Genomic DNA, 57,671 nt, shown 5'->3' on the forward strand with positions numbered 1-57,671 from the left:
CGCCCGGCCAAGCCGCGCCGCGAACGTCCGGAAGCCGGCACGGCATCGGCACCGGCCGAGCCGCGCCCGCCCAAGACACCGCGCCCGGAGCGGCCGGAGCGACCGGCCCGTCCGCGCCGCCAGGAGACGCGTCTCGCGACCGACGCCGATCTGGTGCTGGATGATCCGTTCGCCCCGCCCGCGCCCAAGGTGGACCCGCTGACGCGCGCCCTGGAGTCGCGGTCAGCCGCCGCGGAGTCCAGCACCGAAGCGGCCACGGAGGCGCCGCGGGCCGACGTGCCGGCGACCGAGAGTCGGGACATCGAGCCGCCGCGGGCCACCGCGCCATCGGCCCCGCGTCGGACGGATGGAGACGCGCCCGGAGCCGATGCCGAGGGCGACGACGACGAGTCGGAAGAGGGCAGCGAAGGCGGTGAGGAGACCACCGGCGAGGCCGGCGAACCCCGCCGTCGCCGTCGGCGCAACCGGCGCTCCCGTCGGGGCCGCCGCCGGCGCGAAGGCGCCGAAGGCGCCGAGGGGGCGGAGGGAGCGGAAGGCACCGACGACGCGGAGGGCGCGGCCAGCCACCTCGAAGGCGCGCCCGTGACGTTGCCGCCCGCCGGCGATGAGACGGGTGACGACGACCGTGATGACGGCACCGACGCCGGCGAGGAGGGCGGTGATGAGGCCAGTCAGGCCCGGGCCCGCCGTCGGGGCCGGCGCGGTCGACGTGGCGGCGCCCGCCGTTCGCGGGGCCGCCGTGACCGCGGGCGCGGCGATGGCGAAGGCGGGGGTGACGACGGCGGATCCGAAGGCGGATCGGACGGCGGGGACAGCTCGCCAGCCGGATCGGACGCCGAGTAACCCTCATTCTGCAGTCCCGTATGCCAAGACCCCACCGATCGCCATGGCGACCGGTGGGGTCTTGTCTGATCAGGCGGTGGCCACCCGCCGGCATGACGCCGACGGGCGAGCGACCGATTACTTCCAGAGCTGCTCCACCTTTTCGGCGGTGGCCGGACTGACCAGCCGGAGAACGAAGTAGACCACCGCGCCGATCAGCAGAACCTTGATCGCGGCGCCAAGCAGCCAGAACAGCAGCGAGACCAGCGGCCCGAGCAGGCCGAAGACCAGCTTCAGGGCCACAAGGCCAGCCAGGGCGATCAGGCCAACGGTGAACAGGGTGCGCAGCATGGGGTGCCTCAAAGGATTGGGATACGCGTGTCCCTACGGTAATGCCTGTCCCGAAGTTTCGTCACCCACCTGCGATTCCGGCTATTTTGCGTTTGGGGGTTAGCTTCTGTTTCGGTAACGAGTGCACCGGCATAGCTTCCCCAATCCACGTCCCGGCCACCCCGGGCTCTTGCTGATGCATCAGGTTCCTTATGGCCGACGCGCAGGCGCTACAGCTCGTTCAGATCATGGGTCGCCATCGCCGCGAGGCGCTTCCCGAGCGGAAGCCCTCCTGGCTCAAGGTCAAGGCACCCGGTGGTGAGAACTACATCCGGCTCAAGCACATGATGCGGGAGCTCAAGCTCCACAGCGTCTGTGAAGAGGCCCACTGCCCGAATATTGGCGAGTGTTGGCAGCACGGCACCGCCACGTTCATGATCCTCGGCAGCGTCTGCACGCGGAACTGCGCGTACTGCGCCGTATCCCATGGCCGGCCGCCGGAATACGACATCGAGGAGCCCAGCCGCGTCGCCCAGGCCATCGCCGAGATGAACCTGCGCCACGCCGTCATCACCTCGGTCGACCGCGACGATCTCCCCGACTTTGGCGCCTACATCTTTGCCGAGACCATCCGGCAGATCAAGCAGCGCCTGCCGGGGTGCAGTGTGGAAGTGCTCGTCCCCGACTTTCAGGGCAACGAAGACTCCATCCGCGCCGTGCTCGAGGCGCGACCGGACATCTACAACCACAACACCGAGACGGTCCCCCGCCTGTACAAGAAGGCGCGTCCCGGTGGCCGCTATGAGCGGCTGCTCGAAATCTTCCGTATCGCCAAGCGCCTTGCGCCGGACATCCCCACCAAGACCGGCATCATTCTGGGCCTCGGCGAGACCAACGAGGAAGTCGTGGAGGTCATGAAGGATCTCCGGTCCGTCGACGTCGACATCCTCACGCTCGGGCAGTACCTGCGGCCGAGCGACTCGCACATCGCCCTCGATCGGTACGTCACGCCCGAGGAGTTCCGGTCGCTGTACGAGATCGGGATGGCGATCGGCTTCCGCCACGTCGAAAGCGGACCGCTGGTTCGCTCCAGTTATCACGCCTGGGAGCAGGTGCAGGCCGCCTCGCTCGCGTGACCGGTCGGCGGCGGTGCCCCGCACCGCCACCGGCTGACCCAAGACACTCCCCAACGTTTTGTCCATGCCTCCCAAGAAGAAATCGGACACGCAGGTGTCCGTCAAAACGGAGAGCGCCAGTGCGCCGACTGGCGCCGCGCCACTCGGCGCCGCGCTGAACCGTGAACTGCTGCACTCGATGCTGCTCCAGCGGCGCTTCGAGGAACGGTGCGCCGAGATGTACGCCATCGGCCGCATCGGCGGCTTCTGCCATCTCTACATCGGGCAGGAAGCGGTCTCCACGGGCATCATCTCGCTGCTCCGGTCCGACGACTACATCATCACGACCTACCGGGACCACGGGCAGGCACTCGCGCGGGGGATGACGCCGCGCGCGGTGATGGCCGAACTCTTCGGGCGGCAGGATGGCTGCGCCAAGGGCAAGGGCGGCTCGATGCACATGTTCGACAAGCAGCTCGGCTTCCTGGGCGGCCACGGCATCGTGGGCGGCCACGTGCCGATTGCTGCGGGCGTGGGCTTCGCCATTCGCTACCGCGGCGGCGACCAGGTGATCGCCTGCTTCATGGGCGAATCGGTGGTGAACACCGGCGCCTTCCACGAGGCGCTCAACATGGCGGCGCTCTGGAAGCTGCCATGCGTCTTCATCATCGAGAACAATCGCTACGGCATGGGCACGGCGCTCGAACGCGCGTCGTCCATTCACGACATCTACAAGCGCGGCGCCTCCTACGACATGCCCCGTGAGGTGGTCGACGGACAGGACGTGCTCGAAGTGCGCAAGGCCGCCGAGGCGGCCATCGAGCGCGCGCGCAAGGAGAGCATGCCGACGCTCCTCGAGGTGCGCACCTATCGCTTCATGGGCCACTCGATGTCCGACGCGGTGAGCGGCACCTATCGCACCAAGGAAGAGCTCGAGCAGTACCTCAAGCGCGACCCCATCGTGCTGCACCGCCAGCGCATGGAAGCGGCGGGGGAGATCACCGCCGACGAAGTCACGGCTATGGACGAGGCCATCAAGCAGCTCGTGCAGGACAGCATCGACTTCGCCGAAGCGAGCCCGGAGCTGCCCCTCGAGGCGCTCATGGAAGACATTCTCGTCGAAACCACGAGCTGAGGCGATCATGGCACTCATTACCTACCGTGACGCCCTCAATCAGGCGCTCCGCGAAGAGATGCACCGCGACGATCGCGTCTTCCTGATGGGTGAGGAAGTCGCGGTCTATCAGGGCGCGTACAAGGTGTCGAAGGGGCTGTTGCAGGAGTTCGGCGAGATGCGCGTGGTCGATACACCCATCACCGAGCTCGGATTTGCCGGCGTGGGCGTGGGCGCCGCGATGTCCGGGCTGCGCCCGGTCATCGAGTTCATGACGTGGAACTTCGCGCTGCTCGCGATCGACCAGGTCGTGAACGTCGCGGCCAAGATGCTGTATATGTCCGGCGGCCAGTTCCCCATGCCGATGGTCTTCCGCGGTCCGAATGGCGCCGCCCTGCAGCTCGCGGCGCAGCACTCGCAGGCGTTCGAGTCGTGGCTCGCCCACATCCCCGGCCTCAAGGTCGTGGCACCGGGCACGCCCTACGACGCCAAGGGGCTGCTCAAGGCCGCCATTCGCGATGACAACCCGGTGTGCTTCCTCGAAGGCGAAATGCTGTACAACACGAAGGGCGAAGTGCCCGACGAGGAGTACATCATTCCCCTCGGCAAGGCCGACCTCAAGCGCGAAGGTGACCACGCCTCGATCATCACCCACGGCAAGATGGTGCTGGTGGCGATGCAGGCGGCCGATCAGCTCGCGAAGGAAGGCATTCGCTGCGACGTGGTGGACCTCCGCACCATCCGCCCGATGGATGTGGAGGCGATCACCGCCTCGGTACGCAAGACGAACCGTGCGGTCGTGGTGGAAGAAGGGTGGGAAGTGTGCGGCGTGGGCGCGCAGGTGGTGGACTACGTGCAGCGCCACTGCTTTGACGATCTCGACGCGCCGATCCTGCGCGTGCATCAGGCCGAAGCGCCGATGCCGTATACGAAGAGCCTCGAGAAGGCAGCCAAGCCCGATGTCGCCAAGACGATCGCGGCGATCAAACAGGTTCTCTACCTCGACTGAGTGAGCGACGCATGGCGACCAAGGTGATGATGGAGGCGCTCTCGCCCACGATGGAGGAAGGGCGCCTGGTGAAGTGGGTGAAGAACGTCGGCGACGCGGTGAAGAGCGGCGATACGCTGGCGGAAGTGGAGACGGACAAGGCGATCATGGAGCTCGTGGCGCGCGGCGATGGCATTCTGCGCGCGCGGCTTGTCGAGGAAGGCACGACGGCACCGATCGGGCAGGTCATCGGTGTGGTGGCGGCGGCCGACGAGGATATCTCGGCGTTCACCGGCGGTAGCGCGGCGGCGCAGCGCGAGAGCGCGGAGGTGAAGGTGAGCGCGGCGGACGCCGCGCCTGTCGCTCTCGCGGAGACGGCGGGCGCCGGCGCGCCGCCGGCCGCGGAGGCATCTGCGCCAAGCGGCTCGACCAAGTCGTCGCCGTTGGCCCGCCGCATGGCCGCCGAGAAGGGCGTGGACATCACGCGCATCCCCGGCAGCGGACCGAACGGGCGTGTTATCCGACGCGACGTGGAAGCCGCCTCCGCGTCCAGCGCCGCGCCGTCAGGCGCCAGCGCCTCCGCGAATGTCATGAGCGCGGCGTCAGCCGCGCCCTCCATCGCCTCCGCGCCCTCGTCAGTGGCGACAGCGATGACCTTTGACGGTGAGTGGAAGGATGTGCCACTGACCCAGATGCGGAAGACGATCGCCCGCCGTCTCTCCGAATCCATCGGCCCGATTCCCACGTTCTACCTCACGTCGGAAATCGACATGACGAACGTGGCCAAGCTGCGTGAGCAGATGGTGGCCGCGGGCGATCAGTTCAAGGTGTCGGTCAACGACATCATCATCAAAGCCGTCGCGATCGCGCTCACGCGTCATCCGGAAGTGAACGCGCACTGGCTCAACGATCACATCCGCTACTTCAGTGCGGCGCATGTCGGCATGGCCGTGGCGACCGATGATGGCCTCATCGTGCCGGTCATCCGCAATGCGCACACGAAGGGGCTTGGCGCGATCGGCAAGGAAGCGAAGGAGCTCGCCAAGCGGGCGCGCGAACGGAAGCTCCAGCCCGCCGAGTTCACCGGCGGCACGTTCTCCGTGTCCAACCTCGGCATGTTCGGGATCGATCAGTTCACCGCGATCATCAACCCGCCCGAGGCCGCGATCCTCGCCGTGGGCGCGACCGAGACCAAGCCGGTGTGGGAGAACGGGCAGTTCGTGCCGCGGCAGCGGATGCGCGTCACGCTGAGCTGCGACCATCGCGTCATCGATGGCGCCGTGGGCGCGAAGTTCCTGCAGACGCTGCGGCAGCTGCTCGAAGCCCCCATGATGATGCTCTTCTAGCCCTCGGAAAGAGCGGCCTCAACCAGAGAAAACGTCGAACGTTTTCAGACGGGTGATAGCCGTCACATCGTGGTGGCATAGATTATCAATTCGGTGTGTCCGACATCATGATCGGATCGTCTGCGGAGTGGACCCCAACCGGCCACTCCGCATGCGTTTTGTACCCCCCGCAATTTCCAGATTCGTGATGGCTCGGCGGCCCCGCTGGAGCGCGATGACGCGCACAGGCTGGTTGGTGCTCACCGGCATGGCGCTCGCCGCCTGCGGGGGCACGGCTGACGCGCCGACCTCATCGACGACCGAGCCGCCCATCAATCCGGCGCCGGTCACGCCGGGACTGCTGGGGCTCACGATCACGGGGCTGCCCGCGGGGACCTCCGCCGACGTGTCGGTGGTGGGCGCCAACGCGGCCGCCTTCTCGCGCACGGCCACCGGGAGCATTGGCTGGACCGATGTCCCGCCCGGGCGCTACACGATCACGGTGCGCCCGGTTCGCGCCGCGAATGGCCTCTTTGCCGCCACGCCGTCCACGCAGGCCGTGACGGTCACCGCCGCCGGCGCGGCCACGGTGACCATCGCCTACAAGCCGCAGCCGTCGGTGCTCGCGCTGACGGTGTCGGGCCTCCCCGGTGGCGCCGCGGCGGCCGTCTCGGTCACGCCGCCGCGCGGGACCGCCACGGCGGTCACGCAGTCCGCCGTCCTCTCAGCGCCGGCGCAGGATGGCGCCGACGCTACGCCCGATCGCTGGCAGCTGGCGGCGCAGGATGTGCTCAGCGGCGGCACGCGCTTCATCGCCACGCCCACCGCCCTGGATACCACGGTTTCCCTGGGCGACACCGCCCGCGTGGCGGTCCGCTACGGCATCGGCAGCGGCGCCATCGCCGTCGCGATCGGCGGGTTGCCGACGGGCGTGAACGCCGACGCCACCCTGATCGCCCCCGATAACACCACCCGCCCCGTCACCGGGACCACGACGATCACCGGGCTCGCCGCCGGGCGCTACAAGCTCGCCGCGCGCCCGTTCGCGCACGCGGGGCTCACCTTCGCGCCCTCGGCCGACACCCTGCTGCTCGACGTGGCGCTCTCGCTCGTCGCCACGCCGGCCAACCTCACCTATGTCGCGCAGGCCGGCCGTCTCGCGCTGACGGTGAATGGCGTCCCCAATGGGGCCACGGCGGCGCTCACGCTGACGGGCCCCAGCGGATCGCGCGCCATCAGCAGCACCACGACCCTCGACTCGCTCGCGGCCGGGAGCTACACCCTCACCGCCGCCGCCATCACGAGCGGCGCTGATCGCTTTGCGCCCACACCCGCCTCGCAGCCCCTCACGATCACGGTGGGCGGGACCGCCGCCGCCAGCGTGACCTATGCGCTCGCCAGCACGGTGGTGGACGTGGCCGTCTCGGGGCTCCCCGATGGCGTGGCCGCGGCGATCGCGCTCACGAACCCGGGCGGCAATACGATCCCGCTCACGGCCTCCACGAGCATCAATCAGGCGGCGATCGGTCGCTGGCGCTTGATCGCCTCTGACGTTGAGGCCGGCGGCGCGACCTATTCGCCGACGCCGACCAGCTACGACCAGACGGTCGCCGCCGGTGAACGCCTCGCGCTGCCCGTCCAGTACGCCGTCTCCACCGGCTCCATCGCCCTCGTGGTGAGCGGTCTCCCGACCGGCGCCAACGGCGCGGTCACGGTGACTGGCCCGCGCAACTACCGCAATGTGGTCACGAGCACGACCACGCTCACGAATCTTCCGCCGGGCACCTATACCGTGACCGCGGCGAGTGTGACCATCAACGGCAATGCCTGGAATCCGGCGCCGGTCTCCCAAACGGTGTCGGTGAGCAAGTCGCTCGTGGCCGCACCGGCCACGGTGTCGTACACGTTGGGCACGGGCGCACTCGCGCTCACCGTGAACGGCATCGCCGCCGGCAGTGCGAACGTCACGGTCACCGGTCCGAACGGGTTCACGCAGACCGTCACGGGCTCCACGACGCTCTCGGCGCTGCTCCCGGGCACCTATACCGTGAGCGCGGCCAGCGTCACCAGCGGTGGCAACACCTTCACCGCGGCCCCGGCCTCGCAGACGGTGTCGATCACGTCGTCGGGCACGCCGGTGGCGGCCAGCGTGACCTACACGCAAACGACGGGCATGCTCGCGCTCGCGATCACGGGGCTGCCCGGTGGCGCGAGCGGCAGCGTCACCGTCACCGGCCCCGGCGCCTTCACGCGCACGCTGACGAGCACCACCACGCTGACCGGACTCGCGCCGGGCACCTACACGGTGAGCGCCGCCAACGTCACGATCACCGGGAACGTGTGGTCGCCCACGCCGGCCTCGCAGACGGTGTCGGTCACGGCCACCGCGGTGGCCGCGCCGGCGACGGTCGCGTACGCGCAGAACCCCGGCGGGCTCGCGCTCACGGTCAGCGGTCTGCCGAGTGCGTCCGCGGCCATCACCGTTACCGGGCCGAACAGCTTCAGTCAGGCCGTGACGGCCAGTACGACCCTCACGAATCTCTCGGCGGGCACATACACGATCACCGCCGCCAGCGTCACGCTGTCGAGCAACGTGTACGCGCCGAACCTGACGACGCAAACGGTCACCGTCAGTGGCGGTGCCACCGCCACGGCGAGCGTGACCTACAGCATCACCACCGGGTCGCTCGCGATCACCGTGAACGGCGTGCCCGGTGGCAGCACCGGCAACATCACGGTGACGGGCCCCGCGGGCTTCTCGCGCAGCGTCACGGCCACGACCACGCTGACCACGCTGACGCCCGGCACCTACACCGTGAGCGCCGCGTCGATCACGAACGCCGGAAATACCTTCGCCGCCACGGTGCCGTCTCAGACGGTGACCGTCAGCGCGTCCGTCACGGCGGCGACGGCCACCGTGACCTATGCGCAGACCACCGGGTCGCTCGCGCTGGCCATCACGGGGCTCCCCGGCGGCGCGAGCGGGGCCGTCACGATCACCGGCCCCGGTGCGTACTCGCAGAGCTTCACCGCCACCACCACGCTCACCGGTCTCGCGCCGGGGACGTACACGGTGGCCGCGTCGAACGTGACCATCACCGGCAACGTGTGGTCGGCAGCGCCCGCCTCGCAGACGGTGACCGTCACGACGTCCGCCGTCGCGGCGCCCGCGACCGTCACCTATGCGCAGAACCCCGGGTCGCTCGCGCTCACGGTGAGCGGCTTGCCGAGTGCGTCGGCGGCGATCACGGTGACGGGCCCCAACAGCTACAGCCAGGCGGTCACGGCCACGACCACGTTGTCCAATCTGTCGGCGGGCACGTATACGATCACCGCGAGCAATGTGACGCTCTCCGGGAACGTCTACGCGCCGGGGGTCACGTCGCAGACGGTCACGATCAATGGTGGCGCGACGACCAATGCCTCGGTCGCGTATAGCATCACCACCGGCTCGCTCACGATCACGGTGAGTGGCGTACCCGGCGGCAGCACCGGCAACCTGACGGTGACCGGCCCCAATGCGTTCAGCCGCGCCGTGACCGCCACGACGACACTGACCACGCTCACGCCGGGCACGTACACGATCGCCGCGGCGTCGATTACGAACGCCGGCAACACCTTCGCGCCGACGCCGTCATCGCAGACGGTGACCGTCACGGCGTCCGCGACGGCGGCAACGGCCACCGTCACGTATGCGCAGACCACCGGCTCCATTGCGCTGGCGGTCACCGGGCTCCCGGGTGGCGCGAGCGGCGCCGTGACGATCACCGGACCGAGCGCGTACTCGCAGAACTTCACGGCGACGACCACCATCACCGGCCTCGTGCCGGGCACCTACACGGTGGCGGCGTCCAATGTGACGGTCACCGGGACCACCTATGCGCCGTCGCCCACGTCGCAGACGGTCACGGTGACGACGTCGGCGGTCGCGGCCGGGGCCACGGTAGCCTATGCGGCGCAGGGTGGTGGCGGCGTGAACTACACGATCAACAACGTCTATCTCACGCAGGCCATCCAGAAGCCCGACGGTACGGTGTCGCTGGTGGCCAATCGCGACGCGCTGCTCCGCGTCTTTGTGGTCGCGAACGGCGCGAACACCGCGCAGCCGCAGGTGCGCGTACGCATCTACGACGGCGCGACGCTGGTCACCACCACCACGCTCAACGCTCCCGAATCGAGCGTACGCCAGGCGGTGGACGAAGGCACGCTGACCTCCACGTGGAACTACCTCGTGCCGGCGGCCAACGTGAAGACCACGCTACGCGTCCTCGTGGATCTCGATCCGAGTCAGCTCGTTGCAGATGCCGATCGGAACGACAACATCTGGCCGAGCACCGGCACGCCCAAGACGATCACCGTCGTGACGGCCCCGACCTTCACCGTGCGCTTCGTGCCCGTCACGGTGGGGAGTCTCACGGGCAACGTGAGCGCCGGGAACAAGGACCAGTTCCTCACAACCAGCCGGCGCATCTGGCCGCTGCAGAATATCGTGTCGGACGTGCGCGCGCCGTTCACGTCGAGCGCGACCGATCTGCAGTCGAACGACGGCAACGGCCAGTGGCTCACGGTGCTCAGCGAAATGAACACACTGCGCAGCACCGACGGCGCGCCGTCCACGATGCACTACTACGGCGTCGTGAAGGTGAACTACACGAGCGGTGTGGCCGGCTACGGCTACGTGCCCGGTCGTGCCGCCATGGGGTGGGACTATCTCCCGAGTGGTGATGGCGTGGCCGCGCACGAGTGGGGGCACAACTTTTCGCGCCAGCACGCACCGTGTGGCACCACGGGTGACCCCAACTATCCGTACGCCGGGGCCATCATCAATTTCTGGGGCTGGAACCCGACCACGAACACGCTCGTGTCGCCCAATGCGACCGACGTCATGAGCTACTGCAGCAACAACTGGGTGAGCGACTACAACTGGACGGCGGTGCTCAACTACCGCGCGACCAGTGGGCTGCAGGCGGGCGCGCTGCAGGCCGGCACGGCCACAGGCCCGCAGGATGGTCTGCTGGTGTGGGGACGGGTCGTGAATGGCGCCATTCAGCTCGAGCCGGCCTTCCGCGTCACCGCGCCGATCACCCCGGCCGCCACGCGCCCCACGCATCGCCTGGACCTGCTCGATGCCGCGGGCTCAACCCTGCTGCAGCTGCCGATCGAGGCATCGCTGGTGGACCACGTGGAAGGGCGTGAGGAGCGGCAGTTCGCCGTCGTCGTCCCCTACTCGGCGGCCGTGGCCGATCGCCTCGAGCAGATTCGCGTAGCCGATCAGCGCTCACCGCTCCGGTCGGTGGCCCGCCGCGCCACCTTCCCCTCGCCGTCCGCGGCCCGTGAGGCGGGGGTGCAGCTCCGCGCCGCCGACGTCGAACCGGGCGAGTCGCTGGTGGCCGACGGCCCCGCCAAGGTGCGGGTGTCGTGGAGCAACCCGAACTATGGCATGGCCATGGTGCGGGACGCGGTCACCGGACAGATCATGGGCTATGTGCGCCGTCAGGGCGCGACCGTGAACACCGGCGGCCGCCGCGTGGACGTCGTCTTCTCCGACGGCGTACGCAGCGTGGTGAAGGGGCGCCAGTAAGCGCCCCGAAGGCACTCCCACGGATGGGGGTTGGTTGGTACAGCGGTTAGATTTCCGCTTCCACCAACCAATCCCGATCCATGGCTGCTTTCGACGTCATCGTCCTCGGCGGTGGTCCCGCCGGTTACGTGTGTGCCATTCGCTGTGCCCAGCTGGGGCTGCAGACCGCCGTCATCGAGCGCGAAGCGCTGGGCGGCACCTGTGTGCTCTGGGGGTGCATCCCCGCCAAGTCCCTGCTGGAAAGCGCGGGGCTCGCGCAGAAGCTCGCCAAGGCGAGCGAGCACGGCATCACCATCGATGGCATCACCCTCGATTTCGGCCCCGCCATGAAGCGGTCGCGCTCGGTGAGCGCCCAGAACTCGAAGGGCGTCGAGTTCCTGCTCAAGAAGCACAAGGTCACGCACATCAAGGGCGAAGGTACGATCGAGAAGGGCAAGAAGGTCACGGTCACCGGCGCCGACGGCAAGAAGGAAACGCACGAGGCCAAGAAGGCCGTGGTGATTGCCACCGGTTCGCGCGTGAAGGGGCTACCGCAGATCGGGCTCGAGCTCGACAAGAACGTCGTGCTCTCGAGCGATGATGTCCTCGTGGCCGAGAAGGCGCCCGCCAGCATGGCGGTGATCGGTGCCGGCGCGGTGGGCTGCGAGTTTGCCGATGTGTTCAGCTCATTCGGCACGATGGTCTCGCTCATCGAGGTGCTGCCCAACATCCTCCCGATCGAAGACGCCGACTGCAGCGCCGAACTGGCGAAGGCGTTCAAGAAGCGGAAGATCGACGTACTCACCGGCGCCAAGATCTCGAATGTGAAGGTCACCAAGACCGGCGCCTCGATGACCGTGGAAGCGGGCGGACAGACGCAACAGCTCGAGGTGGAGAAGGTGCTGGTCGCCGCCGGACGCGCACCGAACGTCGAGAAGATCGGCCTCGAGGCGGTGGGCATCGCCAAGACCGAGCGCGGCTTCGTGAAGATCAACGAGAAGTTCGAGACGAGCGTCCCGGGCTACTACGCCATCGGTGACGTGGCCGGCAACCAGATGCTCGCCCACAAGGGCTCACGCGAAGGCCATGTCCTCGCCGATCTCCTGGGCGGGCAGCACGCGCATCTGGTGAACTACAAGAACATCCCCAGCTGCACGTACTGCCATCCGGAAGTGGCCAGCATCGGCCTGACCGAGCAGGCGTGCAAGGAGCAGAAGCTCGACTACAAGGTCGGTAAGTTCCCCTTCAGCGCGAACGGCCGCGCCCGCACGAGCGGCGAGACCGACGGTTTCGTGAAGATCATTCGCGGTGCCAAGTACGGCGAAATCCTCGGCGCGCACATCGTTGGTGCGCACGCGACGGAAATGATTCACGAGCTGGTGGTGGCGCGCGAGAACGAGTTCACGGTGGAAGAGATCGACCTGGCGGTGCACGCGCACCCGACGCTCTCGGAGGCGATTGGGGAGGCGGTGCTGGACTCGCTGGGGAAGATGCTGCACGCGTAAGGCTGCTTGGTACGTTGGACCAGACGCCCTGGATCCTGAACTGATCAGTTTGGGGTTTGGGGTTTTTGGTTTGGGGTTTGGGGTTCACCACACCGAAGTCAGCAATCGGATGTCGGATGCCCGATACCCGATCCCGTGATCCTCACCCCATACTGATCTTTTCTGCCGATGTCCGACCGTCTCCTCGCTCTCCGTGATCTGGGGCTGATGCCCTACGATGACGCGTGGTCTCTGCAAAAGGAGACCGCGCGCCGCCGTATTGCGGGCGAGGAACCGCACGATGTGCTGCTGCTGGTGCAGCATCCGCCGGTCGTGACGCTGGGGCGCAGCACGAAGCCGGGGCATCTGCTGGCCACCGCCGAGGGGCTTGAGGCGGCTGGCGTCGAGCTGCGCGATGTGGAGCGCGGCGGCGATGTGACCGTGCACGAGCCGGGGCAGCTGGTGGCTTACCCGATCTTCGACCTCAAGCAGCACACCAAGGACCTGCACTGGTATCTGCGGCAGGTCGAGGAAGCGGTGATCGTGGCGCTGCGCGAGTTCGGGCTCGAGACCACGCGCGTGGCCGGGCTCACGGGCGTGTGGGTGGAGGACGCGCGTGGGCGCCGCAAGCTGGCGAGCATCGGCGTGCATGCTCGCGACTGGGTGACCTGGCATGGGGTCGCGCTCAACGTCGAGAACACGCTGGCGACGTTCGCGCACACGGTGCCGTGTGGGATCGATGGGGTGGAAATGACCACGGTGGCCCGGGAGCTCGCGCTCCTGGGCCACCGTTCGGTGCCTTCGCTGGCTGATGTGGCCGGCGCGGTGGCGCGCGGCTTTGCGCAGGTCTTTCGGCTGACCGTCAGCGACGAGACGCGGGCGATCGAGGCGTAGGCCTGCGTCGGGCTGCTTAGGCCTTCGGACCGGCCGGCTTCGCGGCGGAGTCCGTCTTGGTCGGGGCCGGGACCGGGGTCCCCTTCACCGGGGCCGTATCGCGCGGGGTGACGTTGGCCGGAAGGTTGTAGCTCTTCATGGCCTTCTTGTAGGCTTTCCAGCCCCACCCTTCGACTTTCTTGTCCACCACGACCACCGGCGTTTCGGTGTCCTGGTAGAGCGGCTCGGCGACGTTCCCCGGCTGCTCGCGATAGTAGACCACCTGGATGTTCTTGCCGTTGACCAGGTAGATCGAGCGCCGGAAGCCATGGTCGAGGCGTGCGCTATCGGCAGCGAAGGTGGCCGTAAGCGGGCCGGTGCCCATGATCGGGTAGATCGAATCCTGCGCCATGCCCTCCTTGATGGGCTTGAGCTTCTTGGCGCCGACTTCGTCGGGGCCGCAGGCCGTGAGGAGGAGCGCGGCCGCTGCGGTGGTGAACGCGAGAGTCCTGCGAACGAACGAGCGAGTGATCATAGCCATATGGTCAGGCGCCGTGAGGCGCGATGGGACAAAGCGAAACGTCGGCAGTTGGCGCAGATACCCGCGCTGGCGGCCGACGTTTCGAATTCTAGCGAACTCGGGAGCGAAAACGAATCGGGGGAGGCCCCGAAGGACCTCCCCCGATCGTTAGCTCAGATCAAGCGGATCCGGATTACGGAACCGTGACCGTGAAGCTCGTCGAGGCCGAAGCACCGGCGAAGCCGTTGCTCGGAGCGCTGACGGCGTAGACCGTGATGGTCGTCGTCGCGCCGCTGGCCAGGCCAGCCGCCATCGTCGTGGTAACCGCACCCGTGCTCGAGTTGATCGAGCAGGTGGCGATCGCCGTGTTGGCCGAGACGCAGCTGTACACCGCGTTGGCCGGGCTGCCGAAGGCATTGGCAGCCGTGTACGTCGGACCCGACGTGATGGCCGTCGGGCCGCTCACGCCAGCCGCAGCGACGTTGTAATTGGCCGCGAAGCCAAACGTCGGAGCAGCCGCCCACGAGGACGGGGCCGAAGCGAGGATGGCCGAGCCAGCGCCAGCCGTCGTCGCCAGGGCACGACCCTGGCCGTCAACCGTCGTCGCAACCGCGATGATGTTGTTACCAACCTGCGCACCGAGCGTGGCGCCCGTGCAGCCAACCGTCACCGAGTCGCAAGCGGCCGTGGTGAGGCGATAGGTCCAGGTGCGCGTGCCGCCGTTGTCGGCGATGTACACCGGGCCCGCTCCAGCCGCGGACGTGCTCGGCGCGCTCTGGCCGTTGACCGACCCGAGGTAGCGCCAGTTGCCCGAACCAGCCGCCGTGTAGGCGTAGAAGTCAACGCGACCGAACGGCGAGTTGATCTGGTTCGAGTTGGCCGTGACCACAGCCTTCACACCGTTCGCCGGCGCGTTCCACTGCGCGGCGTCGGTACCCATCGTGAACGCGATGATGTTCGCGCCAGCCGTCTTGGCGTTCCAGCGGGTCGCATCGTCAGCCACGTTGCCGCTAAGCAGCGCGACCGCGTACTGGCCCGTGGCGCCAGCCGTCGACACCAGACCACCGACGTTCGCCACGCGTGCGCCGATCGAGTCCGGACGGAGAACCGTCGGGGTGTTCGAGAGCGTACCGTTGGCGTTCGTGAATTCGATGTTGGTGTAGAACGTCGTACCGGACGTGAACGGCGTACCAACCGTAACGTTGCCGTTCGGGAAGATCACGTTGTTCCAGCGGCCGAACTGGCCGGTGATCACCGCGGCGCTGGCCGACTCCACCGGCGTCGCCGGGAAGATGATCGAGGCTTCCGCCGAAGCGGCCGGGTTCTGCAGGCCGGCGTACGACACGCGGAAGTTCGTGAACCACGCTTCAACCGTTTCGATGAAGTTCGGCGTGAACGCACCCTGCGTCGAAGCCGTGACCGTGCCCGGGAGACCCAGGCCCGTGATGGCGGGCGCCGTGTTGTTGACGAGCGCCTGACGGATCACGCCCGTGCCCGTCGGGAACACGCCCGTGTTGCCGGCGCGGTCCTTGATGGTGACCGAGTACGTGTAGTAACCCTGCGTGCCACCGAGGCCCGAGAGAACGACCGGCGCGATCGGACGGAAGCCGTCCGGAAGCACCGCGCCCGTGAAGGCGGCGGTCGCCATGGTGCAGTTCGGGTTCGTGATGAACGACGAGCCGATGCCGGCCGTCGGAATCGAGCCGACGACGCACGTGCCGGTCGAATTCGTCTGGTTAGCACGGGCGAGGTAGTGGCTGGCCGCACCGGCGTCGAAGCCCGAGCGGTCGTCCAGGGCCTCGGCCGAGAACATCGTGTCAGCCGCCGAGCCGGCGAGCGGGAGCACGCCGTTGTAGATCGTCAGCGAGTCCGACGACGCCGTGTAACGGAGCTGCGGCGGCGTGTTGTCGATGGCGAACGTGCCCGAGTTGGCCGAGGTCGTGCTGTTGCCGAGGCGGTCAGCGCCCGTGGCAGCAACCGTGTACACGCTCTGCGTGAAGTTCGTCGAGCACTCGGGGATCGCACCCGTGCCCGTCGTGCCATCGAACGCAGCCGCAGTCGTGCCGCAGCCCGTGAACGTGAACGTCAGCGTGCCCTGGTTCGTCGCAGTCGTGGCGCTGGCGAAACCGACGCCGACGCCGTCGTTCATCGACGTGTTCGAGCGGAAGCTGTAGTTGCTGGCGATCGAGGCCCACTGGTTGAGCGGAGCCGTGACCGTGAGGCTCGGACCCTGGTAGTCCGCACGGATGCGGCCCGGGATCGTCACCGGCGAACCGTTCAGGTTCGTCGTGGCCGTCCGGAAGGCCGTCACCGCGCCGACCGTCGGGCCCGGGTTCTGCTGGTTGTCAACCGAGGCCGTGACCAGCGGGAGCAGGTCGAGGTCGGTCACACCCGTGTTCGTCGCGCTCGAGCAGCCGAAGAACGTCGTGGCCGTCGTGCCCGAGCCGTACGTGATGCGCCACGGACGGTTGTCCGTGCCCGTCACGAACGTGTAGCTCTGCGCGCCGCAAGGGGCGCCCGCGAGCTGCACCGTCGCGCGGGAGATCGAGCGACCCGGCGTGTAGATGACCGGCGTCACGATGACCGAGCCACGGCCAGCCGTGCCCGGGCCACCGAAGAACGTCAGGTTATCAGCCAGGCGCACGGCCGAGTTCGACGGGGCGCGGTGCCACGCGGCGAAGCCGTCCGTGTTGTTGAAGTTCAGGACGACCTGGTTGTTCGAGGCGGTCGAGCCCGAGCCCGCCGCTTCGTACGAGGCCACGATGATGCTCTGACCGTTCTGGTAGAGCGCCGTCGCCGTGCCCGAGTCGGCCGTGACCGTGAAGTCGGCCGTGTTGATGAAGGCGTTGATCGTGCCCGTCGAGGCACCACCCGCACCGTAGGTCTGACGCGCAGCCGCGTTGGCCGCCGTGCAGGGCGTCGTCGAGGACGGCGCAAGCACGCAGACGTTCGTGGCCGTCACGACCTGGCCACCCACGTCAAGGTTCAGCGCGACCTGGATCTGGCCGTTCACGTTCGAGATGTCGACCGGGTTGTTGGTCTGACCCGTCGTGATGTTGCCGATCGCGATCTGCGCGCGCTGGACGACCGTCACCGGCACCGTGGCCGTGAGCGTCGAGGCCGAGAACGACGACGTCGCGAGCGACGTGGCCGTCACCGTGATCGACGTGGCGCCCGGCGCCACACCCGTCACCACACCCGTCGAGCTGACCGTCGCCACGCCCGGGTTCGCCGAGACGTAGGAGAAGCTCGCCGTCACGCCCGAGGCCGTCGTCGCGGCCGGAACGAGCGTCGCCGTGCCCGCGGGGAGCACCGACACCGAGGCCGGGTTCACCGAGAGCGCCGTGATGCCAGCCGGAAGCGCCGTGACCGTGATGGCCACCTGGCCCGTCACCGTCGCCGTGGTCAGGCCCGTGCCCGAACCCGTCAGCGTCACCGTGATCGTGGCCGTACCCGGGGCCACCGCCGTGACGACACCCGTCGTCGCGTTCACCGTCGCCACCGCCGCGTTGCTCGTCACGAACGAACGCGTGATGGTCGCACCCGTCGCCTGCGTCGTCGGGTTGGCCGTGATCGTCGCCGTGCCACCAACCGTCAGGTTGGCCGCGGCCGGCGTGACCGAGAGGCCGACGATCGCCGGAGCCGGCGCGTTGACCGTGACACCCGCCGACGCGCTCTTGCCCGAGCTCGTCGTGGCCGTCACCGTCGCGTTACCCGGCGCCACCGCCGTGACACGGCACGCGCCGCTGTTCACGGCCACCGTGATCACCGCGCTGCTCGCCGTGCAGCTCGCGAGCGTCGAGTTCGTGCCGCCCACGATCTGGGCAGCCAGCGAGCCCACTTCGCCGACGTTCAGCGAAAGGTTCGCCGGCGACAACGTCACCGTTTCCGGCGTCGTCGTCTGGGTCACCGTGACGTCATCACCGCAAGCACCGAGCACCGTCAGGGCGCTCAGGCTCAGGGCGACGAGCGCCTTGTTCCGAGAGAAGAGTTGCATTCATCCCCCTCTTGCGAGGTTGTGGAGGTCGTTTGCCGTCATGAGGTCGGGATCCTCGACAACAGCGTCAGCGTGGCAGACACTCGCCGAAGTGGCGCGCATCTCATCACCTCAGAAGCACAGCGGACGGGGAGCTCGTCTCGGGGAGCGGCCGATGCGGAGTCCAGCGTCGTATGTCCTGCGTGATGCCCGAACTGCACTGCAGCGCCCGCACACCCAACCGCGGGAGGCCGCAGAACTACTGTGGAACTGTCCTGCCCTCGAAGCGTCACGGTCCAAGCTCCGCTCGACCTCGAGTCCTGCACCACCAGACGAACAGGCCGCGACAACCCTGGCTGGGCTGCCGCGCGCACTCCTCGCCACAATAGCAAGCGCAAAAGGTACGGGTGACCCGCGACACGGTCAAGCGGTCGAGGTTCCCGAATCCTGGCGGCGGCCGTCACAATCTTATGACCGCCCCCTCATTTTACGCACTTTTCCACAGTCGCGCCCGCCTCAGGCCCCCGCCATCGGGTGTTCGATGACACCCGCGGACGGCTCCAGCGCACCCAGACGCACGGAGAAAAGACGGGTACGCCCCGTCACGCGTCACGGGGCGGGCATCCGCCCCACCCTCGCCCCCCCCACCCCGGGGTGACGCTCCGCTGACACGTTCGGGTTATCTTCCCCGCCATGGCCGACCTGCCCCGCGTCCATGTCCCCGTCCCCGCCCGGCGCGTCGTGCCCCCGCCCCCAGCTACGGCCGACGGGCCGGCCCTCAACGCCGCGCAGGCCGAAGCGGCGAGCCATGGGGATAGCCCCCTTCTTATAGTGGCCGGGGCAGGGTCCGGAAAAACCCGCACCCTCATCCACCGCGTCGCCGCCCTCATTCAGCGCGGGGTCCCCCCGGGGCGGATCCTGCTCCTGACCTTCACCCGGCGGGCCGCCCAGGAAATGATCAGCCGCTGCGAGCGGCTCGTCGGCTCGGCGTCCCAGCAGGTCCAGGGAGGCACCTTTCATGGCACGGCCCACCGGCTCCTGCGCCGTTTCGGTCCCGCCGCTGGCCTCCCGGGCGACTTCACGATCCTCGATCAGAGCGACGCCAGCGACCTGATGGGGCTCTCGCGCTCCGCCCTCGGGTACGGCGATCTCAAGAACGCGCCGCGCTCGGCCCCGCGCTTCCCGCGCGCCGAAACGCTCGTGTCGCTCTACTCGCGGCACGTCAACACCAACCGGCCCATCGAGGAACTGCTGCAGGAGCAGTGGCCCCACTTTCTCGCCTGGACCGGCGATATCGAGCGCTGCTTCGGCGACTACGTGCAGCGCAAGACGGCGCGCAATCTGCTCGACTACGACGATCTCCTGCTCTCCTGGGCGCTGCTCCTCGAGCAGGCGCCGAGCATTGCGCACGAGATCCGCGCCCTCTTCGATCATGTGCTGGTCGACGAGTATCAGGATACCAACCCGCTGCAATCGCGCATCCTGCGCGGCCTCTGCACGAGCGGGCGCATTACCGTGGTGGGCGACGATGCCCAGAGCATCTACGCCTTTCGCGGCGCCACGATTCGCAACATCCTCGACTTCCCGCACGAGTTCCCGGGCACGCACATCGTCACGCTGGCGCAGAACTACCGCTCCACCGCGCCCATTCTCGACACGACGAACACGCTCATTGCCCGCAGCACCCAGCGCTATTCCAAGCAGCTGTGGACGACGCGCGAAGGCGGCGAGGCCCCGTGGCTCGTTACGGTGCGCGATGAGACCGCGCAGACGGCCTTCGTGGTGGACCGGCTGCTCGAACTGCACGAGCAGGGGACGCCGCTGCGCGAGATGGCGGTGCTCTTTCGCGCCGGCTATCTCTCGGCCGACCTGGAGATCGAGCTCGCCAATCGCCGGATTCCGTACGAGAAGTGGGGCGGGCTCAAGTTCCTCGAGGCGGCGCACATCAAGGACATGCTCGCCTTCCTGCGCGTGCTCGAGAACCCACGCGACGAGGTGAGCTGGTATCGCCTGCTGCGGCTGCTGCCTGGGGTGGGCGATGCGACCGCGCGCGGCGCCATCGAGTTGCTGGCGCAGCACAACTGGGAGCCCATGGCCCTGGGCGCGCTGCGAGCGCCCGCCCGCGCCCGCCCGGCACTGCAGGGGATGGCGGCCTTGTTCGACGGCATGCGACGGGTGGAGCGGCAGCATGCGCATAGCCCGGCGGAAAGCATTCGCCTCGCCCGCCAGCTTTACGACCCGATTCTGCAGGCCACCTACGACGACGCGCCGCCGCGGCTCGCCGATCTCGACCAGCTTGAGATCATCGCCGCCGGCTACCCCGATCGCGGCACCTTCCTGGCCGCTCTCGCGCTCGAACCGCCCGCGGCCACGCAGGACCTCGCCGTGGGCAGCACCGACGAAGACGACGCCCTCATCCTGTCGACCGTCCACTCGGCGAAGGGCAAGGAGTGGGATGTCGTCTTCGTGATCCACGCCAGCGATGGCGTCTTCCCCATGGGGCGGGCGGCGGGCGATGAGGATCAGGTGGAGGAGGAGCGCCGCCTGATGTACGTCGCCATGACGCGGGCGCGGAACGAGTTGTACGTGACCTATCCCCTCCACAGCTACAGCACCCGTACCGGCGCGGACTTCGCCTACTCCCAGCTGTCCCGTTTTCTTGATGAGGGGGTACGACGCACGATGCAGCGCGTCACGGTGGGTGAGCATCAGCCGCCCGCCCTGCCCGGTCCGCGGGAGGGGGCGGTGATCGAACCCACGGTGGACTTGCGCGCGTTGCTGCGGGGGCGCTTCGGCGCCTCCTGAGTGCCCGCGGTGGCTGTTGCGTGGTCCCTTTCCTCCGTTCGACCGCTTGATCCTTCACCCAATGTCCCGCATGCCCACGTTCTTCCGCGCCGCGCTCGTCGCCAGCCTGCTCCCGGCGCTGCTCCCTGCCCAACGGGCCGCGACGCCCGCCGCGTCCCGCGCCGCCGCCGTGGATACGAACGGCCGAGCGGTCCTGCCGGTGGATCCGGCGGTCCGTATCGGCACGCTCCCCAATGGGCTCAAGTACTACATCCGCCGTAATGCGAAGCCGGAGAAGCGCGCCGAACTCCGCCTCGTCGTGAACGCCGGCTCGATTTTGGAAGAGGAGGATCAGCGCGGTCTCGCGCACTTCATCGAGCACATGGCGTTCAACGGCACGAAGAGCTTCGCCAAGAACGACATCGTGAAGTATCTCGAGTCGATCGGCGTGCGCTTCGGGGCCGACCTGAATGCGTACACGAACTTTGACGAAACCGTGTACATCCTGCCCGTCCCGACCGACGGCGCGGGCATTCTCGACAAGAGCCTGCGGTTCCTGCGCGACGTGGCGAGCGGCATCCTGTTCGACTCCACCGAGGTCGTGGCGGAACGGGGCGTCGTGCTGAGCGAATGGCGCGACGGACTCGGCGCCGGCTCGCGACTGCGCGACAAGCAGTTGCCGGTGATCTTCAAGGGCTCGCGCTACGCCGACCGTCTCACGATCGGTCTGCCGTCGATTCTCGAGAAGGCCAACCCCTCAGCGCTCAAGCGCTACTGGCGCGACTGGTACCGCCCCGATCTCATGGCGGTCGTCGCCGTCGGCGACGCCGATCCCGTAAAGCTGGAGGCGCTCATCCGCGCGAACTTCAGCGGCATTGCGCGCCGTACCGCACCGCGCCCGCGTACCTATGCCGCGGTCCCGCCGCATGACTCCACGCTGGTCTCCATTGCCACCGACAAAGAGCTGACCACGGCCAGTGTGCAGGTGTTGTGGAAGCGTCCGGTGACGGTGTCGCGCACGGTGAAGGCGTATCGTACGCAGCTGGCCGAGCAGCTCTACCAGTCCATTCTCAATCAGCGGTTCAGCGAAATCCGCCTGCGCCCCGACGCGCCCTTCACCGGCGCGGGGAGCGGCAGTGGCCGCTTCGTCCGCAACGCCGAAGTGAGCTCCCTCTCAGCGGGAGCGAAGGACGGCAAGATCCTCGAGACGCTGCAGTCGCTGCTCATCGAGTCGGAGCGCATGCAGCGCTTCGGCGCGCTGCCGGCCGAACTCGAGCGGGCGAAGACGAACCTGCTCCGCAGCTACGAGCAGGCGTACGCCGAACGCGACAAGTCGGAGTCGGCGCAGTACGTGGATGAGTACGTCACGAACTTCCTCGAGCAGGAGCCGATTCCGGGGATCGCATACGAGTTCGCGCTGGCCAAGGCCCTGGTGCCGTCCCTGTCGCTCGCCGATGTGAACGCCGTGGGGCAGTCGCAGAGCGGATCAGCGAACCGCGTGGTGACGATTGCCATGCCGGAACGGGCCGACGCAAAGGTGCCGACGGAGGCGGAGGTCCGGGCGATCTTTGGCAAGGTGCTCGCGACCAGCATCACCCCGTGGACGGAGACGGTGGCCGAAGGAGCACTCGTCCCGTCGGCCCCGGCGCCGGGCAAGATCGTGGCTGAGCGCACCATCGCGGGCCCCGGCATCACGGAGTGGACGCTGTCGAATGGCATTCGCGTGCTCGTGAAGCCGACCGATTTCAACAACGATCAGATCCTGATGACGGCGTGGAGCCCGGGCGGCGGCAGCCTGGTGAGCGATGCCGAGGCGCTGACGGCCGCGCTCGCCCCGTCGATCATTCAGCAGGGCGGCGTCGGCAGTTTCTCGGCGATCGATCTGCGGAAGAAGCTCACCGGCAAAGTGGCGAACGTGTCCGCGCAGATCGGCGATCTGACCGAAGGGCTGTCGGGGAGTGCGTCGCCGCGTGACCTCGAAACGATGCTGCAGCTGGCGTGGCTGCGCGTGACCGCGCCGCGCGCCGATACGGCGCTGTTCAAGGCGTTCTTGCAGCAGTACGAAACGGTCATCAAGAACAAGGACGCCAACCCGCAGCTCGTCTTCCAGGACACGATCCAGATGACGCTGGGGGCGGGACATCCTCGTGTACGTCCGCTCTCGATGGACATGCTCAAGGAGTTCGACCTTGGGCGCATGCTTGCGCTGTACAAGGATCGCTTTGCCGACGTGGGCGACATGACCGTGGTATTCGTGGGCAATGTGGATCTCGCCACGCTCAAGCCCCTCGTGGCGCAGTGGATTGCCACGCTGCCGGCCAGCGGTCGCAAGGAGACGTGGAAGGAAACCGGGCCCAAGCCACTCGCCGGTCAGGTCACGAAGCTGGTGAAGAAGGGGCTCGAGCCGACGAGCTCCACGATCGTGCTGCTGAGTGGCACCGCGCCCTATAGCCGCGAGCAGGCGTATCTGATCTCGTCGCTGGCCGACCTGGCGGAAATGCGGCTCCTCGATCGCCTGCGCGAAGCGCTCGGCGGTACCTACAGCGTGAGTGTGGGCGGCAACCTGTCGCGCCGTCCGCGCGAAGAGTGGCAGTTCAGCATCCAATACGGCTCCTCGCCCGACAAGGCCGAAAGCATGTTTGCGGCGCTGGAGCAGGAGCTCGACTCGCTGCGCCGCGTGCCGCCCTCGGCGGCGGAGCTCGAGCGCGTGAAGGAGCAGCAGCGCCGGGAGTTCGAGGTCCAGCTCAAGCAGAACGGCTACTGGCTGAGCAGCATCCGGACGCGCGCCGAGTACGGCGATCCGCTGGAGACGATGGGCGACTATCTCACGCTGGTGAACGGGCTCACCGCCGAGAAGCTCTTTGCCGCGGCGAAGCAGTACTTGAACGAGACGAACCGGGCGCGGTTCGTGCTGCTGCCGGAGAAGTAGGACGAAAACAGCTCGCACAGAGCGCACGGAGACAGAAGAGGCCACGGGACGCACACGATCGCCCTGTGGCCTCTTCTGTCTTCGTGAGCCCTGTGTGAGCTGTTCCTATCGCTTCGCTGCCTTCACCGAATCCTGATACATGGCAATGACCGCGCGAATGGCCTTCGGCAAGTCCCGTCCATTGGCGACGTACACGGAATCGAAGCGATCCAGTCGATCCGCATAGACGCGACGAGCCATGAGGACGGCGTTGTTGAGCGGGACGCGCTCCACCCAGCCTTTCGGGTAGGTCCGGAGCTGTGGGCCCACCGAGTCCACGAGCCGGCGTCGGGCGCGGCCGTAGATGGTGTCGCGCGCGGCGAGGCGGGCGGCGTGAGCGCTGTCGGGGAGGGCGGTGAAGGCGCTGTCGATCTCGTGGGCGGTGCGCTCCCAGAAGGCGCCGAGGAGCAGATCGTCCTGCCAATCCGCCTCGGCGCGGCGCAGCATGGCGGTATCGCCGCGCGAGCGGAAGAAGTGCTCCGTGGCCCGCCCACCCACGAAGCTGGCGAACGATTCGTTGTAGCTCACCGAGCCCTTCGCAAAGAAGGTGTTGTGCAGCAGCTCATGAAAGATCGTGTTGACGAGCGTCACCGAATCCATCTTGACGGTGGTGCTCACCAGCGGATCGTTGAACCAGCCCAGGGTACTGAAGGCGGATGAGGGGCCCACCGTGACGTCGAAGCCCTGCTCGCGGAGCTCCTGGGCGGTGCGCTGCGCCTCCTTGAAGTCGAAGAAGCCTTTGTACGGAAATCGGCCCACGACCGGAAACCACCACGTTTTGCGCTCCAGGCGGTCGCGGTAGGCGGCGTTGACGACCAATACGAGCGTATCGCGATCGAGCTGCGAGAAGGCCGTGAAGCTCTCGTTGGCTTTGAGGTGGAGCGAATCGGCCGCGTACTGCCGCGCCTGCAGCACCAACGCCAGTTTGGCACGGAGCACCGGATCGGTGTTGTCGCGCGCGACGAGCTGCTGAATCGGCTGCCGCCGTGCGAGGATGCGCGCTTCTTCATATGCGGCCCGGGACAGATAACAGCCCATGGGGGTGAGCCCCAGGAACAGCACCAGCGCCGTCGCCACCAGGGCGCCGGACCGGGCGAAGAACTGCCGAGCTGAGAGCCATCGGGGTATCATTCCCATCCCATGTCGTTCGTCCACCTGCACTGCCACTCCGAGTACTCGCTCCTTGACGGGGCGAACCGGATTGATGACCTGATCACGCGCGCGCAGCAGTTCGAGATGCCGGCGCTCGCGATTACCGATCACGGTAACATGCATGCCGCCTGGGAGTTCCAGGAGAAGGCACGCAAAGCCGGCGTCAAGCCGATCCTCGGGATGGAGGCGTACGTCGCCCCCGGGGATCGCCGGACGCGCGGCCGACCGGCACCAGGCGTCAAGCCGTACTACCACCTCGTGCTGCTGGCCCGCGATCTCGTGGGCTACAAGAATCTCGTCAAGCTCACGTCGCTGGGGTACACCGAGGGGTTCTACACCAAGCCGCGCATCGACCGGGAGCTGCTGGCGGCGCACTCGGAAGGGCTGATCGTCTCCTCAGCCTGTCTGGCCGGCGAGGTGGCCACGCACCTGATGGACGATCGCATCGCCGAGGCCCGCGAGGCGGCGGCGTGGTACGCCGAGCTGTTCAAGGACCGCTACTACCTCGAGGTGCAGGCGCACACGAGCGAGGGGCAGGCCACGCTCAACGCCAAGGTGCTGTCGCTCGCCGACGATCTGGGGCTGCCCGTCATCGCGACGAACGATGCCCACTTCCTGAGCCACGATGATCATGAGGCGCACGACGTGCTCCTCTGCATCGGCCTGGGCAAGGATCGGAACGACAAGGATCGGATGAAGTACGACGACGGCCTCTACTTCAAGAGTGCCGACGAGATCCGGCCGTTCTTCCCCGGCCGCGAGGACGTGCTCACGAACACGCTCGCGATCGCCGACGCGGTGGATGTGCAGTTCGCCAAGAAGTACTACGTGCCGTCATTCCCGCTCCCCGACGGCGTGGCGACGGAGAATGACCTGCTGGTCCAGCTGGCCACCGACGGCGCGAAGGCCCGTTACGGCGATCCGCTCCCGGCGAACGTGCAGGAGCGGCTCGACTACGAGCTGGGTGTCATCACGAAGACCGGCTACTCCGGCTACTTCCTGATCACCGCCGACTTCATCAAGGCCGCGCGCGATCGCGGCATTCCGGTGGGACCGGGGCGTGGTTCGGCCGCCGGCTCGCTCGTGGCGTACGCGACCAGGATCACCGACGTCTGCCCGCTGGAGTTCGACCTGCTTTTCGAGCGCTTCCTGAATCCGGAGCGCGTGTCGATGCCCGACGTGGACGTCGACTTCTGCTTCGAACGGCGCGGCGAAGTCATCGAATACGTGCGGCAGAAGTACGGCAAGGACAGCGTCGGGCAGATCGTCACGTTCGGAACCATGAAGTCGCGCGCGGCCATCAAGGACGTGGGGCGTACGCTCGGCTTCACGCCCGCCGAAACGGACGCGCTGGCCAAGCTCATCCCGAACGCGCCGAACTTCTCGCTCACGGTGAAGGAGGCGATCGAGCAGGTCCCGGAGGTCAAGCAGTTCTACGAAAGCGATGCGCGCTATCGGCAGCTGCTCGACTTCGCGGTGCGCCTCGAAGGGCTCTCGCGCCACACGGGGGTGCACGCGGCCGGCGTCGTCATCGCGCCCGGCCCGCTCGATCAGTTCGTGCCGATCTGCACCCAGGCCACGAAGGGCTCCGGCTCCGACGGCGACGAACGCGTGATCGTGACGCAGTACGACATGACGGCGCTCGAAAAGGCCGGCATGCTCAAGATGGACTTCCTCGGCCTCACCACGCTGACCGTCATCACCGATACGCTCAAGGCGATCAAGGAGCGGTCGGGGATCGAGGTGACGCTCGAGGAGCGCGGCTTCACCGATCCGAAGACGTACGAAGTCCTGCGGGCGGGGCGCACCGGCGGGGTGTTCCAGTTCGAATCCCCGCTCGCGACCGACGTACTCAAGCGCATGCGCTGCGACCGGTTCGACGACCTCGTGGCGTCGAACGCGCTTCTGCGCCCGGGCCCGCTCGACGCCGGGATGCACAACGTCTACATCCGGCGCAAGCGTGGCGAAGAGCCCACGGTGTATCCGCTGCCGGAGCTCGAGCCGATCCTCTCGAACACCTACGGCGTCATCACCTATCAGGAACAGGTGATGCGTATTGCCCAGGTGCTCGCGGGCATCTCGCTGGCCGAAGCCGACGTGCTCCGAAAGGCCGTCGGCAAGAAGGATGCGGAGCTCATCAAGAAGGAGCTCGGCAAGTTCACCGAGAAGTCGATTGCGCGCGGCTACGATCCCAAGATCATCGAAGAGCTCGCGGGCCAGATCGAAACGTTCGGCCGGTACGGCTTCAACAAGTCGCACTCGGTCGCCTACTCGGTGGTGGCGTATCACACGGCCTTCCTGAAGACGCACTACCCGGCCGAGTTCATGGCCGCGCTGCTGTCGTCGAACATCGGGAAGACTGAAGAAATCATCAAATACATCGCCGAAGCCCGCGAAATGGGCCTCGAGGTGCTGGCGCCGGATGTGAATGAGTCCGGGTGGCGCTTCACGGTGGTGGGCGACAAGCGCATCCGTTTTGGCCTCGGCGCCATTCGCAACGTCGGACGCGGCGCGATCGACACGCTGCTCGAGGCCCGGAAGGACGGGCCGTTCACGAGCCTGTACGATCTCTGCTCGCGGGTAGACCTGCGGGTCTTCAACAAGCGGGTGTTCGAAGCGCTGATCGCCGCCGGCGCCTGCGATGCGCTGGGTGGTCACCGCGCGCAGCTGATCGCGGCGCTCGATGCGGCGATGAGCGAAGCGTCGCTGCAGCAGGAAGAAGCCGCCAAGGGGCAGGTCTCGCTCTTCGGCGACCTGCTGGGCGACGCGGCCGACAGCGCAACACCCACCAAAAATGCGACGGCACCGTCGCTTCCCAACACGCCGTCGTGGACGGAAAGCGAGCGGCTGCAGCGCGAGAAGGAGCTGCTTGGCTTCTACATTTCCGGGCATCCGCTCGAGCCATACCGAACAGAGTGCGAACTCTTCGCGTCGCATACGGTCTCGCAGCTCGGTACGTGGACGCCCGACCCGGTCACCATCGGCGTGGTGGTCACCGCGATCCGGAAACAGATCTCCAAGCGTTCCGGGGCCGAGTTCGCCCGGTTGACAGTGGAGGATTTTTCCGGATCTTCCGAAGTACTGGTCTTTCCGGAGGCGTGGGGCGTGATTGCTGAACGCATCCGTCCGGACGTGCCGCTGCTGCTCAAGGGTGGCTACTCCCGGAAGGATCAGGACGTCGAAAACGCTACGTTCATCGTGGATTCGGTCACGCGCTTCGCTGAGGTGCGGGCCAGCGGTGATCTGGCCGTGGCAATCGAGCTCGACCGGAGCCTCGATCTGCCGCCGGCGGTGATGGACGATGTGCGGGCCAAGGTGGAGGCGCATGAAGGATCGGCCCCACTGGAGCTGCGGTGGAAGGATGCGAGTGGCCGGGTCATCCGGTTCCGCTCGAAGTCGCTCACCGTGACCGCCTCGCCCGCCATTCTCTCGGATCTTCGCGCGCTGCTTGGCGCCGACCGGGTGCGCCTCGTGCGCACCGGTGGCTGACGAGCGCCGCGTCCCTTTTCCAGGATCGTCATGGCTGCTGCCCCGACTCTCGAGTTCGAGCGTCCGCTCGCGGAACTCGAAAAGCAGATCGAGGAGCTGAAGCGACTCGCCTCCGAGCGCTCGCTCGATGTGGAGGCGGAACTCGCTCCGCTGAACAAGAAGCTGGGCGAACTGCGCGTCCAGATTTACCAGAACCTCACGCCGCTGCAGCGCGTGCAGGTGGCGCGCATTGCCCGTCGGCCGTTCACGTCGGACTATATCCGGCTGGCGTTCACCGATTTCATCGAGCTCCACGGCGATCGCCTCTTCCGCGAAGATGCGGCGATCATGGCCGGCTGGGCGCGCCTCGACGGCGAAACGGTGATGGTGATCGGCCATGAACGCGGCCGCGACACCAAGGAGAACCTGAAGCGCAACTTCGGCATGCCGCATCCGGAGGGGTACCGCAAGGCGCTCCGGCTCATGAAGCTCGCCGAGAAGTTCCAGGTGCCGGTCATCACGTTCATCGATACGCCGGGCGCCTGGCCGGGGCTCGGCGCCGAAGAGCGCGGCCAGAGCGAAGCCATCGCGCGCAACCTGCTCGAAATGAGCGCGCTGCAGGTGCCGATCATCGCCACGGTCATCGGCGAAGGCGGCTCGGGCGGTGCGCTGGCGCTGGGCGTGGCTGATCGCGTCCTGATGCTCGAGAACTCGGTGTACTCCACGATTTCGGTCGAAGGGTGCGCGGCCATTCTGTGGAAGGATGGCAAGAGCCCGGAGATGCGGGAAAAGGCCGCGCAGGCGCTGCGCGTCACCGCCGCCGATCTCGTGGAATTGCGCGTTGTGGACGAGGTGGTGCCGGAGCCGGTGGGCGGGGCGCATGCGGATCATGCGGCCACGGCCAATGCGCTCAAGGACGCCCTCACGCACAATCTCGAAGAACTGCGTCGCCTCAAGCCGGACAAGCTCGTGCGACGTCGTCGCGAGAAGTTTTTGCGCATGGGCCAGTTCGCCGAGTAGGACGGGCCGCCGTGGCGCACCTCATCGAAGTCGCGTTCCGCGGCAATCGCAAGGAGTTCTTCTCGTGGGACGGTGAGACGCCGCCGCCGTTGCGCGCGGGCATCATCGTCGAAGCCGACCGCGGGGAAGACTTCGGGCGGGTGCACAGCACCGGCGAACTCGCCGAAGTGCGGTGCAAGGGGTGCGCGCATGGGTGCGGCACCGCGCCGCCGCCACGCAAGGCGTTGCGTCTGGCGACGCGTGAGGACGAAGCCGCGGATCGCGAGCTGACCGCCGAGAATGAAAGCGCCCGCCGCCAGGCGATGGAGCGCGTCAAGGCGAATCATCTCGTCATGAAGCTCACCGATGCCGAGTGGCAGTGGGACAAGCGCAAGCTCACGATCTACTTCACGGCGGAAAAGCGCGTCGATTTCCGCGGGCTGGTGCGTGACCTCGCGGCGCTCTTCCGCACGCGCATCGAACTCAAGCAGATCGGCGTCCGCGACGAAGCAAAGCGCCTCTCCGGTGTGGGGCGCTGCGGGCGCGAGTACTGCTCATCGAGTTGGCTCCCCGACCTGCGCCCGGTCAACCTCGGCGTCGCGAAGGATCAGAAGCTGTCGCTCAACCCGCAGCAGATCTCGGGCGCCTGCGGGCGGCTGATGTGCTGCCTGCGCTATGAGCATGAGTTCTACGTGATGAGCCGCCGCCGTTTCCCGAAGGAAGGGAAGATCCTGCAGACGTCGCGCGGTGAAGAGAAGGTGATCAGCTGCGACATCTTCCATGACCGCGTCACCCTGCGCACCGCCGAGGGCGATACGCGCGTCGTGGCACTCGCGGAGCTGAAGCAGGAGACCGAGGGCTTTGACGCGGCGGCCATGGGCGCCACGGCCGAATACGCTGTGCCGCAGGCCGCGACCGCCGCGAGTATCGAACCGCAGGTGGCGTCGATGCTCGACACCATGGAGTTCGAGACGTTCTCGCTCAGTCAGGCCATTACGGTCTCCGACGAGCCGGTCCCGACGCGTGCGGGGCCGGCGGTGGACGAACCACTGGTGAGCGGCATGACCGAGGAGTTCGCGGTGGTGCGGGCGGAGTTGGCGGCGCCGTCGACGGGCTCCGTGTCGGCTCCCGTGGATGCGGCATCCGAGAGCGCGACGGATGCGACGGCGGGCGAGGCCCCGCGGCGCAAGCGCCGGCGCGGTCGGCGCGGTGGGCGGCGGCTCCGGGCGGCGGAGGAGCGGCGGAAGGCGGAGGGGGGGGCGGAAGGTGAGGGGGCGGAGGACGACGAGGGCGAGAGTGATGAGGAGTGAGGGGTTGCCTTGGAGAGGCGAGAGGCGAGTGGGAGTATGAGCGTGAGGGGTGAGTTCGGCGCTCATCGCTCCGCCTCGCCTCTCCAACTCGATCTCGGTTCTCCAATGTCATCCCACTACATTCCGAAAATGCGCTTCTACCTGACCACCGCCATCGACTACGCCAACGGCGATCCGCATCTTGGGCACGCGCTCGAGAAGATCGGCGCCGATGTGATTGCCCGGTACCGCCGCCAGTGTGGCGATGACGTGCATCTGCTCATTGGCATGGATGAGCACGGGCAGAAGGTGCAGCAGACGGCGGCCAAGGACGGCGTCGATCCGCAGGCGTTCACGGACACGATCGCGGCGCGCTTTCAGGCGATGTGGGCCCGGCTGGGCATTTCGTACGATCAGTTCATTCGCACGACGAACGCCCATCACAAGAGCGCGGTCCAGCATCTGATCCAGCGGATCTTCGAGCGCAATCCCGACGATTTCTACGAGCGCTCGTACACCGGCATGTACTGTGTCGGCTGCGAAGCGTTCAAGCAGGACGCCGATATCGTCGACGGCAAATGCGTGCTGCATCCCACGCGCACGCTCGAGGAGGTCGAGGAGCGGAACTGGTTCTTCCGGCTCTCGAAGTACCAGGGCTTCCTGCAGGAGCTGTTGGCGACGAACCCGTCGTACATCGAGCCGGAGAGCCGGCGCAACGAGATCCTTGGTCTCTTGGCGCAGGGGCTCGAGGACATCTCGGCGTCCCGAGCGCGCCTGGATTGGGCGGTGCCCTTTCCGGTGGCGCTGTCGAATGGCGAGACGCAGGGGACGTACGTGTGGTTCGACGCGCTCCCCAACTACCTCACGGCGACGGGCTTCCCGGAGCCGGGGTACGAGCAGCGCTGGCCGGCCGATCTGCACATCGTGGGCAAGGACATCACCCGCTTTCATGTGGTGATCTGGCCCGCGATGCTCAAGGCGGCGGAGCTGCCGCTCCCCAAGCAGGTGTGGGCACACGGTTTTGTGCAGCTCGGCGGCGAACGCTTCTCCAAGAGCGCGGGCGTGAAGCTCGATCTGGGCGAGGCCATCGATCGGTTTGGGGCCGATGCGTTCCGGTATGTGCTCCTGCGCGAAGTGCCGTTCGATGGCGACGGCAACTTTTCGTGGGAGCGCTTTGAAGAGCGCTATACGAGCGATCTGGCCAATGCGTACGGCAACCTCGCCAGCCGCGCGATGGCGATGGTTGAGAAGTACTTCGATGGCGTGGTCCCCGCCGCGACGCGCCCGGCCGAAGAGGCGGAGGACGACACCGACCTGGCCGCGTACCATGCCGCCATGCATGGCGAACAGGGCTACCTGCTCCACGACGGGTTGACCGCCGTCTACCGCATGACGCAGCGGGCGAACGAATTCACCGCCGCCACGGCCCCCTGGGCGGTGGCCAAGGACCCGGCGCGCCGCGACGAGCTGGCCACGATCCTCGCCTCGCTGATCCGGCGGATCGCGCGGCAGACGGTGCTCCTGGCGCCGTTCATGCCCACCAAGGTCGAGGCGGTCTGGCAGCAGCTGGGGGCGCCCGGGAGCGCCGGCGGCCATCGATTCGACGCGCTGCCGGCCCTCGACCCGACCGGCTGGAAGGTGACGAAGGGGGAGGGGCTCTTTCCCCGCCCGGTCGCCGAGGGCGGCGCCAAGGCCTGACGCGACCAGGGGCCCGTCACACCGGGCCCCTGTTTCGTTTCAATGTATGAAGGGGCGTTCATTCTAAATATATCTTCATGAAGCCTCGATCGTTTGAGTGATGAAGTCTTCACTCGACGAGGTCGACCGTGTCTGTCCCCCGGGATGAGCGGCCACGCCGGCGCCGCGCCGGCTTTGCGCTCGAAGTCGTGCTCCTGATGCTCGTGATGTTCTCCGTGGTGGTCCTCGCCGGCCTGTCGGCGGTGACCACGATGGCGCGTACGTCCGATGCCGACTACAAGGGCGCGCGTGCCGGTTACGCTTCCGAAGGCGGTGCCGACGACATCATGTCGCAACTCGATGCGGCGATGCAGGACGGCATCATCGACGGCAGCGATATCGCCTCGATCACCACGCCGAACGTCCCCGGCTACCGGATGTCGCAGACCACGCAGACCACCGGCGTGCCGGTGTCGCGGACGATTTCGTCGGGCCCGTTCGCCGGCCTCTATTCGCTCAATCAGCCGATCGATATCACCGTCACCGCGCGCGACTCGTCGGGGAACAAGGCGAAGTCCGTGCTGTCGGTGAATGCGCAGACCATCCCGCTCTTTCAGTTCGGTGTGTTCTACGAGGACGACCTCGAGATCCTGCCCGGTCAGCCGATGACGTTCACCGGATGGGTGCACACCAACGGCAGTCTCTACCTCTCGTCGAACAGCGCGACCTTCCAGAGCAACATCACGACGCCGGACAGTGTGATGTGGCAGCGCAAGGACCGCAACGAGCGTCTGGGCGGCGTGCGTATCAACAACGCGAGTGGTACCGCCGTACTGCTCGACTTCGACGACCGAAGCGATCCGGGCGCGTCGTTCAAGACCAAGAGCGAGCAGAAGTTCAACGGGCGACTCATGAACCACAGCTACGGCGTCAAGCCGCTCAAGCTGCCGCTCCCCACGAACATGCCGCCGGTCACGCTTGTCCTGCCGCGCAGCGCCGGCGACAACGCCATGGTGCAGGATGTGAAGATGGCGTGGAAGGCCGACTGGTATCTCACAGTGAACGCGCGCGTGTTCGACATGGCCGATACCAACGCCATGAAGACCGCCTTCTGTGATTCCATTGCGCAGGTGCGCGCCCCCGGCCTCGAGGTGCCGAGTACGGCCGCGTGCCGGCGCATCTTCAAGCCGCGCGTCAACGCGTTCTACGAAGGGCGCGAGGATCTGCGCCCCGATCTGATCGACATTCACATGGACTCGCTCCGCCTCTGGAGCGATTCGGCGCCGGCGACCCGCTCGCCGCGCATCATCTACGTGAACGTGATCAACACCAACGTGAGCGCCAACAGCGACTACGTCGCCGTGCGTCTGCGCCAGGGCGCCCGGTTGCCCGCGTCGCGCACCGCCGCCGATACCGGCGGACTGACGATCACGACCGAACGGCCGGTGTACGTGCTGGGTGACTACAACACGACGGTCTGGCGACCGGCGGCCATTCTGGGCGATGCGATCACTTTCCTCTCCACCCCGCCCAATCCCAACATGGACGCGCGCACGTCGTGGCCGTCCGCGACCCGGTGCACGAGCACCAGCGCGGGGTGGTGCGATGTGAACCAGCAGGTGATGGACCAGAACACGGCGCGCGCCACAACGGTCAACGCCGCGCTGTTGATCGGGCACTCCGCCACGTCCTGTGACTACGCCCGAGCCGGATGCAGTTCGCCTGCCTACGGCGGCGGGCTCGAGAACCTGCCGCGCTTCCTGGAGAACTGGAACGCCGTGGTCTTCCGCTACACCGGCTCGCTCGTGTCCCTCTACCGGAGCCGCTTCGCCACCGGCCTCTGGGGCAATACCGCCAACGTCGGGTACGCGGCGGCGGGCTACTACTCGCCGCCGACACGCCAATGGAGTTTCGACGTGAACTTCCGCTTCCCCGAACGTCTGCCGCCGGGCACACCCTCGGTGGGCACCGTCCTCCAAACGGCGTTCCGGCCGCTCTACTGATGCCAACCCGGCACCGTCTCCGTCGCGGCTTCACCACGATCGAACTGATCGTGGTGATGGCCATTGTGGGCATCGTCTTCGGCATCGTCGCGCCGCGCATGCGGCTCTCGCGCGCCATGGAAGTGCAGCTGGCGGGGATGCAGCTCGCCCAGGACATCGATGTCGCCCGCACGCGTGCGCTGACCACACGGCAGATGGTGCGCATCTGCTTCGACTTTCCGAGCAAGTACGGCGGATATCTCGACACCGATGGCGACGGCCAGTTCGCCGAGTCTGCCGCCGAGTGGCAGGCGCTCCGCGCCTTTGGCGAGCGCGATCTGCCGCCACGCGTGGCCTATGGCCGCGGTTCGGCGCCCGCGGTGCCCGACAACGCAGACGGCGGCGATCGCACTTTTCCCGGCCGTCAGCTGCACTTCGACGCGCGGGGCCTCGTCACCCCGGTGACTGGCCGCGGCGTCGTGTATCTGCGCAGCACGGTGGACCCCACCGCAGTGGTGGCGGTGTCGGTCTCGGCCTCCGGCAACGCGCGTTTGTGGACCTATCGCAACGGACAGTGGCAATGATCCGCTTCGCTCATCGTTCACGCGCCTCGCGGACCCGTCGGTCGCGCGCCGGCTTCACCCTCTTTGCCATGGTGGTGGCGATCGTGCTGCTGGCCGCGGGGCTCTCCTCGCTGGCCACGGCGAACGCCAACACGGTCAAGCTGCAGACGCTGGCGCAGAATCGCACCAATGCGATTGCCATCGCCCGCGCCTACATCGAGCAGGTGCGCACGCGCGATCCGTGGCTGCTGCAATCGGAATCGCCGGTGCGGCTCAATGCCGATGGTACCGCGTCGGCGTCGGGCGCCTATACCCGCTCGCTCACCGTCACCACCACGCGGCAGAACCTGGTGCGCGTGGAAGTCCGCGTGGACTACCCACGTGCCACGACCCCGCTGCTGCTGACCACGTCGGTCTTCCGGGGCAACGGCCTCAACGGAGCGTCCTGATGCGACCCGCTGCCACTCGCCGCCGTCGCGGCTTCTCGCTCACCGAAGTGCTGATCTCCCTCACGCTCGCCATGGTCGTCGTGAGCAGCGCCACGGCGTTCGCCGTGCAGAGCTGGCAGACGCGGCGCGGCTGGACCGTGCGGGAGACCGTTGATCGGGACGCCCGCTTCGTAGGGCTCTCGATCGCGCGCGACGTGCAGGAGGCGGGGATCGCGCTGACCAGCACGCCCGTCTTCGCCAGCATGGACACGAACGGCGATACGCTCTCCGTGCTGAGTGTGCCGTACCAGCCGGCGGAAGCGCCCGTCTACCCGATCTACAACGACGGGGATACCCTGCCCACCTACCCGGCGGGCGGCACCTGTGGCGCGACCTGCATCGACTTTCAGAAGGTGGGGGGCACGTACGCCCTCGCCGCCGGCGATCTGGTGCGACTGCAGGTCGCGAACACCCGCCGGCTCCTGCTCCTCACCAGCGTGCAGAACGGCGCCGGGAATCTGTTCCGCATTCAGTTCCTGCCGGTGAATCGGCTGGTGAATCGGCCGTCGGGGCTCGACAGCCTGCTGCTGATGCGATCCGGAACCACGATCCAGAAGCTCAACGTGATCATGTACTACCGCGACGCCGGGACCAATCAGCTGATGCGCGCCAGCAGTTTGAACAGCCTCGGGCAACCGGTCGGTGCGGTGGTGGCCTCCAACGTCGAGGCCTTCAACGCCCGCCTGCTCTTCACCAACGGCACGGAATCCGTCACCTACAACGGCGTGGATGCCGACACGCTCAATGACGGCAACGATCTGATCGGCGCCAAGGTGCGAGCCAAGATCCGCAGCTTCCGCAGCGACCCCGCGGTCAACAACGGGCAACCGGTCGCGCGCTGGTACGAATGGCGGGTGGCCCCGCGCAATCTGCTTTACGAAAAGAATCGCATGTAATGCCGGAAACGCGACGAGGCCCCGTGTGGGTGTTCCACACGGGGCCTCGGCCGTTGGCGCCGCTTACTTCTTGTCGAAGTTGACCGTCGGCGCCGCGCGCGAGGCGGCGTCGGTCACCTCGAAGTACGTACGCGGCTTGGCACCGGTCACCTTGGCGGTGAGCACCTGCGGGAACTTGCGGATGTACTCGTTGTACTGCCGCACCGCCGTGTTGTAATCGGTCCGCGAGACGGCAATGCGATTTTCCGTGCCCGTGAGCTCATCCTGCAGCTTGAGGAAGTTCTCGTTCGACTTGAGCTGCGGATACGCCTCGACCGCCACCGTCAGCCGCCCAAGCGCGCCGGTGAGCTGCTGATTGGCATTCGCCAGCTCGGCCGGATCGGAGCCCCCCGGACGCTGGAGCGCGCCTACGAGACCGGCGCGCGCCTGCGTGACCTCGGTGAGCACCTTCTCTTCCTGGGCGGCAAAGCCCTTCACGGTGTTCACCAGATTCGGGATCAGATCCGCACGGCGCTGGAGCTGGGCATCGATGTTCTGCTTGGCCTGCTGCGCCTGCTCGTCGTACGACTGGATTGAGTTGTAGCCGCAGGCGCCGAGTGTCAGCGGCAGGGCGAGCCACAGGACAGCGGTGCGTCGGCGCAACGTGGACAGACGGGTCGACATGGCAAGAATTTCCTCAGGATTGAACCGGGGGAGAAACGACAGCGGCCGCCGGAACGGTCGGCGCGAAGTGATCGAGATACGACACCAACGTGGTCATACCCCCGAGGATCCCGGCGAGTACCACATCGGTCTCGCGAGGCTCCAGGGTGGCACCACGGCGCAACGCCGCGCCCTTCTGGAAAGGCGACGGGTCCAACCCCGTACGGCGGGCGACCGCCTGCAGTACGGCATCCGCATCGCGCGGTGGCACCTCGCCGTGGAGGCGCAGCACCGCCCGAAAAATCACCAGCAGCGTGCTCGCACTGGCGCGCAGCAGCTCCAGCTGGCGGGCATGATCGCTCCCCACCAGCATCACGCTGCGCCGGAAGCGGAGCAGCTTGCCCATCGCTTCCTGTTCGAGCTGCAACCGCAGGTCCTGCGTGGACACCTGAATGCCCTCGAGCGGCAGCGTCCCGGCCAGCACGCGGTGCTGTTCGAGGATGTCGGCATACTCCATGGGGAAGATGTCGGCACTGGCACGCCACTCGGCGGCCGTGAACGTGAGCACCGGCGGATGCCCCGCCTCCTGCCACGCCCGCATGGTCTGCCCGAGTGCGCGCAGCGTGTCGATGTGCAGCGCCCGGGCGATGACCATGACGTTGAGGTCGGACTGCCCCTGCACCTCCTCGCCACGCGCCGCCGAGCCGTAGAGCACGATGGCCTCGAGTTGCTCACCGTACGCCGCACGCAGCTGGCGCACGAGTTCATCGAGCGTCATGGACTTGTCGCTACCAGTCTGAGCCACCGCCACCTCCGCTGAAGCCGCCACCGCCACCGAATCCGCCAAACCCGCCACTGGAGCCGCCGAAATCCCCTCCCGACCACCCGCTGCCACCCGACCAGCTGCCGGTGCGAATGACCGGACCGCCAATCGGAATCGGGATGCATCCCACACAGCCCCGGCGGCGGCGCCCCATGGAACTGATCACGATGAACAGCACGAAGAAGATGAGCGCCCACGGAATGCGCACTGGCGATTCACGACCTCGACCGCGCGCCACCGGCGGCGCTCCGTCCAGCGTGACCCCGAACGCTTCGGCATAGCGCGCCGCGACCGCTTCGCTGATCTGCACCAGCGCGGCCGAATACTGGCGCGCCTGGAAGAGCGGGGTGGCGGCACGACAGATCGACCCGGAGGTGGCATCGGTGATGAAGCCTTCCGCCCCCTGCCCCGTTTCGATGCGGCAATGCCCGCGGCCGTCGGTGGACGTCTCCTTGGGCACCAACAGGATGATGACCCCGGCATTGCGCGCCTGATCGCCGATCTTGGCGTCGGCGCCGACCTTCCACTCGCGCCCGAGCCGCAGGGTGACCTCTTCGACCGGGCGCCCGCCGAGATCGGGAAGCGTGACGACGACCATGTCGCCACGCGTGGCCGCCTGCACCTGCTGCGCAAGCGCGCCAATGCGCGCCGACGCCTCGGGCGACAGGACGCCGGCGAAGTCGTTCACATAGCCCACCGGCTGCGGCAGGGCCGACCCGCTTTGGGCCATGAGCGGCCACGCCGCAGGCGCTGCCACCAGCAGCAGCCCCAGCATCCACCGAACCACGGAACGCAGGGTGGTCCCCCCGCAGAGAGTATGGCGCACTGAGTCGAACACGACTGTAAGGTAGAGGCACTACGGGGGCGTGCGGCAGCGTGTTTCGGCATGCCACCCGTGGGACGGATGCGGGTCGGGCGGCGACCGTGTAGGCTTCTCCGTGGGGCCGGTCTGGCCTCCCTTCCCACTTCTACCCTGCTCGACATGTTTCGACGCGCCGTTCGCCTCGCCACCGCCATGGTCCTGGTTGTCCTGCCCGCCGTGGTCGCCGCCTGCAGCAAGGGCGGATCCGCGTCCTCCGGGACGGCCGACAGCGCCCGGTCGGCGAGTGCGGCCGGAAAGCCGGCGACGACGGTGGCAGCGAGCGTGGTCCCGATGCCGAACGCGGCCCCCGACACCGGCATCGATTCGGCGACGGTGGCGAACGCCGATCGCGGCCGCGTGCAGGGACCCGACACGGCGATGTGGGTCGTGATGATCAGCGACTTCCAGTGCCCGTACTGCAAGCAGTGGCACGACTCGTCGATGAAGCGGCTCGAGCGCGACTACATCGCGCCGGGGAAGATTCACTTCGCGTATCTCCACCTGCCGCTCTCGTCCATTCACAAGCACGCCCGCGTCGAAGCCGAGGCGGCGATGTGTGCCAGTGCGCAGGGGAAGTTCTGGCCGTATAGCGAGGCGCTGTTTGCGGCTCAGCCCACCGTGGGGGCGATGGAGAGTGTGGAGCCGCTGCTCACCCGCATCGCCACCGACCTCAAGCTGAACGCCGCCGCGTTCGCGACCTGCCGCAAGGGCAATGCGGTGCGCGCGCTGGTCAACAACGACATTCAGCAGGCGACGCAGTCGGGCGTGCAGAGCACGCCCTCGTTCATCATCGGCGAGTTCCTCGTGCAGGGCGCCTTGCCCTATGCGGACTTCCGCAAGGCGATCGATACGGCTCTCGTGATGCGCGCCAAGAAGCGGAAGGCGCCCTGAACTCGCTGGTCCGCCTCGCCTACGCGGGAGGCATGGCCGCCGCACGAGCGGCCAGCTGGATCGCGCCGGCCTCCGATCACAAGGTCGCCCGCTCGCTGCGCGCGCGACGGGGCCTGCTGACACGCTGGGAACGCGACGCCGCGCGCGTGCGCACCACGCACGCCCCACTGGTGTGGTTCCACGCGCCCTCGGTTGGCGAAGGGCTGCAGGCTCGGCCGGTCGCGCAGGCACTGCGCGCCGCGCATCCGACCGTGCAGCAGGCGTACTCGTTCTTTTCGCCCAGCGCCGAGTCGTTCGCCCGGTCGATCGCGGCCGACGTCTCCGGCTATCTGCCCTTCGACACGGAGGACGCGGCCGATCGCCTGCTCGACGCGCTGCGTCCGGCCGCGCTGGTGTTCGTGAAGCTCGATGTATGGCCCGTGCTGGTCCACCGCGCGAAGGTGCGTCGCATTCCCGTGGCCCTGCTCAGCGCCACGCTCAGTGCCGCCTCGGGACGCCGCGGGGCCATGTCGCGGTGGCTGCTGCACGACGCCTATCGCGCGCTCGACGCGGTCGGCGCCATCGATCCCGACCATGCAGCACGCCTCGTGGACTTGGGGGTACGTCCCGAGGTCATCGAGGTGATGGGCGACACCCGCTTCGATCAGGTGCACGAGCGCGCCGCGCGGGCCGATCGCACGCGCGCGCCGCTGTCGCTGCTCACCTCGGTACGCCCCACGCTCGTGGCGGGCTCCACGTGGCCCGCCGACGAAGCCGTGCTGCTGCCGGCCTGGCGTGCGCTGCGCGCGCGGCTGCCCGACGCGCGCCTCATCATTGCCCCGCACGAGCCCACCGCCGCGCACTGCGCCCCCATCGAATCGTGGGCCGCAGCGGAGGGGCTCACACTGTCGCGCCTCACGGCGATCGAGCAGCGCGGCGCCATCGATACCGCCGACGTCGTGCTGGTGGACCGCGTCGGCGTCCTCGGCGATCTCTATGCCATGGCCAACGCGGCCTTCGTGGGCGGTGGCTTTCATGCGGCCGGGCTCCACTCGGTCATCGAGCCGGCCGCGTTCGGCGTCCCGGTCCTCTTTGGCCCCGGACACCAGATGAGCCGCGAGGCCGGCCTGCTGCTCGCCGCCGGCGCGGCCCGGTCGCGCCCCGACGCCGCCACGCTCGCCGACGACCTCTACGCCTGGCTCAGCGACGGCGGCGCCTGGCGCCGCGCCGGGCGCCTGGGCCGCGACCTCGTCGAAGCCGAGCGCGGCGCCACCGCGCGGGCGCTCACCATCGTCGAACGGCTGGCGGGTCTCTCCATCGCCTCGCCGAAGCGACTCGGATAGCTGGCGTGGATGCGTGGGGGCCTCCGCCGACTGTCGGGGGATGGCGCGGATCGGTGAGGGATTTAGTGGATCACCGAAACAGCATTTAAGGATTTCACAGGATTCCACGGATCTCGCGGATCGCTCGGAGCAATCCCAAGCATCCGCGAGATCCCCACATGCTGTTTCGGTGATCCCCCCAATCCTCCACAAATCCTATTTGATCCCAACACCAGACCCGGCCCAAAACTCAAGGCTCACCCGGCATGCCCCGCAAACGGCACGATACCGATCAGCAAGGCCGCCGCGAGGAGCACCAGCGACACGATGAGCGCGAAGCGTAGCGTAAAGCGCTGATGCTGATCGAAGTCGATGCCCACCAGCCCTACCAGCAAAAACGTGGACGGCACGAGCGGGCTGAGGAGATGCACCGGCTGACCGATGAGTGAGGCCCGGGCCATTTCGGCGGCCGTGATGCCATAGGTGGCACCGGCCTTCGCCAGCACCGGCAGCACGCCAAAGTAGAACGCGTCGTTCGAGATGAAGAACGTGAATGGGATGCTGAGCACACCCGTCACGATCGCGAGGTATGGCCCGAGGGCCGGTGGCACCAGATGCACGACGCTCTCGGCGATCGCGTCCACCATCTTGGTGCCGCTCAGGATGCCGGTGAATACCCCGGCGGCAAAGATCAGCCCCACCACCGCCAGGACGTTGGCCGCGTGGCGTGTGAGCAGCGCCTTCTGTTCGGCGATCGAGGGATAGTTGAGCAGCAACGCGATCGCGAAGCCGAGCATGAAGAGCACCGGTAACGGCAGCACCGCCATCACCAGCGCGACCAGCAGGACCGCGGTGAGCAGCGCGTTCACCACGAGGCGATCGGGGCGGCGATGCGACCGGTCTTCGTCATCCATCGCGAGGCCGCCCTCGTCGGTGGTGATATCCACAGCGCCCGCGTGCGCCGCGAGCCGCACGCGCTCGGCGACCCCCAGTCGATACGCGAGGAACAGGATGCCCAGCACCCCTACTGCCATCGCCGGAATCATCGGCGTGAAGACCTGCCCCACATCGATGGCCAGCGCACTGGCGGCGCGGGCCGTGGGGCCGCCCCAGGGGAGCAGGTTCATGACGCCGCTCGCGAGCATCGTGACGCCGGCGAGCACCGCTGGGCGCAACCGCAGTGAACGGTAGAGCGGCATCATGGCCGCTGTGGTGATCATGTACGTGGTCGAGCCGTCACCGTCGAGCGAGACGAGCAGCGCCAGCACGGCCGATCCGACCACGACCTTGACCGGGTCGCCGTGCACGAGGGCCACCAGCCGGCTGACGAACGGTTCGAAGAGGCCGGCGTCGAGCATGATCGCGAAATACAGAATCGCGAACATGAGCATGACGCCGGTGGGCGCGAGCTTGGTCACGCCGGCCACCATCATCGCACCGAGCTCGGGCGCAAAGCCAGCGAGGAGCCCGAACACGACCGGCACCACAATCAACGCCGTGAGCGGCGAGAGGCGTCGCGTCATGATGAGCGTCATGAACGTGACGACCAGGCCATAGGCCAGGAAGGTCAGCATCGCTCAGCGGGCCGGTGCGAGCGGCAGCACGATGTGCGACGGATACGCCGCCGAATGCTGCACGGCGATGTTCGTCGGGATCATGCGGCGGTTCTTGCCCAATGGTTCGCCGGTGTTCGGATTGACATCAAAGCGCGGGAAGTTGCTGCTCGAGATATCCACCCGGATGCGGTGCCCCTTCTTGAAGACGTTGGCCGTGGGGAACGGCTTGATCGTGAACTCGTACACCTTGCCCGGCTGGAGCAGCACGGCGCGTTCGCGCGTGGCCCGATAGCGACCGCGGATGATGGCGTCGGTGAGATTGAGATCGAATCCACCAGGCCAATCGACACTCGACGGATACACGTCCACGAGCTTGGCGGTGAAGTCGGCATCGACCGTGCTGGCGGAGGCGTAGAGCGTCACCGTGATCGGGCCGATGATCGTCATGTCCTCGGTGAGCGGCTCGGTCTGGAAGACCACCACATCCGAGCGGGTGCGGAGCGGCAGCCACGGCGCCTGCGAGGGCGGGAAGCGCGGATCCTCGCGCTGGTTGTAGGCGCCGTCCTTGAGACGCGCCGATGATCCGCCGCCGATGGTGGGGACCGGATGGCGCGGGTCGAAGGTGTAGGTGGTGTGCGACGCCGCCGCGGTGGGCTTCCGGGGTGACAGGGAGCCGTCGGCGTGGAAGTACCACGGCTGGAACTTCGTGCCGGCCAGGGGCCACTCATTCGCATTACGCCAGTAGCCGCCGTGCATGAGTCGGCCGTTCGCATCCTTGCGGCCGTCGCCGGTGCCCATCACGAAGAGACGCACCGCCGCGTCGTCGCGGGCGCCGGCCTTGGCGTCCTTGAGCGTGTAGTCGAACCAGCGGACGGTGTAGTCGGCTTCGAAATCCGGGATCGCCGCGCTGTCGCCGAACGCGACATCGCCGGCGTAGGGGCGCGTGTTGCCGTGGTGCGTCCACGGCCCCACCAGAATGCGTTGCGGCGTCTTCTTGAGTGCGCGCAGCGCGCTGAAGTTTTCGAAGGTGCCGGCGAGGAAGATGTCGTACCAGCCGCCCACATGCAGCATGGGGACATCGGCGGTCTCACGGTAATGCTCGTTCCACGCGAGCATCGGATCCTTCCAGAACGCGTCGTAGTCGGCGTGTTCGAAGAAGTCGAGGTACCACGCCTCGTACTGTGGAGCAACGGAGAGCGGGTTGAGGCCGCGACGGAACGGCTGCACGCCGTACCAGTCCTCCACCTTCTCCTTCGTGAGCAACGCCTTCACGTCGGGCGTGCGCGCATCGGCGAGCAACTGGCTCCAGGCCCATGTGAGCTGGCGCCCCATTTCGTAGGTGCCACGATAGCGCACGCCATGATCCCAGCCATTCGACATGCCGCCCATGTTGATCAGCAGCGAGGCAAGCGCGGGCGGCCGATACTGGGCCGCGCCGGCTTCTTCATGCGCGGCGAACGATGTGCCGAACATCCCCACCTTACCGTTCGCATAGGGCTGCTTCGCGAGCCACTCGATGGTGTCGTAGCCATCGGTCGCATCGATCGGCTGCACCTTGCTGAACTCGCCCTCCGATTTGTATCGGCCGCGCGTATCCTGCAGCGCGACGACGTAGCCGCGTTCGCAGTAGAAGGTGGCCTGCAGCGTCAGCGATTCCTTGTTGTACGGCGTGCGGTTGAGCAGGACCGGCAGCTTCTCGGAAAGCGGCACGCCGTTCCGGACCGGCCGATACAGGTCCGTCGCCATCCGCTTCCCGTCGCGCATGACGACGAGACGGTCGGTTTCGGTCTTCTGGCAGTCGTACTGCTTGGGGCTGGACGGCCACCCCTTGGGCGGCATGTACTGGGCGTCCTGTGCCGGGAGCAGGGGCGCACGGGCGAGCAGACAGGTGGCCAGCAGGGCGGCCGCCGGGAATCGCGGTGTCTCGGGCATAGGAGAAACTGTCGCGCCGTCCACACGAACGCCACGCGAAACCCACCGCGACGCTCTTGAGCCCACCTCCCATCCTCCCCAATTTGCGTGGTATGAGGTCCCCCCGCCCCGCCGGTGCCGCCGTTGGCCGCCTCGCGTTCGCCCTCGTGACGAGCGCGGTGGTCACCGGCACGCTGTTGACCAGCGCCCGGCCGCTGGCCGCGCAATCACCGGTACCGGCCGGCCGCCGGCAGATGGTCGGCTATGTCCGCGATGCCAAAGGTGGCCCCATCGAAGGGGTGACGGTGGAGGTGCACGGCCAGAAAGTCCTCACCGATCTGCGCGGCGCCTTTGCGCTGCTCACCAAGCAGCTCGACACGGCCAGCATCAGCATCAAGCGCGTGGGCTTCGAGCCAATCGACGCGTTCATCACCGCGCGCGACGGCATGTGGGACACCGTGGTGGTGCAGCTCGAGTCGTCGATCAACACGCTCGCCGAGGTGACCGTGACCGACGAGTACAGCACGCGCGCCGGCGGCATTCGCGGCTTCGAGGAGCGGCGGCGGCTCAAGCTGGGGCAGTACCTCACGCGCGCGGACATTGCCGAACGCGGCGAACAGAAGCTGAGCGAGGTGCTGCGCACCCGCAAAGGCGTGCAGGTGGTGCGCGGGCGCGTGCGCTTCGCCGCCTTCACCGGGTCGCGCGGCGGGCAGTGCCAGCCCAACGTCTATCTCGATGGCGCGCGCGCACCCGGCATGGAAGTGGACGAGATTCTCGCCAACACCGTGCAGGCGATCGAACTCTATCCGTACCTGTCGACGCTTCCGATCGAGTTCCAGACCATTGGCGCGCAGACCACGCCCTGCGGCACGATCGTGATCTGGACGCGCGTGCCCAACTCGAAGAGCAAGTAACACGATCGCGCACCGGCGGTGGCGCGGGTCAGTACCGCACCACCACCTCGCGCTGCTCCGCGGCGACCGGCACGGTGGTCGTCTTGCCTCCCGGGAAGCGCACCCACACCGCGGTCGGTGTGCGCGTGAGACCGAAGAGCTGCACGGCGCCGTTCTGCGACAGGAAGCCCGACGACGCCTGCACCTCGCGCACCGGCCCCTGCATGTCGCCATACACCACACGCAGCTGCGTGCCGATGCCATCCGGATTGCTCGCCGGCCCCTGCACGCGTACCCGCAACCCGGGCCTGGCACCGCGATTGAGGAAGAAGCGCGTCGCCGCACCATTCTGCGACACGGCCAGATCGAGCCGTCCGTCGCCGTTCATATCGGTGTAGGCCGCGCCGCGCTGGTCGCCATACACGACGAGTCCCGAGCGCTGACCGGCCATCGGGAGCAGGCCGCCCTTGCCATCGCCGCGCAACAGCAGGCTGCGCCCTTCGTCGTGGCGCGGCACGCCCACCACCGTGGGGAAGAAGTTCTGCGACAGGAACAGATCTTCGGCGCCGTCCCCATCGAAGTCGGCAATGGCTGGCGTGAACGACGGCGCCCACTGCGCCTCCGCCGGCAACGGCCGCGCTTCGAAGTGATCGCCGCGATTGAGGAACAGCAGATGATCGAGCGAGCGAATGCTGAGTGCGCGCGTGTTCGCCGCGTCGGGCCCGAGCACCGTTGGCACGGTCGCCGTCGCATAGGCCGCAAAGCTCGTGATCCGATCGGTCGCCCCCTTCACCGCCATCCGAACCCGCGCCCAGCTCGCCAGCGGGCGCAGCGCACTGGCCCCGTCCTGCTGGGCCAGCAGTAACTCGATCTCCCCACCGGCGCCGAACGGCCCGAACGTCACACTCAGCGGCGCCTGCTCGCTCACGTGAAAGCTCGTGTTGCGCCCCCAGCTCGTGGCCACCAGATCGAGGCGGCCGTCGCCATCCAGGTCGCCGCTGGCGAGACCGTTCCATTCGCTCGTGTACGCCTCGAGCCCCCATGCACTGGGCGCGGGCGTGAGCCGACCATGGCCGTCGTTGAGCAACAGCACCAGGCTCCCCCAATCGCGCGCGAGCACCAGATCATCGGCGCCATCGCCGTTCACATCCGCGAAGAGCGCACTCGACACGAGACCGATCTCGCGCAGCACCGGCATGTTGGTGGTGTCCACCACGAACGCGCCATTCACGTTGCGGAAGAGACCCGACGAGGCCGGCACCGGATACGCCATCGGTACGGCTCGCGAGCCCACAAAGAGATCGAGCGCGCCATCGCCATCGACATCGCCCAGCGCGAGCGGACCCGTACTGGACGCGTGTGACCCGACAGCGGGTGCGGCGTTGGTCGAGAGCCGCCCGCCGGAGACATCGAGGCGCACCGCCGCCGGCTGCGCGCGCATCAGCGCCTCATCGCGGAACTCCCACGTGGCCACACCCGCCAGGAGCGATGTGCGCCCACGCTCGGTCATCGCCAGCACGCTGGTATAGTCGGCATTCGCGACCGGTCCACTCGGCGGCATCGGCGCGAGGCGCCCCTTGTCGTTGCGGAAGATCCCAACGTGCCCGCCCTTCCCGGTGCCCACGATGAGGTCGTCGTCGCCGTCGCGGTCAATGTCATGCCACGACACGCCGGGACCGAGCTGCGACAGCGCGTTCACGAGCAGGAACTGTCGATCCCAGTCGTCGAACCCGTTCTCGGTGTGGACATGCCCACCCAACTGCGCGGTGGCGTCCTCGAAGAGCACCGAATCGGCGGGTACCTGCTCGGCCACGCGCGCCGCGGCCGCCGGTGGCGCACCCTTCTGGGTGACTTCATACAAGCGGTTCGGCTTCACATGCTCGACCACCGTGCGCCGCCCGTCACGCCACTGAATCTCAAGCGTGCCCTCGCTGCCGGCGCCCATCGCAAAGCTCTGCGTGTAGTCGCTGTGCGAGAGATAGAGCCCGCCCACACTGATTTCGCGCGTCTGCACCGGCAGGCCGTTCACGCGCAGGGTGAGGCGCGCACCCACGGCCCTGGTGTTGGGCGCGTCACCCACGAGGCGCACCGCGAGACGCGGCGCCGTGGCATCGTTGCGCAGCACCAGCGCTGGGGCATCGAGCCGATTGATTACCACGTCGAGATCACCGTCACCATCGAGATCGGCGCTGGCCATGCCGTGCGAGATGTCGGCGTCGGTGCCGAAGCGCCACGCGCTGCTGGCGTCGGCAAAGGTGAGATCGCCGTTGTTGCGGAACGCCACATTGCGCAGCGCGAGGCGCGGGAACTGCCAGCGGATGCGCTGATACGGCACATCCGTGAGACGGTTCTGCAGCTTCTCCTGCACATCGGCATCCATCACATCCCACAGGTGCCCATTGGCCACCAGGAGATCCGGCCACCCATCGAGATCGACATCCAGAAAGAGGGTGCCCCAGCTCCAGCCGCTCGCCGCCACACCGGCCGCGTGCGCAAGCTCCGCGAAGGTGCCGTCGCCGCGATTGAGAAAGAGCGAATTGCGCTGCTGCTGCAGCGGCAGCTCCATCTCGCCGACCTTTTTGGGAAGGGCGGTGTGCGTGGGGAGCTGGGTCTTGAGCCGCGTCGGATCGTTCGCCAGCATGTCGGTCACGAACAGATCGAAGCGCCCGTCGCCGTTGATGTCGGCGATATCGTTCCCCATCGACGAGTTGCTCATCTGCCGCAGCGCGCGCCAGTCGGCCAGCTGGAAGTTGCCGGCGCCGTCGTTCCACCAGAGCTGATCGAGATCTTCGAAGTCGTTGGCCACGTAGAGATCGGGCGCGCCGTCGCCGTTGAAATCGGCAAAGCGGGCCGACAAGCCGAACGATTCGAACTCCTCGGTATTGGGCGCACCACTCGGCGTGCGAAAGCGGGCCGACGCCATCGGCACCCGGGTGAAGTGCCCGGTGCCATCGTTCTCGTAGAACTCGTCGGGCTCGGCGCGCTGTGTCATGCGCAGGCCGCCCATGTCGGCGCGCTGCACGAGCTTGTAGTCCTTGCGATGATCCTGCACAATCTCGTACTGCTTGGGCGCGATCTCGCGCACCATCTGACTGAACGCGCGCTGCTGCGGCGGAATCGTATCGTCGACGTTGTACGGCTTGTAGTTCGCGATGAACAGCGACAGCCGTCCATCCCCCTTCACGTCGGCCATGGTGATCGTCGTCGCCCCGCGCCCCACGGTATCGATCCCGAAATCGCGGTGCTCGGTAAAGCGCCCCTGACCATCGTTCACATAGATCGCGTTCGGGCCGGTGGTGGCCACCACGATCAGGTCGAGATCACCATCTCCGTCGATATCGGCAAACGCCGAGCCGGTCGCGTGGCGGTCACAGGCGCCCACGCGTGCGAACTTCGTGATGTCCTCGAAGCTCCAGTTGCCGGTGTTGCGATAGAGCGCGCTGCAGCCGTCAGTGCGGGCGAGAAAGACATCGGGCAGCCCGTCGCCATCCACATCACCCAGCGAGACGCCGCCGCCCTGGCCGAGCTGGCGGTTGTTGAGCAGAATCTTTTCGCTCGCGGTGTTCTGAAAGCGAATCCCCGTGCTGCGGGGCGCCATGGCGGTGAAGCCCGGCTTGCCCTTGGCCACGGTGAGCGGCTGCCACCGCGCGGCGCCTTCGGTGGTCCACTCGCCATCCTTGCGGCCACGGCAAGCGGTGGTGAGCACGGCCGTCGCCAACGCGGCGAGCCGTACCGCGCGAGACAGGTTCCTCACGGGGCAGCCTTCGCGCCCAGGCGGGCGGCCACGGCCGCGCCGATGCAGCGCCCCATGCGGAGACCGGCTTCGTTGCTCCACGCGTAATGCAGCCCGGCGTAAATGCGCGACTGCCCGGCCTCTTCACTCGCCGCGAGGAAGCTCGGGAAGTGGCGCACCGCGTGCCCGATCGAAATGCTCGTGCTGTCGCTGAAGGGGCCGGCGCCAATGAGGGCGGTGATCGCCGCCGAGGCCGCGCCGGATTGCGTGGAGTGGCCGGAGGGAAATTCGGGGAATGGCGGCGTGGGGATGAGCGGCTCCCACGTCGGATCGATATGCCGACGAATGAAGGTGCGCGGCCGGAGCGTCATGGTGGCGAACTTCACGCGCCACGCAGCGATGAAGGCGTCGGCCTGCGCGAGCGCCGTGCCCATCACGAGCCGCACCGCCGCATCCCCGTCGAGATGCCGTTCACTGATCATCTGCGCGGCGATCGACAGCCAGTGCCCCACGGGGGTGCCCGTCTCACCGGCATTGTCGGCCCAGTAGTACGCGATCTCCTTCTGTTCCGGCGTACGCGCCTGCGTGATGCGATAGGTGTTCGCGTTCTCCCAGTAGAGGCGCGCGGTGCTGTCGGTGCCGTAATCGGGAGCCGGCCCACTCGGGCAGGTCCCCGTGTCGGTATTCACGAAGCTGCGGAGCTGCCCCCAGAAGGGCTCGGTGATGCCGGCGATGTTCGCGGCCGGCAGCGTCTTCCCGCCCACGGTCTTCGGCCGGCTCAGGATGAGGCTGCGGTCGCTGGTGTTGGCGGTGCGCTGCTGGTTGGCCGGGTTGTCGAGCTGGATGACTTCACTCACCGCCGACGTCTGCGTGGTGGCATAGAGCGTCGCCGGCGCATCGTTGATCCAGAGCGAATCCCCGGTGGCCGGTGCATAGACCATCGTCCGCGTCTCGGAGAAGTGATCGGTGCGGCTGTACGCCACGAGCGCCCCCCCAATGGCCCGCCCAAGCGAATCGGACCGGGCCGCAATCGCGTCGCTCACCCCTTGGGCAGTGCGCGCGGTCCGCAGCGAGTCCGCCAGGCGCCTGAGGGCCGTGCGCGTGGTGGGGAGTGCTTCCCGCAGCAGGGAATCCAGAACCATCCGCTCGGCGGCCACCGCCACCAGCGTGGGGTCGACATCGCCTGGGGCCGCCGGCGCCGGGAGCGGCGCGAGCCCCGTCACCACCGTGTGCAGCGGGGTGAGCGCCGGATGGGCCGCCGCCGTGCCGGCGTACAGGGCCATGCTGGCGTACGCCGCGAGGCGCGAGGCCACCGGCGGCGAAAGGCGTTCCACGCGGATGGTACCGTACAGGGCGTGGACCCACTCCGACACCATGCGGGGGTCCAGATCGGGGGTCGCGGGGCGGCAGCTGGCCAGCCAGAACGGGGCCGCGCACGCCGCCAGCGTCGCCACGAGGCGACGGGGGGCAACGAGGGGAGCGAACATGCTGTCAATCTGGTCAGGTCTCCCGCGAGTTGATAGCTTGGGCGAGCCTCCCCACCACAGGTACGCCCCGTGATTTTGCGACGCATCCTACCGTCCCTGGTGGTCCTGTTTTCGCTGCTCGCGCCGCATGGCGTGCAGGCGCAGCTCTCCGAGGTGCGCGGTACCGTGGTGGACAGCGCCACCGCGGCGCCGGTACCGGCCGCCGTGGTGACCCTCCTCGACGCGAGCAGCGCCACGCTCGTGCGCACGCTCACCAACGACCGCGGGCAGTATCGCCTCCTCCGCCCGGCTGAAGCGACGCAGATGCGCGTCGTCCGGCTCGGCTTCGAACCGCAGACCGTGCCGCTCGCGCAAGCCAAGGGGCGCCCCGAAGGTGGGTATACGCTCGACGTCCGTCTCGCCCCGTTCGCGCGCGCCCTGCAGGGCGTGGACGTCGTGGCGGCGCGCGGATGCGAGCAGCGCGGCAATCAGGGCGCGGCGTTCGTGCTGCTCGACGCCGCGCGCGCCGGGCTCCTCGCCACGGAGGTCGCGCGGGAGAAGGACCCTCCACGTCTGGTGGTGCTGCGCTTCGAGCGGCTGCTGGATGGCGATGGCATCGAAACGGTGCGTCAGACGGTGCGCGTGGACTCGTCGGAACAGGCGACCGTCTCCTTCTCGGCCGTACAGACCGCCGCTGACTTTCTCGCGACCGGATTTCGTGGCGGCCGCGCGGGGGACTACATGTTTTTCAGCCCCGATGCGGGGGTGATTCTCGATGAGCGCTTTCAGGCGGGCTACTGCTTCAGCGTGGCCGCCGCCGACGCCAATCGCGCCACGCAGGTCGGCCTCCGCTTCACGCCGGCCACGCGGAAGGCGGGGCGCGTGGATATCGACGGCACGCTCTGGATCGACACGGTGGCGCGCGCGCTGAGCGAGATCACGTTCCGCTACGTCGGGGTCGAGCCACTCGCCGAAGGGCTGGGCGCCGGCGGGCGCATCGGCTTCCGGTCGTTGCCGAACGGCGTGCCGTTTATCGATCGCTGGCAGCTGCGGATGGTGGACGCCCCTGCCACCGACCCGGCCGATCCGCGCCCGGGCCCGGCCTTCATCGTGCGCGAAACGGGCGGTGAACTGGCCGAAGCGCGTTGGCCCGATGGGCGTGTCTGGCACGCCCCGTTGGGGTCGGTGCACATCACGGCGGTGGGCGCCGGCAGTCGCCCGGCCGCGGGGGTCGTGCTGCGGCTGGCCGGCACCGAGTACCTGGCCACCACCAACGCCGACGGGCGCGCCTCGATGCAGAATCTGCTGCCGGGCCCGTATCGGCTGGTGGTCGATGATCCGTACGTGCGGAGCATCGGCATGACCATCCCCACCGGAAAGACGTTCACGGCGGTGCGGGGCAGCGCCCTGCTGGCTCGCGTGGAAGTTCAGGGGCCGCTCGTGCTGGCGCAGTCCGCGTGCAAGCGCACCGACGCCCCCAAGAACAACGAAAGTTGGATTCTGGGCCGAGCCTTCGAAGCCGATGGCAATCCGGCCGCTGATGTGCGCTGGCAACTGCTGGAAGCCGACAATGGCCGCTGGAAGCCGCGCACCGACATCGGCGTCACCGGCACCGATGGCGTGATCGCGCTCTGTCGCGGGCAGGAGCGCGGACGCACGGTCGAGCTGACCGTCTGGCGGCCGGGCGCCCGCGACACGGTGCGCGTCCGCAAGGTGCTCGACGGGCCCCTTGAGCTGTTCCCGGCCCGTCTGCCGTCGGCGCGTCTGGCGCGGAATAGCGGGTCGAGCATCACCATTGCCGGCGTGGTCCGCGACTCGGCGAGCGGCGCCGCGGTGCCCGAGGCGCGCGTCCACCTGGTCGATACCCCGTTCGAAACGGTCGCCGACGAGGAAGGCCGCTTTGTGCTGGGCGGATTTCCCGCCGGCCGCTATCTCGTGGAGGTGGGAACGAAGGCGCTCGATCCACTGGGCATCGTGGCGCGGCGCGACCTCACGCTGCGGGACGGCATGCCATCGCTCACCCTCGGTCCCCCGCAACTCGCCGAATCGCTGGGCGCAGCGTGTCGCGGCCTGGGCGGCACCGGCTCGAGCCTGATCGTGGGGCGGCTCGCGGCGGCCGGCGATGGCGCCGCGCTGGCCGGCTATCGCGTCGTCGCCGAGTGGGAGACGGATACCAGCACCCTGCTGCCCACCGACAGCCTCGGGCAGTCTCGCATGGGCGGCTGGATCCGGGCCATCCCCGATCCCACCAGTGGGGTCTATCGCCTGTGCGATGCGCCGGTCGGCCGCCGCCTTACGGTGCGCGCCGAGGCGGACACCATGAGCGCCGGTGCGAGCACGCCGCAGACGCTGGTGCTGGCGCCCAAGGAGCGCGTCGCGCGGCTGGACCTGGCACTGCAGGCCGGCCTGGTGGTCGCGCCCACCTACAGCGGCACGGTGGTGGATTCCGTGGGCGGCATGCCGGTGGAGGGCGCCGAGGTCACGATCACCGATCTCGGCCGCTCCACGCTCACGAACCGGCGCGGTCAGTTTCGCTTCTCCGGGCTCCCCACCGGCCCGCATCTCGTCTCGGTGCGCAGCGTGGGGTTTGCGAAGCGCACGGCCACCATCACGCTGCAGAATGCGCGCGCGCTCGATGAGCGCGTATTAGTGGCGCCGGCGACGGCCCAGAGCCTCGCCGCGGTGGAGATTCGCAGTTCTGGCGTGCCGACCGAGTTCGAGGAGCGGCGCAAGCTGGGGTTGGGCAGCTACATCACGCGCCCGCAGCTCGATTCGGCCCGCGGGCAGCGGCTGGGGACCGTGATGGCGATGGTGAAGGGGATGGGCACGGCGCTCTCCAACATGGACGGTGGCGCGCACGCCTACGTGGTGGGCAAGCGGGCGCCGTCGCACCTGCTGCCGCGTGGCTCGGGGGTGACGGCCGGCCCGGATGGCGCTCGACAGTCGTGCGGTGTTCGGACCGGCAACATGGCCTACGACAAGGCGAACACCTGCACCTTCACCTTCGACGACATTGCCCAGCAGGGGTACTACTGCCCCACACCAGGCGAGCGGGCCCGGGGGATGACGTCCTGTCAGTGTTTCGCGCAGGTGTACCTCGACGACCGCATCATGAACAGCGGGCGGCCGACCGAGCCGTTCGATGTGAACACCATCCCGATCGACCAGATTGCCGGTGTCGAGTTCTATCCGTCGCCGTCAAGCACGCCGGCCCGCTACAGCACGCTCAACTCGGTGTGCGGTGTGATGTTGATCTGGACCCGACGACCATAGTTTTTTGCCACCTTTCTTCTGGAGTGCGTGTATGCGGCCCGTGATCGGTTCTCTTGCCCTGTTGGGGCTGGCAGCGTTTGCCACGGCGTGCGCGTCGGGCGGCGCCTCGTCGTCGGGCACGGCCTCAAGTGGCGGGGCCGTGGCCCCGGTGCAGACCAGCGGCTCCACGACCCGGTCCACCACGACCGGCATCGAGGGGGTCGGGCGGCTCACGATCAATCGCACGACGGAAGCCGATGTGGTGACGATCCCCTTCGATGCCGACGCGGTCTTTCGCATTCTGCCGTCGGTGTATGACTCGCTGGGGATCCAGGTGAACACGGTGGATCCGGCCAAGAAGACGGTGGGCAACTCGGGGTACAAGATCCGGAACCGGCTGGGCAAGATGCCGCTCAGCATGTACCTCGACTGCGGAGGGAGTTCGCAGATCGGACCGAACGCCGACTCGTATGACGTGTATCTGAGTGTCCTGACGACGGTGTCCGCCAACGGCGCGGGTTCGGCCAAGGTGGGCACACTCGTGGACGCCCAGGCTCGGCCGGCCACGTACAACCAGGCCTATAGCCCCTGCTCCTCCAAGGCGCGCCTGGAAGAGCGGCTCGCCGAGCTGATCACCAAGCGTCTCGCCAAGTAACGTCACCCGTTTCCCTGCACGAGTCCCCATGTCGTTTCCGCTGCGGTGTGTTGGTCGCCCCCTGCTCCCCCTGTCGGCGCTGCTGGTTGGCCTGTGGGGATCTACCGCCCGGGCGCAGAAGCCGGTGACGGTCACCGGCGTGGCGTACGACAGCCTGCGCGGTGCGCCGCTGGCGAACGCCTTCGTCATCCTGACCGAGCGGGGCAAGAGCACGAGCAGCGACGACAAGGGGCGGTTCCGCTTCGACTCCGTGCCGCCGGGGACGTACACCTTTGCCATGCAGCACGCGGTGTTCGACTCGCTCGGATTGTCGGGGGCCACGACCAAGGCCACCGTGACCGACGGCAAGGCACCGGTGGTGCTCGCGGTTCCGAGCTTTGCCACGCTCTGGCGGGCGGCGTGTGGGACGCCGGCGCCGACTGGGCGTGACACGGGCTTCGTGTACGGCACGGTGCGCGATGCCGCCACGCGCAAGTCGGTGCCGCAGGCGTGGGTCGCTCTCTCGTGGACCGATCTCGTAAAGCTCGATCCGGCCAAGAAGAGCACCAACGTCACGCAGCGCCGCTACAACAACGAAGTGCAGGGCGACAAGCAGGGCGGCTACGCCATCTGCAACGTGCCGACCGGCTTGCCGCTGGTGGTGCGCGCCTTCAACGGGGCCAACACGACGCCCTCGGTCACCATGAGTGCCACCAGCGACCGCGTCCGTCGTCTGGATCTGGTGTTGAGCGGGACAACGGTGGCCGATGCGCAGCGCAAGGGCACCGTGCGGGGCGTGGTGAGCGACAGCGGCGGCCGGGGGATCCGCGATATTCGCGTGTCGATCGGCGAACTCGAGACGCGCTCCGATCCCGATGGTGGCTTCACGCTGCGGGGCGTGCCCACCGGCACGCGGCAGATCGATGCGGCCGCCGTCGGCTTCAATCCGACGAGTACGGCGGTGGACGTCTTTGCCGATGATACGGCACGCGTGCAGCTCACGACGTTCCGCCTCAACGCCCTCGATACGCTCAAGATCCGGGCGGTATCGGCCAAGGGGCGCGTGCGCATCATGGAGTTCGAGGCGCGTCGCGTGCGCGGCTTTGGCAGCTATCTCGACTCGGTCGCCATTGGCAAGCGCGCCACGGTGTCCGCTGCGCTGCAAGCGGTGCCGGGGCTCACCGTCGAGAACATGACGGCGAATGGCCGCCGCTTCAATCTCTATCTGCCGTCCACCAGCACCGGGCAGTGCATGGCGACGCTCGTCCTCGACGGCGTGCAGCAGAACGACACGGAAGTGTTCAATACGCTCTCGCCCTCCGATCTGGCAGCGATCGAGGTGTATCAGCAGCGCACCACGGTGCCGTCGGAGTTCCAGCGCGTGCAGCAGAACTGCGGCGCCGTGGTCGTCTGGACCAAGCGGGCCTTCCGGTAAGCGCCGGAAGGCCCGCTCGATCCACACCGCTGTCGCGATGGCTCAGCCCTGACCGCCGCGCCCCCGGCCGCCGCCACGCCCGCCGCCCGGGCCCATCTTCTCGCGCATCATCTTCTGCACCTTCTCGGCGTGCTTCGCGAGGAGCTCCTCAGCGGTCTTCTGCTGCTCGGCGTCGAGCGTCTGCACGACCGCCTTGGTTTCGGTCTCCTGGCTGGCGCGAATATCGCGCACGACGCCCTGCATGGACTCCCGCGCAATCGCGAGCCGTGCGTCGTCCTCGGCCGTTGGCGCGACACTCGGGCGCATCTGCTTCTTGAGCGAGTCCACCAGCGCGTAGCGGTCCTTGTTGGCCGCCTGCAGCTTGTCGTCGGCCGCCTTGATCGCGGTGATCTGCGCGTCGGTGAGCTTGAGATCCTTCTTCTTGTCGAGGAACATCGCCAGCGGGCTCGCTTCGACGAAGTCCTTGCCGCTGATGCTCGGCCCCTTGGGGATATCCGACATGACGGAGTTCCAGTCGGCTTCCTTGGAGCCGCCCATCCCACGGCCACCACCACCTCGTTGCGCGTGGGCGAGTGCGGGCAGGCTGAGAAGCGTGGCCACGAGCGGAACGACCAAGCGAAGGCGCAACGACATCGGAGCTCCTGAGTTGGGGACAGGTGAAGCGGTGATTTGACCGCCACGGATTTCACGGAAACGCACGGATCCAACTCCTGCACCAAATGGATCCGTGCGTTTCCGCGTAATCCGCGGCCATTATTTCAGTGTGCTCCCGCCTGAACGCGCGGTCACACCAGTCAGGCTTTGGGCACGTGCGCAAAGAGATCACGACGCACCTCGGGGTTGCTGATCTTCCAGAGCACACCGTCGGTGAAGTAGTGATGGACGTTGATGAACATCAGAATGAGAATGGGCGCGGCCTGCGCCGGCACCTCACCGAACACATTCCCGATCACGCCCATGAGCGCATTCGGCACCACCTGCGAGACCAGGACGCTCGCGACCAGGAGCAGCACGGCATAGATCGCCATGTGCACCACGGCCCGCGCGCCGGTGGTGGTGGGCGCCTCCTTCACGACCGTGGTCGTGCCCGCGGCGCGGTTGTATTCCACGCGGAACGGGAACACCAGGTACTGCAGCGAGTGCGCGATCTGCACCCAGAAGAGCGCCTTGGGATCGCGGGCCATGACGGCGTACCACACGAAGATGGCCAGCCAGGCGGTGATGGCCAGCAGCGGTGGGTTCTTCCCGGTGCGTTGGCGCATACGCACCAGCCCCCACGCGCCGAGCGCGAACGCGATGACCGTGGCCGCGGACGCCACCTGATACACGATCTCCACCCGCGTCGGATCGCGCAGCTGCGTGTACAGGAACCACGCGAGATGCCACGTGAGCATGATGCGCAGGCTCGTGCGAATGAGCGTGCGCTCGCGCGCGTCAAAGCCCGTGCCGGCGAGATAGGCGAAGGACGCCATCATCCCCCACGCCTGGCCGGTGTAGTGCCACGCGAGATATACACTCGCGACCGTGACCAGACCGATGCCGAGTGTCTGCGTCCAGTCGGTCATCACGATGGCGGCGATGATCCAGAGCAACAGCAGGGCGGGCACCCCCATGCTGGCCCATTTGTGCTTCATCACCATCGCGCGACTGCCGTACACCAGCCGGTACGACGCCAGGAAGTGCGGCATGTTGATAGCGGTGCCGATCCACGCCTGCGCCCCCGCGCCCACCAGCACCAGATCGGTGCGTCCGGTAGCAAGCAAGGGCAGCATCACCACGATCGAGAGCCCGCCGACGGCCAGCCAATCGATGAGCGGCGAAATCATCGAGCCGTGCGCATGCACGGTCGCGGTGGGGCCGTAGTCGGCGCCGACGGTGCGGGCGGCCGTGGTGACGGGA

At 67.7% G+C, this 57,671-nt stretch carries 37 protein-coding genes (1 of these 37 running past the window's edge); 24 read left to right on the top strand and 13 right to left on the bottom strand.

The window, feature by feature from the left end; genetic code table 11:
• On the top strand, positions 1-843 hold an 843-nt coding region (locus tag K2R93_08535; protein MBY0489874.1), incomplete at its 5' end, for a hypothetical protein.
• Between the two features lie 117 nt (positions 844-960).
• Here K2R93_08535 and K2R93_08540 read toward each other — a convergent pair.
• Positions 961-1,173, bottom strand: coding sequence for a hypothetical protein (locus tag K2R93_08540; GenBank protein ID MBY0489875.1), 213 nt, complete (start codon positions 1,171-1,173; stop codon positions 961-963).
• Between the two features lie 227 nt (positions 1,174-1,400).
• Here K2R93_08540 and lipA point away from each other — a divergent pair, with 227 nt between their 5' ends.
• The 7 genes from lipA (at position 1,401) to lipB (ending at position 13,632) form a co-directional block, all read left to right on the top strand.
• The gene (gene lipA / locus K2R93_08545) at positions 1,401-2,288 is read left to right on the top strand and encodes a lipoyl synthase (GenBank protein ID MBY0489876.1); all 888 of its coding nucleotides are present in this window, start codon (positions 1,401-1,403) and stop codon (positions 2,286-2,288) included.
• A 64-nt stretch (positions 2,289-2,352) separates the two neighbouring features.
• Positions 2,353-3,402 carry a pyruvate dehydrogenase (acetyl-transferring) E1 component subunit alpha gene (pdhA, locus tag K2R93_08550; protein MBY0489877.1) on the top strand — a complete coding sequence of 350 codons (1,050 nt, stop codon included), beginning with the start codon at positions 2,353-2,355 and terminating at the stop codon, positions 3,400-3,402.
• A 7-nt stretch (positions 3,403-3,409) separates the two neighbouring features.
• A complete protein-coding gene (locus tag K2R93_08555; GenBank protein ID MBY0489878.1) occupies positions 3,410-4,390 on the top strand; it encodes a pyruvate dehydrogenase complex E1 component subunit beta in 981 nt (326 codons plus the stop codon).
• A gap of 11 nt (positions 4,391-4,401) precedes the next feature.
• Positions 4,402-5,715 (top strand): pyruvate dehydrogenase complex dihydrolipoamide acetyltransferase, encoded by a 1,314-nt coding sequence (locus tag K2R93_08560; protein ID MBY0489879.1) that lies wholly within the window; start codon positions 4,402-4,404, stop codon positions 5,713-5,715.
• A 187-nt stretch (positions 5,716-5,902) separates the two neighbouring features.
• A complete protein-coding gene (locus tag K2R93_08565) occupies positions 5,903-11,275 on the top strand; it encodes a hypothetical protein (protein ID MBY0489880.1) in 5,373 nt (1,790 codons plus the stop codon).
• 80 nt (positions 11,276-11,355) lie between these two features.
• Positions 11,356-12,759, top strand: a complete 1,404-nt coding sequence (lpdA, locus tag K2R93_08570; protein MBY0489881.1) for a dihydrolipoyl dehydrogenase — start codon at positions 11,356-11,358, stop codon at positions 12,757-12,759.
• Between the two features lie 168 nt (positions 12,760-12,927).
• On the top strand, positions 12,928-13,632 hold the full coding sequence (gene lipB, locus K2R93_08575) for a lipoyl(octanoyl) transferase LipB (protein MBY0489882.1): 705 nt from the start codon (positions 12,928-12,930) through the stop codon (positions 13,630-13,632).
• Between the two features lie 16 nt (positions 13,633-13,648).
• Here lipB and K2R93_08580 read toward each other — a convergent pair whose 3' ends face one another.
• Positions 13,649-14,152, bottom strand: coding sequence for a DUF3192 domain-containing protein (locus tag K2R93_08580; GenBank protein MBY0489883.1), 504 nt, complete (start codon positions 14,150-14,152; stop codon positions 13,649-13,651).
• A 172-nt stretch (positions 14,153-14,324) separates the two neighbouring features.
• Positions 14,325-18,128, bottom strand: a complete 3,804-nt coding sequence (locus K2R93_08585; protein MBY0489884.1) for an Ig-like domain-containing protein — start codon at positions 18,126-18,128, stop codon at positions 14,325-14,327.
• A 672-nt stretch (positions 18,129-18,800) separates the two neighbouring features.
• Between K2R93_08585 and K2R93_08590 the strand changes: the two genes are divergently transcribed.
• The gene (locus tag K2R93_08590; GenBank protein MBY0489885.1) at positions 18,801-20,912 is read left to right on the top strand and encodes an ATP-dependent helicase; all 2,112 of its coding nucleotides are present in this window, start codon (positions 18,801-18,803) and stop codon (positions 20,910-20,912) included.
• A 70-nt stretch (positions 20,913-20,982) separates the two neighbouring features.
• Complete coding sequence (locus tag K2R93_08595) at positions 20,983-23,820, top strand: insulinase family protein (protein MBY0489886.1); 2,838 nt, start codon at positions 20,983-20,985, stop codon at positions 23,818-23,820.
• A gap of 105 nt (positions 23,821-23,925) precedes the next feature.
• On the opposite strand, the gene K2R93_08600 is transcribed toward K2R93_08595, so the two are convergent.
• Positions 23,926-24,996 (bottom strand): aminopeptidase, encoded by a 1,071-nt coding sequence (locus K2R93_08600; protein ID MBY0489887.1) that lies wholly within the window; start codon positions 24,994-24,996, stop codon positions 23,926-23,928.
• A 3-nt stretch (positions 24,997-24,999) separates the two neighbouring features.
• On the opposite strand from K2R93_08600, the gene dnaE reads away from it, so the two are divergent.
• The 8 genes from dnaE to K2R93_08640 all read left to right on the top strand — a co-directional run bounded on the left by dnaE (position 25,000) and on the right by K2R93_08640 (position 36,373).
• Positions 25,000-28,500: a DNA polymerase III subunit alpha gene (gene dnaE, locus K2R93_08605; protein ID MBY0489888.1), complete on the top strand. Its 3,501-nt coding sequence runs from the start codon at positions 25,000-25,002 to the stop codon at positions 28,498-28,500.
• Between the two features lie 30 nt (positions 28,501-28,530).
• The gene (locus K2R93_08610) at positions 28,531-29,499 is read left to right on the top strand and encodes an acetyl-CoA carboxylase carboxyltransferase subunit alpha (GenBank protein ID MBY0489889.1); all 969 of its coding nucleotides are present in this window, start codon (positions 28,531-28,533) and stop codon (positions 29,497-29,499) included.
• An 11-nt stretch (positions 29,500-29,510) separates the two neighbouring features.
• Entirely contained in the window at positions 29,511-30,788 is a 1,278-nt protein-coding gene (locus K2R93_08615; GenBank protein ID MBY0489890.1) for a hypothetical protein, read from the top strand.
• Positions 30,789-30,917: 129 nt separating this feature from the next.
• The gene (metG, locus tag K2R93_08620; GenBank protein MBY0489891.1) at positions 30,918-32,465 is read left to right on the top strand and encodes a methionine--tRNA ligase; all 1,548 of its coding nucleotides are present in this window, start codon (positions 30,918-30,920) and stop codon (positions 32,463-32,465) included.
• A 128-nt stretch (positions 32,466-32,593) separates the two neighbouring features.
• Positions 32,594-34,447, top strand: coding sequence for a hypothetical protein (locus K2R93_08625; protein MBY0489892.1), 1,854 nt, complete (start codon positions 32,594-32,596; stop codon positions 34,445-34,447).
• Positions 34,447-35,010 (top strand): GspH/FimT family pseudopilin, encoded by a 564-nt coding sequence (locus tag K2R93_08630; protein ID MBY0489893.1) that lies wholly within the window; start codon positions 34,447-34,449, stop codon positions 35,008-35,010. The genes K2R93_08625 and K2R93_08630 overlap by 1 nt, the downstream gene beginning before the upstream one ends.
• Complete coding sequence (locus K2R93_08635) at positions 35,007-35,438, top strand: hypothetical protein (GenBank protein MBY0489894.1); 432 nt, start codon at positions 35,007-35,009, stop codon at positions 35,436-35,438. Before K2R93_08630 ends, K2R93_08635 begins: the two co-directional genes overlap by 4 nt.
• Positions 35,438-36,373 (top strand): prepilin-type N-terminal cleavage/methylation domain-containing protein, encoded by a 936-nt coding sequence (locus K2R93_08640; GenBank protein MBY0489895.1) that lies wholly within the window; start codon positions 35,438-35,440, stop codon positions 36,371-36,373. Before K2R93_08635 ends, K2R93_08640 begins: the two co-directional genes overlap by 1 nt.
• Positions 36,374-36,436: 63 nt before the next feature.
• On the opposite strand, the gene K2R93_08645 is transcribed toward K2R93_08640, so the two are convergent.
• From K2R93_08645 to K2R93_08655, 3 genes are read right to left on the bottom strand one after another with little or no spacing between them, the layout of a single operon-like run.
• Entirely contained in the window at positions 36,437-37,036 is a 600-nt protein-coding gene (locus K2R93_08645; GenBank protein MBY0489896.1) for a LemA family protein, read from the bottom strand.
• Positions 37,037-37,049: 13 nt separating this feature from the next.
• The gene (locus K2R93_08650) at positions 37,050-37,820 is read right to left on the bottom strand and encodes a nucleotidyltransferase domain-containing protein (protein MBY0489897.1); all 771 of its coding nucleotides are present in this window, start codon (positions 37,818-37,820) and stop codon (positions 37,050-37,052) included.
• Positions 37,804-38,625: a TPM domain-containing protein gene (locus tag K2R93_08655; protein ID MBY0489898.1), complete on the bottom strand. Its 822-nt coding sequence runs from the start codon at positions 38,623-38,625 to the stop codon at positions 37,804-37,806. The genes K2R93_08650 and K2R93_08655 overlap by 17 nt, the downstream gene beginning before the upstream one ends.
• Positions 38,626-38,820: 195 nt before the next feature.
• Here K2R93_08655 and K2R93_08660 point away from each other — a divergent pair, with 195 nt between their 5' ends.
• Positions 38,821-39,591, top strand: coding sequence for a DsbA family protein (locus K2R93_08660; GenBank protein ID MBY0489899.1), 771 nt, complete (start codon positions 38,821-38,823; stop codon positions 39,589-39,591).
• Positions 39,592-39,623: 32 nt separating this feature from the next.
• Positions 39,624-40,913, top strand: coding sequence for a hypothetical protein (locus K2R93_08665; GenBank protein ID MBY0489900.1), 1,290 nt, complete (start codon positions 39,624-39,626; stop codon positions 40,911-40,913).
• Positions 40,914-41,149: 236 nt separating this feature from the next.
• Here the strand turns inward: K2R93_08665 and K2R93_08670 are convergent, their stop codons facing one another.
• A complete protein-coding gene (locus K2R93_08670) occupies positions 41,150-42,466 on the bottom strand; it encodes a citrate:proton symporter (protein ID MBY0489901.1) in 1,317 nt (438 codons plus the stop codon).
• Positions 42,467-42,469: 3 nt separating this feature from the next.
• On the bottom strand, positions 42,470-44,380 hold the full coding sequence (locus tag K2R93_08675) for a CocE/NonD family hydrolase (protein MBY0489902.1): 1,911 nt from the start codon (positions 44,378-44,380) through the stop codon (positions 42,470-42,472).
• A gap of 92 nt (positions 44,381-44,472) precedes the next feature.
• On the opposite strand from K2R93_08675, the gene K2R93_08680 reads away from it, so the two are divergent.
• Entirely contained in the window at positions 44,473-45,273 is an 801-nt protein-coding gene (locus K2R93_08680; GenBank protein ID MBY0489903.1) for a carboxypeptidase-like regulatory domain-containing protein, read from the top strand.
• A 28-nt stretch (positions 45,274-45,301) separates the two neighbouring features.
• Here the strand turns inward: K2R93_08680 and K2R93_08685 are convergent, their stop codons facing one another.
• Together K2R93_08685 and K2R93_08690 are read right to left on the bottom strand one after the other, a co-directional pair.
• Complete coding sequence (locus K2R93_08685; GenBank protein ID MBY0489904.1) at positions 45,302-49,006, bottom strand: FG-GAP-like repeat-containing protein; 3,705 nt, start codon at positions 49,004-49,006, stop codon at positions 45,302-45,304.
• Positions 49,003-50,472 carry a vanadium-dependent haloperoxidase gene (locus K2R93_08690; GenBank protein MBY0489905.1) on the bottom strand — a complete coding sequence of 490 codons (1,470 nt, stop codon included), beginning with the start codon at positions 50,470-50,472 and terminating at the stop codon, positions 49,003-49,005. Before K2R93_08690 ends, K2R93_08685 begins: the two co-directional genes overlap by 4 nt.
• Before the next feature lie 99 nt (positions 50,473-50,571).
• Here K2R93_08690 and K2R93_08695 point away from each other — a divergent pair, with 99 nt between their 5' ends.
• Genes K2R93_08695 through K2R93_08705 form a run of 3 tightly spaced genes read left to right on the top strand, consistent with a single transcriptional unit; the run spans position 50,572 to position 55,772 of the window.
• Positions 50,572-53,724, top strand: a complete 3,153-nt coding sequence (locus K2R93_08695) for a carboxypeptidase regulatory-like domain-containing protein (protein ID MBY0489906.1) — start codon at positions 50,572-50,574, stop codon at positions 53,722-53,724.
• Between the two features lie 40 nt (positions 53,725-53,764).
• Positions 53,765-54,358, top strand: coding sequence for a hypothetical protein (locus K2R93_08700; GenBank protein ID MBY0489907.1), 594 nt, complete (start codon positions 53,765-53,767; stop codon positions 54,356-54,358).
• Between the two features lie 28 nt (positions 54,359-54,386).
• Positions 54,387-55,772, top strand: coding sequence for a carboxypeptidase regulatory-like domain-containing protein (locus tag K2R93_08705; protein ID MBY0489908.1), 1,386 nt, complete (start codon positions 54,387-54,389; stop codon positions 55,770-55,772).
• 42 nt (positions 55,773-55,814) lie between these two features.
• On the opposite strand, the gene K2R93_08710 is transcribed toward K2R93_08705, so the two are convergent.
• Both K2R93_08710 and K2R93_08715 read right to left on the bottom strand, forming a co-directional pair.
• Positions 55,815-56,405: a hypothetical protein gene (locus K2R93_08710; GenBank protein ID MBY0489909.1), complete on the bottom strand. Its 591-nt coding sequence runs from the start codon at positions 56,403-56,405 to the stop codon at positions 55,815-55,817.
• Positions 56,406-56,566: 161 nt separating this feature from the next.
• Positions 56,567-57,671: the 3' portion of a hypothetical protein gene (locus K2R93_08715; GenBank protein MBY0489910.1), read on the bottom strand. It continues 59 nt past the right edge of the window; only the last 1,105 of its 1,164 coding nucleotides appear in the window; its start codon lies beyond the right edge, outside the window — the gene reads right to left on this strand; it ends in the stop codon at positions 56,567-56,569.

Source organism: Gemmatimonadaceae bacterium (assembly GCA_019752115.1).
GTDB lineage: Bacteria > Gemmatimonadota > Gemmatimonadetes > Gemmatimonadales > Gemmatimonadaceae > Gemmatimonas.

Excerpts from the sequence above, each read along its gene's own strand:
- K2R93_08590 (MBY0489885.1), top strand. The coding sequence starts at position 18,801 with ATGGCCGACCTGCCCCGCGTCCATGTCCCCGTCCCCGCCCGGCGCGTC.
- dnaE (MBY0489888.1), top strand. The coding sequence starts at position 25,000 with ATGTCGTTCGTCCACCTGCACTGCCACTCCGAGTACTCGCTCCTTGAC.
- K2R93_08540 (MBY0489875.1), bottom strand. The coding sequence starts at position 1,173 with ATGCTGCGCACCCTGTTCACCGTTGGCCTGATCGCCCTGGCTGGCCTT.
- lipA (MBY0489876.1), top strand. The coding sequence starts at position 1,401 with ATGGGTCGCCATCGCCGCGAGGCGCTTCCCGAGCGGAAGCCCTCCTGG.
- K2R93_08555 (MBY0489878.1), top strand. The coding sequence starts at position 3,410 with ATGGCACTCATTACCTACCGTGACGCCCTCAATCAGGCGCTCCGCGAA.
- K2R93_08675 (MBY0489902.1), bottom strand. The coding sequence starts at position 44,380 with ATGCCCGAGACACCGCGATTCCCGGCGGCCGCCCTGCTGGCCACCTGT.
- metG (MBY0489891.1), top strand. The coding sequence starts at position 30,918 with ATGCGCTTCTACCTGACCACCGCCATCGACTACGCCAACGGCGATCCG.
- K2R93_08680 (MBY0489903.1), top strand. The coding sequence starts at position 44,473 with ATGAGGTCCCCCCGCCCCGCCGGTGCCGCCGTTGGCCGCCTCGCGTTC.
- lipB (MBY0489882.1), top strand. The coding sequence starts at position 12,928 with ATGTCCGACCGTCTCCTCGCTCTCCGTGATCTGGGGCTGATGCCCTAC.
- K2R93_08595 (MBY0489886.1), top strand. The coding sequence starts at position 20,983 with ATGCCCACGTTCTTCCGCGCCGCGCTCGTCGCCAGCCTGCTCCCGGCG.
- K2R93_08690 (MBY0489905.1), bottom strand. The coding sequence starts at position 50,472 with ATGTTCGCTCCCCTCGTTGCCCCCCGTCGCCTCGTGGCGACGCTGGCG.
- K2R93_08635 (MBY0489894.1), top strand. The coding sequence starts at position 35,007 with ATGATCCGCTTCGCTCATCGTTCACGCGCCTCGCGGACCCGTCGGTCG.
- K2R93_08665 (MBY0489900.1), top strand. The coding sequence starts at position 39,624 with ATGGCCGCCGCACGAGCGGCCAGCTGGATCGCGCCGGCCTCCGATCAC.
- K2R93_08670 (MBY0489901.1), bottom strand. The coding sequence starts at position 42,466 with ATGCTGACCTTCCTGGCCTATGGCCTGGTCGTCACGTTCATGACGCTC.
- lpdA (MBY0489881.1), top strand. The coding sequence starts at position 11,356 with ATGGCTGCTTTCGACGTCATCGTCCTCGGCGGTGGTCCCGCCGGTTAC.
- K2R93_08610 (MBY0489889.1), top strand. The coding sequence starts at position 28,531 with ATGGCTGCTGCCCCGACTCTCGAGTTCGAGCGTCCGCTCGCGGAACTC.
- K2R93_08660 (MBY0489899.1), top strand. The coding sequence starts at position 38,821 with ATGTTTCGACGCGCCGTTCGCCTCGCCACCGCCATGGTCCTGGTTGTC.
- K2R93_08710 (MBY0489909.1), bottom strand. The coding sequence starts at position 56,405 with ATGTCGTTGCGCCTTCGCTTGGTCGTTCCGCTCGTGGCCACGCTTCTC.
- K2R93_08560 (MBY0489879.1), top strand. The coding sequence starts at position 4,402 with ATGGCGACCAAGGTGATGATGGAGGCGCTCTCGCCCACGATGGAGGAA.
- K2R93_08585 (MBY0489884.1), bottom strand. The coding sequence starts at position 18,128 with ATGCAACTCTTCTCTCGGAACAAGGCGCTCGTCGCCCTGAGCCTGAGC.
- K2R93_08600 (MBY0489887.1), bottom strand. The coding sequence starts at position 24,996 with ATGGGAATGATACCCCGATGGCTCTCAGCTCGGCAGTTCTTCGCCCGG.
- K2R93_08640 (MBY0489895.1), top strand. The coding sequence starts at position 35,438 with ATGCGACCCGCTGCCACTCGCCGCCGTCGCGGCTTCTCGCTCACCGAA.
- K2R93_08630 (MBY0489893.1), top strand. The coding sequence starts at position 34,447 with ATGCCAACCCGGCACCGTCTCCGTCGCGGCTTCACCACGATCGAACTG.
- K2R93_08580 (MBY0489883.1), bottom strand. The coding sequence starts at position 14,152 with ATGGCTATGATCACTCGCTCGTTCGTTCGCAGGACTCTCGCGTTCACC.
- pdhA (MBY0489877.1), top strand. The coding sequence starts at position 2,353 with ATGCCTCCCAAGAAGAAATCGGACACGCAGGTGTCCGTCAAAACGGAG.
- K2R93_08705 (MBY0489908.1), top strand. The coding sequence starts at position 54,387 with ATGTCGTTTCCGCTGCGGTGTGTTGGTCGCCCCCTGCTCCCCCTGTCG.
- K2R93_08645 (MBY0489896.1), bottom strand. The coding sequence starts at position 37,036 with ATGTCGACCCGTCTGTCCACGTTGCGCCGACGCACCGCTGTCCTGTGG.
- K2R93_08565 (MBY0489880.1), top strand. The coding sequence starts at position 5,903 with ATGGCTCGGCGGCCCCGCTGGAGCGCGATGACGCGCACAGGCTGGTTG.